Source organism: Ensifer sp. 4252, assembly GCF_050434565.1.
Lineage (GTDB): Bacteria > Pseudomonadota > Alphaproteobacteria > Rhizobiales > Rhizobiaceae > Ensifer.
On record NZ_JBNDIU010000027.1, the window covers coordinates 1 to 57,671 of the forward strand.

52 protein-coding genes and 6 pseudogenes (1 of these 58 running past the window's edge) are annotated in these 57,671 nt (G+C 60.1%); 44 read left to right on the top strand and 14 right to left on the bottom strand.

The window, feature by feature from the left end; translation table 11 throughout:
* The 6 genes and pseudogenes from ABIE33_RS30905 to ABIE33_RS30930 form a co-directional block, all read right to left on the bottom strand.
* A pseudogene (locus ABIE33_RS30905) lies at positions 1-983 on the bottom strand (hypothetical protein); the annotation flags it as partial.
* Between the two features lie 398 nt (positions 984-1,381).
* Entirely contained in the window at positions 1,382-2,548 is a 1,167-nt protein-coding gene (locus tag ABIE33_RS30910; RefSeq protein ID WP_429132167.1) for an ABC transporter ATP-binding protein, read from the bottom strand.
* Positions 2,549-2,610: 62 nt separating this feature from the next.
* Complete coding sequence (locus tag ABIE33_RS30915) at positions 2,611-3,669, bottom strand: ABC transporter substrate-binding protein (RefSeq protein WP_429132168.1); 1,059 nt, start codon at positions 3,667-3,669, stop codon at positions 2,611-2,613.
* Between the two features lie 34 nt (positions 3,670-3,703).
* Entirely contained in the window at positions 3,704-4,936 is a 1,233-nt protein-coding gene (locus ABIE33_RS30920; RefSeq protein ID WP_429132170.1) for an amidohydrolase family protein, read from the bottom strand.
* Positions 4,937-4,966: 30 nt separating this feature from the next.
* Positions 4,967-5,788 (bottom strand): ABC transporter permease, encoded by an 822-nt coding sequence (locus ABIE33_RS30925; RefSeq protein ID WP_429132172.1) that lies wholly within the window; start codon positions 5,786-5,788, stop codon positions 4,967-4,969.
* The gene (locus tag ABIE33_RS30930) at positions 5,785-7,062 is read right to left on the bottom strand and encodes an ABC transporter permease (protein WP_429132174.1); all 1,278 of its coding nucleotides are present in this window, start codon (positions 7,060-7,062) and stop codon (positions 5,785-5,787) included. The genes ABIE33_RS30925 and ABIE33_RS30930 overlap by 4 nt, the downstream gene beginning before the upstream one ends.
* A 125-nt stretch (positions 7,063-7,187) precedes the next feature.
* Between ABIE33_RS30930 and ABIE33_RS30935 the strand changes: the two genes are divergently transcribed.
* The 8 genes and pseudogenes from ABIE33_RS30935 to ABIE33_RS30970 all read left to right on the top strand — a co-directional run bounded on the left by ABIE33_RS30935 (position 7,188) and on the right by ABIE33_RS30970 (position 13,651).
* Positions 7,188-7,928, top strand: a complete 741-nt coding sequence (locus ABIE33_RS30935) for a TetR/AcrR family transcriptional regulator (protein WP_429132176.1) — start codon at positions 7,188-7,190, stop codon at positions 7,926-7,928.
* The gene (locus ABIE33_RS30940; protein WP_429132178.1) at positions 7,921-8,427 is read left to right on the top strand and encodes a GAF domain-containing protein; all 507 of its coding nucleotides are present in this window, start codon (positions 7,921-7,923) and stop codon (positions 8,425-8,427) included. Before ABIE33_RS30935 ends, ABIE33_RS30940 begins: the two co-directional genes overlap by 8 nt.
* 73 nt (positions 8,428-8,500) lie before the next feature.
* Positions 8,501-8,815 (top strand): quaternary ammonium compound efflux SMR transporter SugE, encoded by a 315-nt coding sequence (gene sugE, locus ABIE33_RS30945; RefSeq protein WP_429132179.1) that lies wholly within the window; start codon positions 8,501-8,503, stop codon positions 8,813-8,815.
* 97 nt (positions 8,816-8,912) lie between these two features.
* Complete coding sequence (proC, locus tag ABIE33_RS30950) at positions 8,913-9,716, top strand: pyrroline-5-carboxylate reductase (protein WP_429132181.1); 804 nt, start codon at positions 8,913-8,915, stop codon at positions 9,714-9,716.
* 268 nt (positions 9,717-9,984) lie between these two features.
* Positions 9,985-10,893, top strand: a complete 909-nt coding sequence (locus ABIE33_RS30955; protein WP_429132183.1) for a tyrosine-type recombinase/integrase — start codon at positions 9,985-9,987, stop codon at positions 10,891-10,893.
* A 3-nt stretch (positions 10,894-10,896) separates the two neighbouring features.
* Positions 10,897-11,424, top strand: a pseudogene (locus ABIE33_RS30960) (IS91 family transposase); the annotation flags it as partial.
* A 1-nt stretch (position 11,425) separates the two neighbouring features.
* Positions 11,426-11,755 (top strand): annotated as a pseudogene (locus ABIE33_RS30965) (aminotransferase class III-fold pyridoxal phosphate-dependent enzyme); the annotation flags it as partial.
* Between the two features lie 1,134 nt (positions 11,756-12,889).
* On the top strand, positions 12,890-13,651 hold the full coding sequence (locus ABIE33_RS30970; RefSeq protein WP_429132185.1) for a sulfite exporter TauE/SafE family protein: 762 nt from the start codon (positions 12,890-12,892) through the stop codon (positions 13,649-13,651).
* A 4-nt stretch (positions 13,652-13,655) separates the two neighbouring features.
* Here the strand turns inward: ABIE33_RS30970 and ABIE33_RS30975 are convergent, their stop codons facing one another.
* On the bottom strand, positions 13,656-14,525 hold the full coding sequence (locus ABIE33_RS30975) for a LysR family transcriptional regulator (protein WP_429132187.1): 870 nt from the start codon (positions 14,523-14,525) through the stop codon (positions 13,656-13,658).
* A 296-nt stretch (positions 14,526-14,821) separates the two neighbouring features.
* Between ABIE33_RS30975 and ABIE33_RS30980 the strand changes: the two genes are divergently transcribed.
* The 6 genes from ABIE33_RS30980 to ABIE33_RS31005 all read left to right on the top strand — a co-directional run bounded on the left by ABIE33_RS30980 (position 14,822) and on the right by ABIE33_RS31005 (position 21,600).
* Complete coding sequence (locus ABIE33_RS30980) at positions 14,822-16,369, top strand: ABC transporter substrate-binding protein (protein WP_429132189.1); 1,548 nt, start codon at positions 14,822-14,824, stop codon at positions 16,367-16,369.
* A gap of 5 nt (positions 16,370-16,374) precedes the next feature.
* Positions 16,375-17,361 carry an ABC transporter permease gene (locus tag ABIE33_RS30985; protein WP_429132191.1) on the top strand — a complete coding sequence of 329 codons (987 nt, stop codon included), beginning with the start codon at positions 16,375-16,377 and terminating at the stop codon, positions 17,359-17,361.
* Positions 17,358-18,197, top strand: a complete 840-nt coding sequence (locus ABIE33_RS30990; protein WP_429132193.1) for an ABC transporter permease — start codon at positions 17,358-17,360, stop codon at positions 18,195-18,197. The genes ABIE33_RS30985 and ABIE33_RS30990 overlap by 4 nt, the downstream gene beginning before the upstream one ends.
* Before the next feature lie 17 nt (positions 18,198-18,214).
* Complete coding sequence (locus tag ABIE33_RS30995; RefSeq protein ID WP_429132195.1) at positions 18,215-19,180, top strand: ABC transporter ATP-binding protein; 966 nt, start codon at positions 18,215-18,217, stop codon at positions 19,178-19,180.
* Complete coding sequence (locus ABIE33_RS31000) at positions 19,170-20,189, top strand: ABC transporter ATP-binding protein (RefSeq protein ID WP_429132197.1); 1,020 nt, start codon at positions 19,170-19,172, stop codon at positions 20,187-20,189. The genes ABIE33_RS30995 and ABIE33_RS31000 overlap by 11 nt, the downstream gene beginning before the upstream one ends.
* Before the next feature lie 172 nt (positions 20,190-20,361).
* Positions 20,362-21,600, top strand: a complete 1,239-nt coding sequence (locus ABIE33_RS31005; RefSeq protein ID WP_429132198.1) for a M24 family metallopeptidase — start codon at positions 20,362-20,364, stop codon at positions 21,598-21,600.
* Between the two features lie 340 nt (positions 21,601-21,940).
* On the opposite strand, the gene ABIE33_RS31010 is transcribed toward ABIE33_RS31005, so the two are convergent.
* Entirely contained in the window at positions 21,941-22,864 is a 924-nt protein-coding gene (locus ABIE33_RS31010; protein WP_429132200.1) for an SMP-30/gluconolactonase/LRE family protein, read from the bottom strand.
* A gap of 111 nt (positions 22,865-22,975) precedes the next feature.
* Between ABIE33_RS31010 and ABIE33_RS31015 the strand changes: the two genes are divergently transcribed.
* The 15 genes and pseudogenes from ABIE33_RS31015 (at position 22,976) to ABIE33_RS31085 (ending at position 37,419) form a co-directional block, all read left to right on the top strand.
* Entirely contained in the window at positions 22,976-23,698 is a 723-nt protein-coding gene (locus tag ABIE33_RS31015) for a FadR/GntR family transcriptional regulator (RefSeq protein WP_429132282.1), read from the top strand.
* Between the two features lie 11 nt (positions 23,699-23,709).
* On the top strand, positions 23,710-24,912 hold the full coding sequence (locus ABIE33_RS31020) for a mandelate racemase/muconate lactonizing enzyme family protein (RefSeq protein WP_429132202.1): 1,203 nt from the start codon (positions 23,710-23,712) through the stop codon (positions 24,910-24,912).
* Positions 24,913-24,952: 40 nt separating this feature from the next.
* Positions 24,953-25,933, top strand: coding sequence for a sugar ABC transporter substrate-binding protein (locus ABIE33_RS31025; protein WP_429132204.1), 981 nt, complete (start codon positions 24,953-24,955; stop codon positions 25,931-25,933).
* Positions 25,934-26,072: 139 nt separating this feature from the next.
* Positions 26,073-27,050, top strand: coding sequence for an ABC transporter permease (locus ABIE33_RS31030; RefSeq protein WP_429132206.1), 978 nt, complete (start codon positions 26,073-26,075; stop codon positions 27,048-27,050).
* A 3-nt stretch (positions 27,051-27,053) separates the two neighbouring features.
* On the top strand, positions 27,054-27,785 hold the full coding sequence (locus tag ABIE33_RS31035) for an ATP-binding cassette domain-containing protein (protein ID WP_429132208.1): 732 nt from the start codon (positions 27,054-27,056) through the stop codon (positions 27,783-27,785).
* A 12-nt stretch (positions 27,786-27,797) separates the two neighbouring features.
* Positions 27,798-28,538, top strand: coding sequence for an SDR family oxidoreductase (locus tag ABIE33_RS31040; protein ID WP_429132210.1), 741 nt, complete (start codon positions 27,798-27,800; stop codon positions 28,536-28,538).
* Positions 28,539-29,438 (top strand): aldose 1-epimerase, encoded by a 900-nt coding sequence (locus tag ABIE33_RS31045; RefSeq protein ID WP_429132211.1) that lies wholly within the window; start codon positions 28,539-28,541, stop codon positions 29,436-29,438.
* Complete coding sequence (locus ABIE33_RS31050) at positions 29,425-30,561, top strand: fumarylacetoacetate hydrolase family protein (protein WP_429132213.1); 1,137 nt, start codon at positions 29,425-29,427, stop codon at positions 30,559-30,561. Before ABIE33_RS31045 ends, ABIE33_RS31050 begins: the two co-directional genes overlap by 14 nt.
* Positions 30,562-30,711: 150 nt before the next feature.
* Positions 30,712-31,085 (top strand): annotated as a pseudogene (locus ABIE33_RS31055) (aldehyde dehydrogenase family protein); the annotation flags it as partial.
* Between the two features lie 18 nt (positions 31,086-31,103).
* Positions 31,104-31,734 (top strand): annotated as a pseudogene (locus tag ABIE33_RS31060) (transposase); the annotation flags it as partial.
* 572 nt (positions 31,735-32,306) lie between these two features.
* A complete protein-coding gene (locus ABIE33_RS31065; RefSeq protein ID WP_429132216.1) occupies positions 32,307-33,173 on the top strand; it encodes a helix-turn-helix transcriptional regulator in 867 nt (288 codons plus the stop codon).
* A gap of 210 nt (positions 33,174-33,383) precedes the next feature.
* Positions 33,384-34,469 (top strand): alpha/beta fold hydrolase, encoded by a 1,086-nt coding sequence (locus ABIE33_RS31070; protein WP_429132217.1) that lies wholly within the window; start codon positions 33,384-33,386, stop codon positions 34,467-34,469.
* A gap of 96 nt (positions 34,470-34,565) precedes the next feature.
* A complete protein-coding gene (locus ABIE33_RS31075) occupies positions 34,566-35,363 on the top strand; it encodes an ABC transporter ATP-binding protein (protein ID WP_429132219.1) in 798 nt (265 codons plus the stop codon).
* A complete protein-coding gene (locus ABIE33_RS31080) occupies positions 35,299-36,180 on the top strand; it encodes an ABC transporter permease (protein ID WP_429132221.1) in 882 nt (293 codons plus the stop codon). Before ABIE33_RS31075 ends, ABIE33_RS31080 begins: the two co-directional genes overlap by 65 nt.
* Before the next feature lie 75 nt (positions 36,181-36,255).
* Positions 36,256-37,419, top strand: coding sequence for an ABC transporter substrate-binding protein (locus ABIE33_RS31085; RefSeq protein WP_429132223.1), 1,164 nt, complete (start codon positions 36,256-36,258; stop codon positions 37,417-37,419).
* A gap of 117 nt (positions 37,420-37,536) precedes the next feature.
* Here ABIE33_RS31085 and ABIE33_RS31090 read toward each other — a convergent pair whose 3' ends face one another.
* From ABIE33_RS31090 to ABIE33_RS31100, 3 genes and pseudogenes are all read right to left on the bottom strand, one after another.
* The gene (locus ABIE33_RS31090) at positions 37,537-38,040 is read right to left on the bottom strand and encodes an oligopeptide/dipeptide ABC transporter ATP-binding protein (RefSeq protein ID WP_429132285.1); all 504 of its coding nucleotides are present in this window, start codon (positions 38,038-38,040) and stop codon (positions 37,537-37,539) included.
* Positions 38,038-39,570 (bottom strand): annotated as a pseudogene (locus ABIE33_RS31095) (oligopeptide/dipeptide ABC transporter ATP-binding protein); the annotation flags it as partial. The pseudogene ABIE33_RS31095 and the gene ABIE33_RS31090, both read right to left, overlap by 3 nt.
* 3 nt (positions 39,571-39,573) lie before the next feature.
* Positions 39,574-39,900 carry an ABC transporter permease subunit gene (locus tag ABIE33_RS31100; protein ID WP_429132225.1) on the bottom strand — a complete coding sequence of 109 codons (327 nt, stop codon included), beginning with the start codon at positions 39,898-39,900 and terminating at the stop codon, positions 39,574-39,576.
* A 16-nt stretch (positions 39,901-39,916) separates the two neighbouring features.
* On the opposite strand from ABIE33_RS31100, the gene ABIE33_RS31105 reads away from it, so the two are divergent.
* The 7 genes from ABIE33_RS31105 (at position 39,917) to cynR (ending at position 47,382) form a co-directional block, all read left to right on the top strand.
* Positions 39,917-40,537 carry an NAD(P)/FAD-dependent oxidoreductase gene (locus ABIE33_RS31105; protein WP_429132227.1) on the top strand — a complete coding sequence of 207 codons (621 nt, stop codon included), beginning with the start codon at positions 39,917-39,919 and terminating at the stop codon, positions 40,535-40,537.
* 260 nt (positions 40,538-40,797) lie between these two features.
* Positions 40,798-41,910, top strand: a complete 1,113-nt coding sequence (locus ABIE33_RS31110; RefSeq protein WP_429132228.1) for an S-(hydroxymethyl)glutathione dehydrogenase/class III alcohol dehydrogenase — start codon at positions 40,798-40,800, stop codon at positions 41,908-41,910.
* 207 nt (positions 41,911-42,117) lie between these two features.
* Positions 42,118-42,666, top strand: a complete 549-nt coding sequence (locus ABIE33_RS31115) for a carboxymuconolactone decarboxylase family protein (protein ID WP_429132230.1) — start codon at positions 42,118-42,120, stop codon at positions 42,664-42,666.
* A 34-nt stretch (positions 42,667-42,700) separates the two neighbouring features.
* The gene (locus tag ABIE33_RS31120; RefSeq protein WP_429132232.1) at positions 42,701-43,312 is read left to right on the top strand and encodes a glutathione S-transferase family protein; all 612 of its coding nucleotides are present in this window, start codon (positions 42,701-42,703) and stop codon (positions 43,310-43,312) included.
* Between the two features lie 60 nt (positions 43,313-43,372).
* Positions 43,373-45,424: a pyridoxamine 5'-phosphate oxidase family protein gene (locus ABIE33_RS31125; protein WP_429132234.1), complete on the top strand. Its 2,052-nt coding sequence runs from the start codon at positions 43,373-43,375 to the stop codon at positions 45,422-45,424.
* A 134-nt stretch (positions 45,425-45,558) separates the two neighbouring features.
* Entirely contained in the window at positions 45,559-46,467 is a 909-nt protein-coding gene (locus ABIE33_RS31130) for a LysR family transcriptional regulator (RefSeq protein WP_429132236.1), read from the top strand.
* 6 nt (positions 46,468-46,473) lie between these two features.
* A complete protein-coding gene (gene cynR / locus ABIE33_RS31135) occupies positions 46,474-47,382 on the top strand; it encodes a transcriptional regulator CynR (RefSeq protein ID WP_429132238.1) in 909 nt (302 codons plus the stop codon).
* 422 nt (positions 47,383-47,804) lie between these two features.
* On the opposite strand, the gene cynS is transcribed toward cynR, so the two are convergent.
* The 3 genes from cynS to ABIE33_RS31150 all read right to left on the bottom strand — a co-directional run bounded on the left by cynS (position 47,805) and on the right by ABIE33_RS31150 (position 49,656).
* Positions 47,805-48,275, bottom strand: coding sequence for a cyanase (cynS, locus tag ABIE33_RS31140; protein WP_429132239.1), 471 nt, complete (start codon positions 48,273-48,275; stop codon positions 47,805-47,807).
* Positions 48,276-48,294: 19 nt separating this feature from the next.
* Entirely contained in the window at positions 48,295-48,951 is a 657-nt protein-coding gene (locus ABIE33_RS31145; protein ID WP_429132241.1) for a carbonic anhydrase, read from the bottom strand.
* A gap of 366 nt (positions 48,952-49,317) precedes the next feature.
* The gene (locus ABIE33_RS31150) at positions 49,318-49,656 is read right to left on the bottom strand and encodes a carboxymuconolactone decarboxylase family protein (protein WP_429132288.1); all 339 of its coding nucleotides are present in this window, start codon (positions 49,654-49,656) and stop codon (positions 49,318-49,320) included.
* A gap of 255 nt (positions 49,657-49,911) precedes the next feature.
* Between ABIE33_RS31150 and ABIE33_RS31155 the strand changes: the two genes are divergently transcribed.
* From ABIE33_RS31155 to ABIE33_RS31190, 8 genes are all read left to right on the top strand, one after another.
* The gene (locus ABIE33_RS31155; RefSeq protein ID WP_429132243.1) at positions 49,912-50,970 is read left to right on the top strand and encodes a GlxA family transcriptional regulator; all 1,059 of its coding nucleotides are present in this window, start codon (positions 49,912-49,914) and stop codon (positions 50,968-50,970) included.
* A 102-nt stretch (positions 50,971-51,072) separates the two neighbouring features.
* The gene (gene hydA / locus ABIE33_RS31160) at positions 51,073-52,527 is read left to right on the top strand and encodes a dihydropyrimidinase (RefSeq protein WP_429132245.1); all 1,455 of its coding nucleotides are present in this window, start codon (positions 51,073-51,075) and stop codon (positions 52,525-52,527) included.
* Positions 52,509-53,888: a dihydroorotase gene (locus ABIE33_RS31165; protein ID WP_429132247.1), complete on the top strand. Its 1,380-nt coding sequence runs from the start codon at positions 52,509-52,511 to the stop codon at positions 53,886-53,888. Before hydA ends, ABIE33_RS31165 begins: the two co-directional genes overlap by 19 nt.
* Before the next feature lie 558 nt (positions 53,889-54,446).
* Positions 54,447-54,593, top strand: a complete 147-nt coding sequence (locus ABIE33_RS31170) for a hypothetical protein (protein WP_429132249.1) — start codon at positions 54,447-54,449, stop codon at positions 54,591-54,593.
* 100 nt (positions 54,594-54,693) lie between these two features.
* Positions 54,694-54,882 carry a hypothetical protein gene (locus ABIE33_RS31175; RefSeq protein ID WP_429132250.1) on the top strand — a complete coding sequence of 63 codons (189 nt, stop codon included), beginning with the start codon at positions 54,694-54,696 and terminating at the stop codon, positions 54,880-54,882.
* A 57-nt stretch (positions 54,883-54,939) separates the two neighbouring features.
* Positions 54,940-55,134 carry a hypothetical protein gene (locus ABIE33_RS31180; RefSeq protein ID WP_429132291.1) on the top strand — a complete coding sequence of 65 codons (195 nt, stop codon included), beginning with the start codon at positions 54,940-54,942 and terminating at the stop codon, positions 55,132-55,134.
* Positions 55,135-55,382: 248 nt separating this feature from the next.
* Positions 55,383-56,987, top strand: coding sequence for an ABC transporter substrate-binding protein (locus ABIE33_RS31185; RefSeq protein WP_429132252.1), 1,605 nt, complete (start codon positions 55,383-55,385; stop codon positions 56,985-56,987).
* Between the two features lie 66 nt (positions 56,988-57,053).
* Positions 57,054-57,671, top strand: the 5' portion of a protein-coding gene (locus tag ABIE33_RS31190; RefSeq protein WP_429132254.1) for an ABC transporter permease. Its footprint extends 321 nt past the window's final position; 618 of the gene's 939 nt are visible here — the first part of the coding sequence; the start codon lies at positions 57,054-57,056; the stop codon falls past the right edge of the window.

Genomic DNA, 57,671 nt, shown 5'->3' on the forward strand with positions numbered 1-57,671 from the left:
AACGCCTGGCGAAAGCTCGAAAACCAGCCCTGGCGCATCATGTCAATCGGACGAAGAGCCTGGGCAAATGGGTTCTGATCAGTGAGAGGCCGTATTACGGGGTTTGGGTTGCCCGGCAATCGGTCTGCGGCGTGTTCCGAGAAAAAAATTCTCGCCAAACAGCCGAGTTCGATATTGGAGTCTGTTACACTCCACTTGGTTCGACCCTTTCGGTGATTGAGATAGAGGCTACCCCCCGCCATTTCTGCACCCTTAAGCTCAAACAGAGGGTGTCTTTCCCGCCAAGGATGGGTTGAGAGCTCAACAATCCAGAACCCTTTGTTGGATTGAATGCGGCCAAATGAGATCTCGCAGTCAAGTAGCTTTGCCAGTGTCGCTGCATCGTTCAAACTTGGGACAAGCAGTTCGGTAAGTGTTTCTGCCTGCGGAAGTTGACCGCTGCGACCGCGGGCAAACAAAAAGTAATCCCCGAGAAGAATGAGCAAAGTGGGTGTTTTCGGCCGGACATAAATGGGTTCGCCAGTCGTCTCCATCAATTCCAGCGCGACACGCCGGTCGTTGGCGTGCGCTCGTCGTCGGTATGTTTCTCGATATCCCACCCCCAACACGCCTGATGGGTCGCCCTCCTCATACAGCATGTCGCCTTCAATCTTGACGATACCCGTGTCAGGGCGGCCATTCCCCGGCCTAAAGTCGATAGAGCGGTGCCAACTGAATCTGTTGCCTTCACTGACGGTGGTGCCCGCAAACCCTTTCTGTTCGCCAAGGGATGCGAGTTCGGCCACTGAAAGGCTCCCTAGATCCGCGTCAGCAACGTCTACTCGGTGCGCCGGAATGCGGATGTCGATATAGTGGCTGGCGGTTTGCGCCCAAAACACTCGTGTCGTTGTATCAATTGAACCATCGTCGAATCTGATGGATTCCCTCTGCCAAAGGCCGAATGCGGCTTCGGGCACCGGTAAGGATTGGTCACTCTTTGCCACTAAAGTCTCCTCCGCGACGGGTCGCTCCCGTCTGATTGTTTGACGTTCACCGAGTCGGACGATGGGGGCCTCGATTCAACGCCTGCTAACAGATCGTGATCACTCTTGAGGTCACCATTTTCTCCCACGACCAGAGCAAAGAACTCGATGCACGAAATCAGCGACGCCAACACGCCAAGCTCGGCTACGTCATCTCGCTCACATATCTTCGAGGCCGGCACGGATCGGTATTTGCAGCCGCGACAACCTCATCGCGGCTGGATCCTAAAATACTGGCGCAAGTCCCTGGAGAGTTGCGACAGACACCACATGCGTGGCAAAGTCGCTCATCCCTGTGAACGGGTGAACTGGCGACAAAATCTGGAACAGCTGGGAACAGCTGAGCCGCATTCGAAGGCCTAAGCCACAGCAGCCTCTGGGTAGTTTGCGGAAGGCTTTTGCGTCTTCTGTGCCTTCGGAGTTGTTGAAGGCATATCGTCGGGCAAGTGATCTAGAGCCAAACAATCTTCGACGCGCCACCCAATCCGGAGGGCACGGGTCGACTCGATTTGCTGAATGACAGACCGATCTGCGACCTTCACAATCCAATCTGTGCGATCTAGAATCTTGATCCTAAACCGGACATGGTCGCCGCAGTAAATGGTCTCTTCTATCGTTGCAGGGTAGTCGTTGCCGATAGAGCCGGCGGCGGCATCGAGCACGTGCAGTCTCTCGGGTCGGATCGACAATGTTGTGCGATCACCAACGTTGAGGGAGGACCTCGTCGCGATGACGGTTTGCCCTCCATCGATTGCTATTGCACAGGTATCTCGCCGCACCTCACGCACTGTCCCGTGGAGGCGATTGGTTTCGCCAACAAACCGCGCGACGAATGAGTTCTTAGGCTTTTCGTAAAGTTCGGTGGGCGTTGCGATTTGTTGGATCTGACCGCCGTTGAAAACAGCGATCCGATCCGACATCGTTAGGGCCTCGGTTTGGTCGTGCGTGACAGAAACCATCGTGTTTCCCAGTCGGGCATGAAGGTGCTTGATCTCCATTTGCATCTGAACACGCAATCTCGTGTCGAGAGCCCCCAGAGGTTCATCTAACAGGACCAGCGTTGGCTCGAATACTAAGGCACGAGCGAGCGCTGCTCTCTGCTGCTGCCCACCCGAAAGCTGAGCCGGTCGTCTGTTCGCGAAGCTGTGCAATTGCACGAGATCGAGTGCGCTTTCAGCCTGGGCGCGGGCATCGTTTTTGCCAATCCCTCGCACCGTCAAAGGGAACGCAACATTGTCTAGGATGCTCATGTGCGGAAACAGGGCATAGTTCTGAAACACCATCCCAAAATTCCGCTTGTTGGGTGGCGTTCTGGTTACCGGAACTCCATGGACGTAGATCTCTCCATTGGTCGGTTGCTCGAAGCCGGCGAGCATCATCAACGTCGTTGTCTTGCCCGATCCCGACGGCCCCAGGAAGGTGAGGAACTCACCTTCCTGGATTTCAAGATCCAAATGCCGAACGGCTTGGCTCTTTCCGTCATAAGTCTTTCCAACATTCTTAAAATTGACGAAACAGTTCGTCATGGTTCCGTTCCTCACAGTGAATCGAATTCAATCGGCGATGGCGTAGTGTTCAGGAGCAGCTGCTAGTGCTGCGCCATCCAGTTCTGAAATCGCGTTGTGAATTCGTTCTGATGTGACGCCCACCAGACCATGTCTGATCTTACGCCCTTTGAAATGTCGTGACTTGTGGGAAGGTCTGGCTTGATCTCCTGCGGCACGTAATCCATCGCTGAGTTCCGAGCAGGGGCATATGGCATGTGCTTGGTGAGTTCAGCCATAATCTTAGGCTGGGTCGCGAACTTGAGGAACTCAACGGCGAGCTCCTTGTTGCCACCCTTAGGCACAAACCAGACATCTGGGTACCAAACCTGTCCATCCCAGACTGGGACAAAGTGCTTCTTGTCGTTCTTGATCGCACTGTATACTCGGCCGTTGGCAATCTGGGTCATGACCACTTCGCCATCTGCGAGGAGTTGCATAGCTTGCGCACTACTGGAGTAAAAGACCACGTCGTTTTTGATAGTATCGAGTTTCGCAAAAACTCGGCGAATACCATCTTCGGTGGCAAGCACCTCGTAAACTTTGTCAGGCGCGACGCCGTCAGCCAGAAGGGCCTTCTCGATAACGCCGCTTATCACGCTTGACGAAAGCGCTCTCTTGCCAGGAAACTTTTTCGTATCGAACAGATCTGCGATCGATTGAGGCCGCGCTGAACCCCAATCAAGGGGGATTTTATCTTCGTTGTAGGCGTAAACAATCGAGATGACTTCCGTCGGAATACCACACTCCGACATCGTGCCAGGAAGGTAGTCTGCAGGGTCGCCAAAAAGCGCCGGCTCGAACGCTTCCAAAAATCCCTCATCACAGCCGGCGAGCGCGTGTGCCACATCGCCCATGATAACGTCTGCAGTCACATTGTTGGCCTCGACCATCGCCCTTATCTTGCCCAGTTCTCCGAACCATGAGGATTCTACGATCGAATTGCCTGTTGCTTCTTCAAAAGGTTTGAAGACCGTTTCCCGCTGGGCGTCCTGATAAGTGCCGCCAAAAGACATGATTCTGAGCGTCTCGGCGCTGCCAGGCAGCGCCGAAACCATCCAGATTGCGCAAGCACATGCGCTAAGATTGAATTTGATAAACATTTTTTAGTTCTCCTTTGTTCCCCGGTTTGGTTTTTTATGAAAGTCGGTTAATAATGAACTTGCCTCCTTTCATGATGACGTCCAAGTGCCGTCCCTGCTCTTGAAGTAGGGTGATGTCGCGCGTCGGATCGCCGTTCACCACGAGCAGATCCGCGAAAGCGCCAACTTTGATCTCACCGATTGAGCCGGACATATTGAACAGATCAGCGGCATTGGTCGTCGCGGACCTGATAATTTCAATTGGTGACTGGACTTCCGCTCGGAGGCTGAATTCGTAGCTCTGGTACGAGTGCATTGTGCCGAACAAGTCGGTCCCGTACGCCATGCGGACACCAGCCCGGTGCGCAATTTCAAAACCGCGCATTGCGGTGTCATGGACGGCTTGGACCTTCGAGTAGAATACTTCGGGCATCCCGGCTTCCTTGCCGTCTCTGAGCGATGCCCAATAAACGACGATTGTGGGAACCAGGAACGCGTTGCGGGATAGGATGTTCTTTGCGGTCGCCTCGTCCATCATGTTGCCATGCTCAATCGACCGGACGCCGCATTCGAGCGAGCGATTGATTGCCGTTGGCGAATATGCGTGCGCGACTACGTACTTCCCCTTTGCCTCGGCTTCTTCTACCGCGGCAGTGATTTCAGCCAGCGAGAATTGCGTCTCTTCCGTGTGGTCGAGCGGGGAGGTGACGCCGCCGCTTGCCATGATCTTGATCTGTGACGCACCTTTGCGCAGCTCGTCTCGAGCTGCACGCCGAACTTCGTCGACGCCGTCGCAGACGCGCCCCGACCGACCCATGCATTCCGGAGAAAAGTGCAGATAATTCTCGCCTCTTGTGCGCTGGTCTCCGTGCCCCCCGGTCTGGCTAAGAGCGTGCCCCGAGAATAGAATTCGCGGCCCGACGAACAGGCCATGTTCGACCGCATCTGCAATACCGTAGTCAGCCCCCCCACAGTCCCTAACTGTTGTGAAGCCGCGCAGGAGCATGTCGCGCATAACGACGCTCGCTTGGGCTGCAACATAGGACGGGGCCGCATCACGCAGAAATCTCGTGTCGGATGCAAGCTGCGCGACATGGACGTGGGCATCACACAGGCCGGGCATCACAGTTCGCCCGCGAACGTCCACCCGAGTAGCCTCACTAGAATTCAAACGGTGGCCTTCGATTTCCTGAATGACACCGTCTCTAATGAGAATGTGTCGATCGGGTACGATTGTGCCGGCGGCAACATCCAGAACCGAGCAATTCTCAAGTATTGTTATCGACATTTCGGTTTTCTCACCTTGGTTGGAGGGTTTCTATTTATCGAGGCCGCTCAGGTATCTGCCGTGTCGGCGGAGAGCTTCTACGCAGATCAGCATCAGGAATGAGACCAGGATGAAGAGTGTCGCTGCGGCAAAGATGGCCGGAGTGACATCGTCGTGGACGCCAGTCCACATTTGAAGCGGCAGCGTTCTCTGCTCAGGGCTCGCTAGGAAAAGCGTCACGATGAACTCGTCGAACGACGTAACGAATACGAACAACGCGCTCGATATGACTGCTGGGAGCATGATCGGCAGCAGGATTCGTCTGATGCAGGTCCATTGGGACGCACCCAGACTTTGCGCCGCACGCATTAGATTTGCGTTGAAGCCCATGAGAGCCGCCGTCATGGTTATCACCACAAACGGTATGCCCAAGAGTACATGTGCAAGAACAATTCCGAAGTAAGTCCCTGAGATGCCGGTGGGAGAAAAGGACAGATACAACGCAAGCGCCGTGACCACTCCCGGGATCATCATCGGCGAGATTAGCACTGCCGTCAGCGCTGCCTTGGATCTGCCTTTCAGTCTTTGCAGACCTAACGCGGCGACACCTCCGATCGCAACAGCAGCGACGGTCGTGCTTGCAGCCACTATCAAGCTATTCGCCAAGGCGTTTCGCCAGGCTTCAGAGGTTAACAATCCTGCATACCACCGCAATGAGACGCCAGGCATGGGGTAGCTGAAGAACCGCTCCTCATTGAATGAGAGTGGAATGACCACGATGATCGGAACCAGCAGGAAAATCAGCCCGAGCGTGCAGAAGGCACGTGTCCCGAAGCGGGTTACATGTTCAAAAGTTGACCTTACCTCGCTCATCGTCCTGCCTTTATGTTTGTGTCTGCTACGCGGCCGTAAAGGGCATAGAGTGAAAGCACCATTGCCAGCAGAAGGACGCTGAGAGCGGCAGCCAGGCCCCAGTTAACTGTTTGGTTCATGTTGAAGGCGATCGACTGCGCGATCATTTGATCTGTCCGTCCGCCGATGAGAGCTGGCGTCACGTATGAGCCGATGGCCAGGATGAAGACGAGCAACGAACCAGAGGCGACGCCCGCATATGTCTGCGGGAGGTAAACCATACGAAATGCCTGCCAGGCATTTGCCCCCAACGAACGGGCGGCTCGCGTATAGTGATGGTCAATACCCTTCATCACCGAATAGAGGGTCAGCACCATGTATGGAAGGAGGACATGCGTAAGCGCGAGGACAACGCCGAAGCGGTTGAATATTAGCTCGAGTGGGGCATCAATCGCGCCCATCCGCAGGAGAATCGAGTTCACCACTCCGTCGCGCTGCAGTAGTATGATCCAGGCCGCACTCCGGACAAGTATCGAAGTCCAAAACGGAAGCAGCACGAGAAGCAGAAGAAAATTTGCGATGCCGCTCGACGCGGAAGCGATCGTGAAGGCTATCGGGTAGGCAATGACTAAACACAGCGCGGTCACGGCAAGGCTGATCACGAGGGTGCGAACAATTATGTTCGCATAGAGCCGCTGCTCCTGGGGAACCGCCTGAACGCCATCTACCCCTCGCTTGAGGTCAACAGCCGTCAGAAAATAGAAGTCCGTGAAAGAGTGTGTGTTCTTCTTAATTGCGTTCCAATACTGAGGTTCTCCCCATCGCTGATCAATGGAAATCAACGCATCCTTCCAGCTTGTAGTCGACGTCGGTAACGTCTGGATCGTGCGCCCCGTTGCGAGCAAAAGGTCAAGAAAACCGCTGACTTCGAGGTTCAGTCTGCGTCCGGCAACACCCAAAGTTCGCTCTGCCTTGGCTCGCTTCAGGTCCTCGGCAAGAGCCGCGAAGGCCGGCTCTGCGGGTAGGGCACCTGATTCCCAACTCTGCAGTTCTGCAGATACGAGCGGGAACGTGTTCAAAACCTCGTCGTTTTCGATGCTGCGCATAAGCATGAGGAGCATGGGGACGATGAAGGCGAGTCCGACTAGGAGCAGACATGGTCCAACCAGCGACAGTGACCTTAGGTTCTGAATTCGCTCGACGACGCGCAGGCTCTTTCGAAGTGCGATCGACGTGTCGCCAGGTGGGCTTATGGCGCGCGGATTCGGCGCCGCTTGATGCGCTCTGAATTGCATTGTTCCTCCTCGGGTGGTCTTTCTGCAGGCGGGCAACTTTCCATCGTGCGCCACTTGCATGACTTTCTTTCAAGTGATAGAAAGTCTTATTCGAGCCGTTGTCAATGGGGTCGGAAAGGTTTTTTATGAGCGCTTCATCATCAAATGGTTCCGCACATAAGCAGGCCGTCATGGGTCGCCCGCGAGCGGTACCTCGCGAGTCAACTCAAGACGTCGCCGACGAAATTCTGGATGTTGCGGCGCGGCTGTTTATTCAGCAGGGATATGAAGGCACGAGTACGCGCCAGATCGCGGAGGAAGTCGGGCTCAAACAAGGCTCGCTATTTCACCACTTCGCACGCAAATCCGACATGCTGACTGAACTTCTGGATCGTACTCTGCAGCCGGCGATGGAACTGGTCGACGTGATGGGGGCTACGTCTGCTCCCTATGATGTCGGTTTGTTCATGCTTGTCTATGCCGACGTGAAGAACATCTGCGGCCAGCGTAGGAACCTCGCTTCCTTGATGTATCTCCCGGTTGTGAGATCGCCTGAGTTCGAATGGTTTTGGGAGAAGCGTTCGAGACTTCTGGCAAGCTATCATGATCTCATCCAACGCGGTTCGGCGGCGACCGTATTCATTGCCCGAGATGCCGAACTCTCCACCGCCCAGGTCTTCGGCCTGGTCGAAAGCACGATCCTTTGGTTTGACCGGGATGGCCGTTGGCCGTCCGATATGGTGGCTGACGAAATTGCCACTACAGCCCTTCGTATGATGCTCGTTGACACGAGCGAAATCGAGGACATCAAGACGCGTGCATTCGCATCGCTTCTTGCCCGACCCACTCCAACAACAACATTAAAACGAGGCGAACAGAATGACTAACGTAGACGCACTAGCTCAACGAATTCAGCTTGCTTGGGGTGCAGACTCTCAGCCCGCATCGCTGTTGCAGGCGGCTGATCAGGCATTTGCAGAGCTAGTTGGCCATACTCTCTTCACGGTCACCCGAGTTTTGCCAGGTCGGCGCGAAATTGAGCGTCTCTACAGCACTTGTCAGTCAGTTTATCCGGTAGGAGGGAGGAAGCCGATGGAGCATAACGCTTATGCGGATTCCGTTCACGCTGAAAAGCGTCCCTTCTTGGCGCGCACGCCGACCGAATTTCGTCACCTTTTTCCCGATCACGAGACCATGACCAGCTTGGGCATCGGCAGTGTTATCAACCTGCCGGTCGTCTACGACGGCGCGGTACTGGGCACGGTCAATCTCCATCACCTTGAATGGGTGTATGAAGACAAGGACCTTGAGCCGGCTATGATGTTGGCGAGGCAAATCACGCCCGCGATGCTCGATACCAGTCGTCCATCCATGACAGCCCTGTAAAACGCGATTCAGAACGCCAGGAAGGTCACTGGCCAACAACCGTGACCTTCCTGGATCACAACGAGGTGGTGGTATGGCCTGGATGCTCCTGTTAGTCGCAGGGCTCTTTGAAGTTGGTTGGGCAATTGGATTAAAATTCACCGAGGGTTTTAGCCGCGTCGGTCCCTCTTTGATAACCGTTGCGTGCATGGCCGTGAGCCTATCTCTGCTCGGACTTGCATTGAAAACGCTGCCCGTTGGGACCGCGTACGCGGTTTGGACCGGCGTGGGAACGATCGGAACAGCAATACTCGGCATTTACTTCTTTCAGGAGCCTGCAACCATTGCCCGATTTGCCTGCATAGGACTCATAATCTTCGGAATTTTGGGTTTGCGGGCAATTGCCTAAGAGGGCAACCCTTGGATCATGTAGTACCCGCTCATGAACAAGCGCGTCTCCTCCGAGACTGCGTTTTTGCACGCGGCTTACAACTGGAGTTAGAAATATGATCCTTCTTTTGGTCGGCTATGGCAATTTGGGGTCGGCGATGCTTTCAGCTTGGATCGACCGCGCTTTGTCGGAAGGGGACGAATTGATCGTCGTAGAGCCGAATGACGAACTGCGGGAAAAAGCAAGCCGTTGTGTCGCAACGGTCTACAAGAGCGTTCAAGAAATTCCTGAAGGCGTGTCGCCTGACCTGATCGTGTTCTCAGTCAAGCCAGAGATCGTCCGGAACCTTCTGCCGAGCTATCTTCGCTTTGTCCAAGGAGGACTTTTTCTAAGTTTGGCGGCAGGCATCTCAATCGAAACTTTCGAAGAGATTTTGGGTAAAGAAGCCGCAGTCGTAAGATGCATGGTAAACACCCCGGCCTCCATAGGCGAGGGCATGATGGTATTCTGCGCCAATGACAACGTCTCGGAGGAGGCGGAGCAGCTAGTCAGTCATCTCCTTGCTGCCAACGGCAAAGTCGCCCGGCTGGAAACTGAAGAACTAATGGACGCCGTGACCGCGGTTTCAGGATCTGGTCCTGCGTACGTTTTCCACTTTATCGAATGCCTAATAGCTGCTGGCGTGAAGGCAGGAATGTGCCATGAACTCTCGACGACGCTGGTGTTGCAAACCGTATACGGTGCTGCCTCGCTAGCTGCTGCGCGCCAGGTCGGACCTGAGGAGCTTAGGCAGCGTGTGACGAGTCCAGATGGTACCACCGCTGCGGCACTTGCTGTGTTAATGGCCGAGAGCGGGTTGCAGGAACTCGTCAGTGAAGCGGTGCTGGCCGCTAAGCAGCGTTCGATAGAGCTGGCATAACCCGACCCCAGGATGAGGGACTATGCGGCGCCCGCGATATACTATGTCCGCTCCCCGGTATGGTGATCACGCTCGACGCCATCCCTAAAACGCTTGGTCATTGGTTCAGAACCGTTCAAGGCGATGGATAGGGGCGAGCGTCTTAATTGGGGCCGCAGAACGAACCCGCTGCGCGGGAGGGCGTCTGGGGCTGAAGTAGAAGGCGCAGGCTGGAGTCGGTGCTTGGATTGAACGTCGCCCGGCAAGGGCAGAGCATGACGAGCTGATCATGCAGCACCCCGATCTCGACACACCAATCAGCCCGCTGCGCCAGCGGTTGATCGACGACATGAACATGCGGCGTTTCTCACGCGAAACGCAGCGCAACTATCTTCGCGATATTGGACGCCTGGCGACCTTCCTCGGGCGGTCACCAGACACGGCGACGATCGACGATCTGCGACGGTTCCAGATCGAACAGCAGAACGATGGCGTGCCCGTTCCGACAATGAACAGCATCGTGTCGGCGTTACGCTTCCTCTTCACCCAGACCCTCGACCGCCCGGACCTGGCGCGCAGGCTTGTCCGGCTGGCGCATCCTCGGAACCTGCCCGTGGTGCTGAGCCGCGACGAGGTTGCCCGGTTGCTCAATGCCACAACCTGCCTCAAACATCAGGCAGCATTGTCTGTCGCCTATGGCGCCGGCCTCCGTGTCGCTGAGGTTTCGATGCTGAAGGTCACCGACGTCGACAGTGAGCGGATGCTACTGCGGGTCGAGCGTGGCAAGGGCGGACGCTATCGCAATGCCATGCTCTCGGAGGGTCTGCTCACCTTGTTGCGCGAGTGGTGGAAGGTGGGGCGTCAGCAGGGTGTGATGCATCGCGACGGCTGGTTATTCCCAGGCCAACACGCGATGAAACCGATCAGCACGCGACAGCTCTATCGGATCGTCGTTGAGGCGGCCCAGGCCGCCGACATTGCCAAGCGGGTCGGGCCGCATACGCTGCGCCATAGCTTCGCCACTCACCTACTGGAAGACGGCACAGACATCAGGATCATCCAGGTCCTTCTCGGACACGCAAAACTCAACAACACCGCCCTCTACGCCAAGGTGGCGACCAAGACTGTCCGCACGGTTACGAGTCCGCTCGACAAGCTCGGCCTGTTCAAGCCGGAAGAAGCCTCCCCCGACGGTTGAGCCTTGCGTGCCTCGATCGAGGTCGCCGACATCTTCCGTGCTGCCGGGGCGGCGTACCGACGTGCGCATGCAGGACATCTGAATCTGCCGCAACTGAAAGTGATGTCGGCGGTCGAAAACTGCCGCACTGCTGCCCTTGGCGGTCACGTCGAGGCCTGCGAGGACTGCGGCAAATTGCGGATCTCCTACAACAACTCCTGCCGCAATCGGCACTGCCCAAAATGCCAGGGCGCAGCAGCACGGATGTGGCTTGCCGAACGCGAGGCCGATCTCCTGCCGGTCGGCTACTTCCACGTCGTGTTCACGCTGCCGACCGAGGTCGCCGATATAGCGTTCCAGAACAAAGTGCTCGTCTATGACCTGCTGTTCAAGGCGGCGTCGGAGACGATGCTGACCATCGCGGCCGATCGCAAACATCTCGGCGCGCGCATTGGCATCACCGCCGTGCTCCACACATGGGGATCGGCGATGACGCATCACCCGCATGTCCACATGATCGTTCCGGGCGGCGGGATCACGCCAGACGGAAGCGGACCATCTGCAAACGTCGCTTCAAGAGCGCTTTGCCAACCATCCTCATGTTGGCGATCTTCGAGGACGTGGACTTTTCCGTGGTGTGGAGCTTGTCCAGGATCGCGAGACAAGGGCTCCGTTCTTACCGGCGCTGAAACTTAACGCCCGCATCAAGAAGGAGGCGATGTCCAGGGGCCTGATGGTCTATCCGATGGGGGGGACGATCGACGGACAGAATGGTGATCACGTGTTGCTTGCGCCCCCATTCATCGTAAAGCCCAGCGAAGTCGAGATGATCGTGGAACGCCTGGGCGATGCGGTTGACGCGGCGATTGCTTCAGCGTTCTAAGCGCTCTCGCGTATTTGGATCCCGGTTCCGTTTGGGGCCGGGAACCAATGAGGTTGGTGAGGCTTTCCACCGGCGGTCGCAGTGGCGCAACTGGGGGTTTAGAGGCGCAAGAAGGCGGTGTATGCCCTGGTTCTTGTATGTTAATTGCCTTTTGAATTCCCGATCGGCGGATTAGCAGCGCGCGTCGACCTTTCAGCAGGATGGTGGGTAGCCTTCACCGGCAGCGCCACTGCAAGTCCATCGAGCAATCCGATGATGGACGGCAAGCGCGCCCGGTCCGCAAGCCAGCCGCCGATCAGATTTCCAAGGGTCGCGCCGACCCATAGACCAGAAGAAGGACTGGGACGGCCTCAACGGAACAACCAACTACGTCCACTAGGATCGCCGCGAGATACACGAACACCATCAGCACACCGGTCAGGCGAGCGCCAATTGCAATGACCTTTCTTGAGAACCCTCAAGTCGCCAACCGCGGAATCCGAGATGGTAATGCGAACAGGAACGAGACGCATCAAGAGTCCGAGCGCCATTGCGGAAAGCAGGGAAATAGCCAGAAATGTCGCCCGCCAGCCGAGATGCTGGGCGACATATGTACCGAGCGGTGCGCCAAGGACATTGCGAGATTAAACCCGAGAGCGACCTTGGCGAGGTGTCTTCCTTCCCGGGCCCGGCGAGCGACGCTGCCACCACCACCGCCATTGCGAAGAATGTCGCAACCACCCACCACTCAGAGCCCGCGCCGCCATAGGTGCGCCGTAGGCCCAATCGCGGCGGCTACGTTTCCTAAGACAAAGATTGCCAGTAGGCTAACCATCAGGGGCTTACGGGACATTCTGGCGGTCACCAGCGTGAGAACTGGCCCACCGATGATCATGCCGAACGCATAGGCGGTCAACAGATGGCCTACAGCAGCAAGGTGACGGAAAAATCGGTGGCGACTTCCGGCAAAATGCCCGTGAGCTCCTAGCAATAGCAAGCGCGCTCCGCGGGGTCGGCGCGAAGGACGCTGTGGGTGTGCGAGGAACTATGACAAACGACCATCCCACGCATGCCAATTTCGCATTTGAGTTGGTCGTCACCTGCGCTCTAGGGTCGCCGCCATGACGGCGTCGGCCGGGGCGAGGGGCTACCGAAATGACATTCGAACAGGGCGCGATCATATCACTGGTGATCGCGGCGCTCTTTCTCGGCGGGATATTCAAGGGCGTCTCGGGCATGGGGCTCCCTCTCATCGCGCTTCCAGTGATGGCAATCGCCATACCGATCCCGACCGCGGTGAGCATTCTTTCCGTGCCTGTGCTACTGAGCAACATCGTGCAGGTGCGCGAGGGAAGCGGCTTCCGCCGAGCGATCGCAAGGTTCTGGCCCTTGCTGTTGGGTCTCTGCGCGGGGATCATTGTGGGAGCCCCGATCCTTGTCTTGCTGAATCCGGCCGTAATCGAAATGACGCTCGGCGTCGTGCTGTTAGCGTTTCTTGGCACCGAAGTGTTGGCCTTCGCCCCAGTCGTTTCTCCGCGCTACGAACGGGTCGTGGGTCTGTGCGTCGGACTATTCGGAGGATTGATCGGCGGCCTGACCACGCTTTTCGGTCCGCCGCTTATCATGTTCCTGTCTTCCCTCCGGCTTTCGAAGGACGATTTCATTCCGGCGCTGGGGCTCTGCTATCTCACCGGCTGCTCCGCGCTCTATCTGATCCTTATCGGCAGTTCGGTGCTGGGCCTCCGGGAGGGCGCGCTGTCCCTCGGAGCGGTGCTTCCCGTACTCATCGGCATGCGGGTCGGACGCTGGCTGCGGGACAGACTAAACCAGAGAGTGTTCATGATCCTGGTCCGATTGTCACTCACTTGCATAGGCGCGAGCCTGGTTTTGAAGAACTTGCCGCCGCCACCGCTGTGAGATGTCAGGCGACGCCAGCCAGGTATGCGCTGGACCCAATCAGTCTGTCCGCCAGGGCTCGGGTTGGCGATCCAGCGGGAAGCTCCCCTGCGACCAGACAGGCATGCGAGATCGGGGCCGGCGGCAGACGGTCATCCTCCACTGGTACCCCGCACACCTGACAGACATCGGACGTCATGAGCGAGATCCCGGCGCCGCTTCGCACCGAACTCTCGAACGTGCCCCAGGAGTCGCATTCGACTGCTATCCGGTATGGCGTGCTGTTGGTCGCGAACATGTTGAGAGCATACTGGCGGTACACGCAGGGCGCGGGCATGAAGATCATCGGCAGAGCGCCATCGCCGTGCCGATAGGCTGGGCCGCCCGCCCAGAGAAGCTGCTCGGACCAGAGAACGTGCCCCGCCTTCGTTCCCGACGAGAGATCGCGGACGATCGCCAGCTCGACTTCGCCCTCGTTGACTTGCCGCGTCAGCTTTTCCGAAGAGCCCGTTCGGAAGTCGACGGTCACCTTCGGAAAGTCTCGATAGAATTCGGAAAGCGAGCTGATGATGAACGGCCGGAAACAGTCGTTCACGATTCCGATGGAGATACGTGTCCGGTTCTCCGGCGCTCGAAAGTAGCGATCGATCGAATCCATTGCATCGGTGATCGTCCTCGCCTGGGCGAGGAAAAAGTCCCCTGCCGCAGTGAGTTCCATCCGCCGCGGTTTCCGGTCGAACAGGGGACAGCCGAGTTCCGCTTCCAACTTTTGAAGCTGGTGGCTGAGGGTCGATTGCGTGCTGTGGAGGCGATTGGCCGCCTTGGTGACGCTCCCCTCCCTTACAATCTCCTGGAAGCTCCGGAACATGGCCGAAGAGATATGGAAACGGCGCATGGTGCCGACCTCCCTTTGTTCCCAGAATCCCATCTTTTGTGGGATTTCAGCGGAGAATACGTGATGCGGCGCCATTCGCAAGCATGGCGTTTTTTCATGCATGCCATGCGAACTTCAAATTTGCATTCCGTCAGTTTCTGCGTGAGCTTTCTCGAAAATAAGGGAACGAGGGGCGGCAAGGGCCGCACCTGAACTATCGACAACCACGAATGAATGAAACCGCGAGGCGGCCATCCAGTCCTGATGACTCGGGACCGGCAGGGCAGGTGCGTGCTTTATCCTGAGGGAGGGATGCAATGGCGATCGAAGTTACCCGTCGGCAGATGATGGCCGGCTCTGCCGCACTAGCAGGCGTGATGTTCGGGGGGCGGCTTGCCTCGGCGCAGGTCCCAAGGACGGAGCTGGCCGTACGGGTGCGACGTGACCTCGAGGTACTCGATCCGGCTTTCCGGTCAGGACTCGATGACGCGAACGTGTTGCGCGCCGTGTTCCAGAACCTTGTCACCTTCAAGCCCAACACCTCCGAGATGGTGATGGACGCCGCCGAATCCTTCGAGGCGATCAGCGACACCGAGTTCAGGTTCAAATTGAGACCGGGCCAGATGTTCTCCGACGGCTATGGCGAGATGACTGCCGAGGACGTCAAATTCTCGTTCGAGCGGTTCCAGGTCGCCGCACCGAAGGGCAAGGAAAGCCCCTATGCTGCCGACTGGGCGAGCTTGAAAGCCGTGGAGGTCGATGACAAGTACACGGGCCGCATCCTGCTCGACGCACCTCGCGCCTCGCTGATGGTGATCGCCATCGCTGATGCCTCCGGCTGTATCGTCTGCAAGCGGGCCGTCGAGGAACGCGGCGTTGAGCACAACATCAGACCGGTCGGATCGAACGCCCTTATGGTGACCGGCTTCGAGAAGCAAAGACAGGTTACGCTGCAGCGCAACCCCGACTACGCCTCCGACGCGTCGGGCTTCGAGAAGGTCGCCGTGCGTTTTGTGCAGGATCCGAAGACCGTGGAGCTCGCGCTGCGCTCGGGAGAGCTGGACTTCTCCGAGATCGATCCCACGCTCGCCGATAGCGTGTCGCAAGCGGCAGGGCTGAAAGTGGACAAGCTTCCGGGAGTGGCGAATGTCTGGCTGGGCCTGAACACGCAGAAGCCGCCATTCGACAACGTCAAGGTTCGCGAGGCACTGAGGGCGGCGCTCGATGTCGACCAGATGCTCACGGCAGGCTATGACGGCAAGGTGGAGCGCGCCAACGCCCTGATCATGCCGCGTGTCCTTGGCCATTGGGCCGACGCGCCCGTGCACGCCCGTGATGTCGACAAGGCGAAGGCGCTCCTTGCCGAGGCAGGGCACCCGAATGGTTTTGCCGCGCGCATTACGGTGCTGAACCAGCCATCCTATACGAACATGGCCCTGGTGGCGCAGGCGCAACTTGCCGAGGTAGGCATCAACCTCGAAATCGATGCGCGCGACGGCGGGACGTTCTGGTCCGCCGGAAAGGGCGCCGACGGTGAGAAGCTGGACATGTTCATCGTCCGCTTCAACGGGAAGCTCGACCCCAACTTCCTGGCGCAATGGTTCAGGTCAGAGCAGGTGGGCATTTGGAACTGGCAGCGCTGGGCGTCGAAGGAATTCGATGAGATCCTCGACGCGGCGGCCCGTGAAATGGACGCCGACAAGCGGACCGCCATGATCGTGGAAGCGCAGAAACTGATGGAGGCGTCTGCTGCCTTCGTCTGGCTCACCTACGATGTCAACTTCGTCGCGAGGCGCGACTGGCTGAAACCGGCGCTAATGCCGAGCGGCATTGACTGGCAGCTTCACCGCTTCCAGCCGGAGTGACCCGAATGCCTGTCTTCCGCACCGCGGCGGCTCGCTATCTCGCGAGCCGGTTCGTCACAACCGTCTTCATCATACTGGGCGCGATGCTTTTGCTCTTTGCTCTTGGCGCGCTCGTGCCGGGCGACCCTGCGACCACCTTGCTCGGTCCTCAAGCAACGCCTGAATATGCAGCCCGGTTCATCGAGAAGATGGGCCTGGATCGTCCGCTCTACGAAAGATTCCTGATCTTCTTCGGTAACGTGCTTACGGGCGATCTCGGCGAAGACGTCATCACGGGACGGCAGGTGTCTGGTCTCGTGCTCGCGGTTCTGCCGTATACGCTGGTCCTGACACTGTCCTCCATCGGCTTCGCGGTCGCAGTCGGCATTCCGCTGGGGGTCTATTCCGCGCGGTATCCTGGAACGAAGATCGACGCGGTCGTGGCCTTCTCGTCCGTGGCGTTCATCGCGATCCCGGCCTTTGTGATCGCCGTGCTGCTCCTGGTCGCTTTCGCCGTCTGGCTGCCCTGGTTCCCGGTGCTGGGTGCAGGCGACACGTCAAACTTGATCGACCAGGCGCGTCGGCTCATCCTGCCTTCGGTCGCGCTCGGGATCGGCTGGGTCGGCATGATTGCGCGCCTGATCCGGTCCTCGCTGCTTGAGGTGCTCGGCTCGGACTACATTCGCACCGCCCGTGCGTACGGCCTGTCCGAAACCAGGATCGTCTACAAGTACGCATTGAAGAACGCCAGCATCCCCACCGTTGCGGTGTTGGGTCTCGGCATCGGGCGGCTTCTTGGCGGTGCGGTACTGGTCGAGATCATCTTCGCACGCCCCGGTCTCGGGCGGTTGGTGTTCGATGCGATCGCCACGCGCAACTTCCCCGTACTTCAGGGATCGGTCCTAGTCGTCGTGGTTCTGTTCACGCTCACGAACCTCCTCGTTGATCTGTCGTACTCGGCGCTCGACCCCCGAATTCGGCATGGCATGAAAGCCGCAGGTGCAGCAGCATGACAATCGAAGTCTTCCGCAAGATCACGAACCGCCCGTCAGGCGTCTACTCGCTCATCGTCGTCTGCGCGATATGCGGCGCCGCGTTGTTCGCGCCTCTCATCGAAACCCATCCGCCCAACCAGATCGACGTCCTTCACAGGTTCGGCGCGCCATCGCTGGACCATTGGCTGGGAACAGACCATCTCGGGCGGGACGTGTTCAGTCGTCTCGTGAACGGAGCGACGATCGCCATGTCGGTCGCGCTCACGTCGATTGCCATTGCTCTCACCGCAGGCACTGCGCTCGGAATCCTCGCCGTTGAGGCCCGAGCGACGTGGGAACGCCCGATCCTGGTGGTCTTCGACGTGATCTCGTCGTTTCCGAGCCTCGTCCTGGCGCTGGCGGTCATCGCCGTACTGGGGCCTGGTCTCTTCAATGTCGCCATGATCGTTGCCGTGACGCTCACGCCCCATTTCGGGCGGGTGGCCCGCGCCCAGGTGCTCGCAGTGCGAGAGCAATCGTACATCGAGGCCGAGCGAATCCTTGGCGCATCCCGCCTGCGCATCGCCGTCGTGCATATCCTGCCGAACATCATGGGACCGCTCGTGATCCTCGCGAGCATGGACATCCCTGTCGTGATCGGCATCGAAGCGGGTCTTTCCTTCATTGGCCTGGGCGTGCGGCCGCCGCTCGCGAGCTGGGGCACGCTCATCTACGACGGCTTCTCCTACATCAGCCAGTCCGCGATGCCCGTGACCGTCTCCAGTCTCGCGCTTGGCTTTGCGACACTCGGCTTCACGCTGTTCGGGGAAGCTCTGAGAGACGCAATTGATCCCAAGATGAGGTCGGTGGCATGAAGGCTCCAGCTACTCCGATGCTGACCATTCGCGACCTGCGGGTACGTGCCACCAGCTCGAAAGGGGCGGTGCACATGCTTCGAGGCGTCGATCTCGACATCGCGCGCGGCAGGATCGTGGGCGTGGTCGGTGAATCCGGATCCGGAAAGTCGACACTTGCCTCCGCAATAATCGGGCTGCTGCCGAGCAATGCGAGGCGGACTCAGGGCGAGATCCTCTTTGCGGGGCGAGATCTCATGTCGTTAGACGAGCGGGAGATGCGGGATCTGCGCGGGGATCGCATCGCGATGATCTTCCAGGATCCGATGACCGTGCTGAATCCGGTGTTCACCGTCGGGACCCAGCTCGTCGACGTGATCCGCCGCAAGTCGCCGGCAACACGCGGCGACGCGGCCCGCGCCGAAGCCGAGGCACTGCTGACGCGCGTCGGCATCCCGGATCCCGCAGGACGGCTCGATTGCTATCCTCACCAGCTTTCGGGCGGCATGCGCCAGCGCGTGATGATCGCGATGGCACTTGCGACCAACGCCGAGTTCATCCTGGCAGATGAGCCGACAACCGCGCTCGACGCGACGGTCGAGGTTCAGATCGTCACTCTGATCAGGGAGCTGCAGCGCGAGCTATCCGGCTCGGTGCTCTTCATTTCGCATCACTTGGGATTGCTCGCCGAGTTCTGCGACGACGTGGTTGTCATGTACGGAGGTATGGTCATGGAAACCGGACCCATGGACGAAGTGATTAGCGAACCGAGTCATCCTTACACCAAGGCGCTGCTTGCCTGCGAAATCGATGATGCGCCCCATGGCAAACCGCTACCAACGATCCCCGGCGCGCTGCCCAGCCCCCGGGAGGAACCCGAAGGCTGCCTCTTTGCGTCGCGTTGTCCTCGAGCGACCGAAGCCTGCTTCAGGATCAAGCCTGAAATGGCGGAAGCACGCCCGGGCGTGTCCGCCTGCTGCCTGAGGATTGGCGATGAGGAGTGAAGGGCGCAAGCAAGTTTCGGATGATGCGGACGCCGGCTTCGTCAGCCTTGAGAGCGTATCGGTCACCTTCGGCAATCTGGTTCGCGCCCTCGACGACGTGACCCTCAGAATTCGGCGCGGGTCGATCACAGGACTCGTGGGGGAATCCGGTTCCGGAAAGTCGACCCTATGCAGGGTACTGATCGGCCTGCAGCGTCCGACACGCGGAACCGCGCGTTTGTCGGGAGAAGACATCTCCGAGCTTCTGGCCAAGGCTCCGCTTGGCTACCGCCGTCGTGTGCAGATGTTGCTCCAGGACGCGGCCGCTTCCTTGTCTCCGCGGATGAAGGTGGCCAACCTTCTGGCAGAACCGTATCGAATCCATGGCCTGGGGATCAAGGAGAGCTGGCCGCGCATGTTGACGTTGTTACGGCGGCTTGGATTGAGCGAAGACCATCTGGAGAAGTACCCGCACCAGCTTTCAGGCGGCCAGGCGAGACGCGTGGCGATCGCTCGCGCCCTGATGCTGAAGCCGGACCTGATTATTGCAGACGAACCAACGGCGGGCCTGGACCTGTCGGTCCGCGGGGAACTCCTGAATCTGATGCTGGAACTGCGCGACGAGTTGGGACTCACCTACCTCATGGTCAGCCACGACCTGAACGTCATACGGAGCGTGACCGATCGTGTCGCTGTTCTGTATCTGGGTCAGATCATCGAAGAGGCTTCGACCGCCGACATTTTCGCGCGTCCACGCCACCCCTACACGATGGCGCTGTTATCGGCGACGCCGGTCATCGATCCTGCGCGGCGCAGGCAGCGCGTTGTTCTGTCGGGGGATATTCCAAGCCCGATAAATCCGCCGTCGGGTTGCAGGTTCCACACCCGCTGCCCGTTCGTGCAGCCACTCTGCCGCTCCGAGATGCCGCTTTTGCAGTCCGATGCGAGGGGAAGCTACAGGTGTCACTTTCCACTTTCGGGAAGTGCACCCAGTGCGGTCGAGGTCGCGAATGCCGCGCCTGTCGTCTGAGTTTCCGAGCGGCGCGATCTGCGGCCATGGCTGCGGCAGCGGCCACGCCCGGACCGTGCACGGTCATCGCACTGCTTTCGGATAGAGTGCCTGCCAGCGCATCAGCCGCACTGATCCAATCATCCCGGAGCGTTTCCGGCACCTTCCACCCCCGTTGCCGGGATGCTGAGGCATGCCCACGACAACCAAGAGGTTCATCATGGACGATCCTGAACGATCACGTTTTCCAGGAACGAAGGTCGATGCCCATAGAATGCATTTGGCGCGCCTGGAGAGGCTGCGCGCTGAATTGCGAAAGCTCGGATGTGCGGGCGGCCTCTTCTATGACCCGATCAACATCCGCTATGCGACCGGCACCTCGAACATGCAGGTCTATTCGCTTCACAATCCCTGCCGGTATGTTTTCGTCGCGACTGACGGACCCGTCGTGCTATTCGATTTCAAGGGCTGCGCGCATCTTTCTCGCGACTATCCCGCGGTGGACGAGGCACGGACGGCGATCCCTTGGTATCACTTTGTCACCGGGACGCGCGTCGATGAAAAAGTGCGGTTATGGGCAAGCGAGATCGCGGATCTCGTCCGCCTCCACGGACGGGGAGATCTCAGGCTTGCCGTCGACAGGCTCGATCCCCCGGGCCTGCGAGCCCTGGAGGAACTGGGCGTGCGCGTAGTCGACGGCCAGGCGCCAGCGAACTATGCGAAGGTAATCAAGACGGAGGACGAGATCGTCGCGATCAGGGAAGCAATCCATGTGTGTGAGGAAGGCATGCGCCGCATGGACATGGCCCGTGAACCCGGCATCACCGAAATGGCGCTTTGGGCGCATCTGCATGAAGCGAACATCGAACTGGGTGGAGAATGGATCGAAACCCGCCTTCTGAATTCTGGTCCACGGACGAATCCCTGGTACCAGGAGGCAAGCGCCCGTGTCATCCAGAACGGGGACATGATTGCCTTCGACTCCGATCTCATCGGCCCCCACGGGTATTCGGCAGACATCTCGCGTAGCTGGATCGCAGGCGATAGAAGACCGTCGGATGACCAGCGTCGCCTTTACGAGGCGGCGTATCGCCAGGTGCACGCGAACATCGAACTCTTTCGGCCCGGCATGACCTATCGCGAGATCGCGGAATATGCAGGCGTGCTGCCATCACGATACTTTGAGCGGCAGAACGCCTGCGTTGCCCACGGAATCGGCCTTTGCAACGAGTATCCGCTCGTCATGCACAAGCGAACTTTCGAGGGCGGCGGTCATGACGGTGTCGTCGAGGAGAACATGGTCTTCTGCGTCGAGAGCTTCGTGGGCGATCCCTATGGAGGAGAAGGCGTGAAGCTCGAAGAGCAGATCCTGGTCACGGCGCACGGACCCGTAAAACTTTCGAGCTATAAATACGAAGAGCAACTGCTCTAGTTTCCTGTGGCTTTGCGCCCTGCATTCGTTCCGCAGTAGGGCGTAATTTGTAGTCTCGGAAGCCGACCGGTATTTCGGGAGCGCTGATAGGCAAGCGCCGCCGAGGCGCGAGATCCGTCTGCGCCGTTGGAAATCTCGCCCGGCTGATCGGACGGTCAGCTCGCTGGACATCGCCCACCGCACGCCCCAGGGTCGCACACCACTTCTGGCCGCGTGCCCCAGCTCCGCAGGAGGAAAGCAGGCACTTGCTGATCCGATGTTCCCAATCGGTCTTACTGCCAATGTCGACACCCTCTGGACGCGTTGTGAACCTGATTTGCTTGCGGCGCCGATGCCGCTTTCAGCAATCCTGTGTGTGCTTGGCCATTGAATCGACAAAGCGGTTGGCAGGCAGCCCGGAAACGCCCGGCTCAACTGCGAAGACAGCGCCCTCATTTGGGTTGGCCGCCAGATGTTCAACGCTCATCGTGAAGCGTGCCGATGTGACAAAGAGGGTTTCAAACCCACTGCCGCCGAATGTGCAACTTGTCGGCCAGGAACAGGGCAGCTCGACGACGCGATCGATCCTGCCATCCGGAGCAAATCGAACGACGCAACCGCCACCCGCAACGCGACAATTCCAGATGAAACCTTCGGCGTCCACGCAGGATCCATCTGGCCGGCCTCTTTCAAACCCCGACAGAATGGTTTGCCGATTGCCTAGCCACCCGTGCCCCCTATCGAGCGTGTAGCTGTAGATAGCGTTTTCTTCCGTGTCCGCGGTGATGAGGCGGCCGTCGCCGGTCCAAATGAGCGTGTTTGTGATGCCAAAGCGGTCATCACATACGGGACGCAATTCTCCGTCCGCATATCGATAGAGCCTTCCTGTTTTGGCCGACATCGCCAGCGGGGTGCCGTCGGCGGTGATGTTGTCTTGCATCGTGCCTACCCAGAAGCTCCCGTCAGGCGCGAGGACGCCCTCATTCAGCCGGTTGCCCGGCAGTTCCGGCTCGACCTCTGCCGCCAACCGAAGTGGTCCGCCAAAGTCCCATAGCGCGATCGACTTTTTCGACCCGACGACCGCGCCGCCGTCGGCTCGAAGTCCAATCGACGTGATCAGATCGGGGAAGTGCCATGTTTCATGCTTGTTAGACGCCGGGCAGAGCCGATGGATCGCTTTCCCCACGATGTCGACCCAACACAGCTTGTGATGTCGATCATCCCATACTGCACTCTCGCCGACGATGTTTTCTGCCGCGAGAACCACGTCAAAGTCGATGTTCATGCGCCCTCCTTGTTGTCTCTAAATTGGTTCTTGACACATAGCTTACCTATAAATTATGACTCAGTTCAATTCAACCTGTCGGACAGGTTTTATAAAACCGGGAGACGAAAAATGATAGTGGCGCCTCTCGACGAAGAGCAACTTGCAGCCGGAAACCTCGTCGGCACAGCCATCGGCGCCATCACCCAGCACATCCGGACAAACGAGCTTGGCCCCGGCGATCGGCTTCCGAGCGAGGCCACGCTGTCGAAGGAACTGAGCGTCTCACGATCGGTAGTTCGTGAAGCTTTCCGATCACTCGCCACCATGCGGCTGATTGATCTGAATGTCGGAAAGCGGGCGACCGTGGCTCAACTCGATCATGGCGCGATGTCCCTGATGATCGAGCACGGCGTGCACACGGCACAGATCAACATCAGTCAGGTTTATGACGTTCGCCGGACGATCGAAATGCGAACGGCGACGCTGGCGGCGCTGAGGCGAACAGATGCGGAAGCGCGCATCATTCTCGACCACGCGCAGGCGATGGAGAAGAATTTTGCCGATGCGGACAAGGTCATGGAAAGCGACCTTGCCTTTCACCTGGAGATTGCACGCGCCTCCAAGAACCCGATCTTCTCCATCATTGTTGGCGCCTTCCAAGGTGTCTCGCGGCAGACCTGGCCGATCGGGTGGCGCAGCCGCGCTTCAGACGCGGATAGGCACGCCATGAATCGCATCCATATTGAGTTAGCCGAGGCGATCCGTGCCGGCGATCCGCACACCGCCAGCCAGCTTATGGCTCGCCATTTTGATGAGAGCGTAAGAGCCCTGATCGCAGCCGGGATTGCTTGAAGGATAGCCCGATGAAAATAACGAAACTTGAAACGCTCCGCGTCGCGGAGCGACCGAACCTGCTTTGGCTGCTCGTACACACGGACGAGGGACTGACCGGACTCGGAGAAACGTTCTTCGGCGCCGAGACGGTCGAGGCCTACATCCACGAGTATGTCGCGCCGCGCGTTATCGGCCGAAACCCGCTCCAGATCGATCTTCTTGCGACTGACCTGGTGGGTTACCTCGGGTTTCGCTCGTCCGGTGCGGAGGTACGCGGCAATTCGGCCTTTGACATTGCACTCTGGGATATATTCGGAAAGGCGACGGGCCAGCCGATCGCGCAACTGCTCGGGGGCTTCAGCCGTAATGAAATCCGGACCTACAATACCTGCGCTGGGACGGAATACATCAAGAAGGCGACCGGCCAGACAACGGCGAACTACGACCTATCCTCTGCGTCCAGCCGCAACTACGACGACCTGAACGGTTTCCTCCATCGCGCCGACGAACTTGCCTTATCTCTCCTGGAGGAGGGCATTACGGCGATGAAGATTTGGCCGTTCGACGTCGCGGCGGAGAAGACGCGCGGCCAATATATTTCGGTTCCTGATCTTAAATCGGCGTTGGTACCGTTTGAGAAGATCCGCTCCGCGGTCGGCGATCGAATGGACATAATGGTCGAGTTCCATTCGATGTGGCAGCTTCTGCCAGCAATGCAGATCGCCCGGGCGCTCGAGCCGTACCAGACATTCTGGCACGAAGATCCCATCAAGATGGACAGCCTCTCGAGCCTCAAGCGTTATGCGGCGGTCTCGCCTGCGCCGATTTCAGCGTCGGAAACTTTGGGTTCGAGATGGGCCTTCCGTGACCTCTTGGAGACTGACGCTGCAGGCGTGGTCATGCTGGACATAAGCTGGTGTGGCGGACTGTCGGAGGCGCGGAAGATCGCCGCGATGGCGGAGGCATGGCATCTCCCGGTTGCGCCGCACGATTGCACTGGTCCGGTTGTACTTTGCGCTTCGACGCACCTGTCACTCAACGCCCCCAATGCGTTGGTTCAGGAGAGCGTTCGAGCCTTCTACAAAACCTGGTACCGCGACCTGGTGACGGCGCTTCCAGAAGTTCGAAACGGAATGATCACGGTCCCACCCGGTGCAGGTCTCGGGATGGAACTCAACCCAGACCTCGAAAAGGCATTCACGGTGTCACGCCGCGTCTCAAGCGCGGACTGAAGAATTTCGATAACAATCTGCAGCTTAAGGAGGAGTAAGCATGCGAACGGTTTTGATTGGAAGTGCATTAGGGTTGGCGCTTCTCGGCTCGAGCGCGCTTGGCGCATCGGCCGAGCCGTTGAAGATCGTCTTTACACATCACTCGTCGGCTTCGAATACGTTCTGGCAAGCGGTGAAGAAGGGGTTCGACGACGCCTGTGAGAAGATCGCGGCAAGCTGCCAGATGGTGTTTACACAGACTGAAGGGTCTGTGGAACAACAGCTCTCCAACATGGAAGCTGCGTTGGCGAGCAAGCCCGACGCAGTTCTGACCTCCATCGTAGATGACAAGGCGTTTGACGACGTCATCGCGCGGGCCACCAAGAATGGCGTGGAGGTTATTGGCGTCAACGTCGATGACAGCGAGGGAGCGAAAGGAAACGCGCGCGCCGCTTTCGTCGGACAGGGCTTCCGAAAAGCCGGGTACTCGCTCGGGAAGGCGATGTCAGAGAATTTTCCACAAGAAGGACCGATCAAGGTACTCGTCGGGATCTCGGCGCCGGGGCAGAATTGGTCTGAAGCACGCGGGCAGGGCGTGATGGACTTCCTCGAGGAGTTTAAAGCTGCAAATCCTGGCCGTGACATCTCTTGGGAACGGATCGACAGTGGAACCGACCTTGCCGTCACGTCAGATCGTGTTGGCGCCTATCTCAACGCGCATCCCGACACGACAGCTTACTTTGACACCGGCTTCTGGCATGCTGCCGTAGCGCGCGTGCTCAAGGACCGAGGGATCGCACCAGGCAAGGTGCTCCTGGGTGGTTTCGATCTTGTGCCCGAGGTCGTCCAGCAAATGCAGACTGGCTATGTACAGGTGCAGGTTGATCAGCAGCCGTACATGCAGGGCTTCATGCCTGTGATGCAGGTGTATCTCGCCCGCAATTTTGGCCTCGCGCCCGCTGACGTCGATACGGGACAGGGCATCGTTCGCCCCGCCGATGCTGACGGCATCATGGACCTGTCAGCAAAGGGCTTGAGGTAGGCCTCTCTGCAACGCTCCAGCGATTCGAGAGTGACCAATTGATCAAGCATGGGCCTTGCGCGGCAGAAGTGGCGCGTAAGGCCACGACTTTGGCTGGAGGCCGGCGAACGCGCAGCCCCGCCGCACGGGAGTGCATGCAATGAAAAGAATGCTGAAAATTTATATGGAGAAGCCGGAACTGGCGGCGCTTCTCCTCCTCTTTCTCCTGATCGGTCTCTTTCAGATAAGGTCGGGAGGCGTCTTCTTGAGCTTTGATAATCTGCGAGGCTTCTTTGGGATCCTGCCGGAAATGGCGCTGGTAGCGATCGGCGTTACTGTTTTGATGATTTGTGGAGAATTCGATCTTTCGGTGGGAGCGGTGTTCGCCCTGATGCCGATGACGATGGCAGTCCTGATGACCATGGAGATCGCGTTCCCGCTGGCCTTTATTGCGGGCCTGTTCGTTTGCGTCGCAATAGGATTCCTGAACGGCTTTCTGACGATCCGGTTCGCCATTCCGAGTTTCATCACTACGCTCGGCATGATGTTTGTGGCGAGGTCCCTCACCGTGGTGATCTCCGGCGGCTTTCCGCCACTGCTGCCGGCTGATCTTCCCACATGGCTCTTCACCAGTTTCGTGGGGTCAGGGCAACTTCTTCGCATGTCGTTCATCTGGTTCGTCGTCATTGCTGTCCTTGTGTCGCTGCTTTTGAACCGGACGAACTTGGGAAACTGGATACGAGCAACTGGCGGGTTCCTGCCGGCCGCAGATGCGCTCGGGATCCCGACGGCGCGCGTAAAGATTGCCTGCTTCATTTTGTGTTCGGTGCTTAGCGGTTTTGCCGGGCTTATTCAGGTGCTGCGCCTTGGCTCGCCGCTGCCTTCGATTGGCGAGGGCATGGAGCTCCAGGCCGTCGCCGCAGCCGTCATTGGCGGAACCGCCTTGAACGGCGGAGTGGGAGCAGTACTCGGGGGCATCATCGGCGTTGTGCTCATCCGTGTCATCGACAACGGTTTGATCCTCAGCCAAGTCGACGCCAACTGGTTCAAGTTCGCGATCGGATCACTGACTATCTTTGCGGTCGTCGCCAATTCATGGCTGCGCAAGCGGGCTAAAGCGATCAAGGTGGAGATCTGAGCAATGCAAGGTCCAATTGTTTCCGTCAAGAACTTGCATAAATGGTACTCCGGCGTTCATGCCCTGCGGGGTGTTTCCGTCGATTTCGCACGCAATGAAGCGGTCGGTCTGATCGGCGACAACGGTGCGGGCAAGTCCACGCTGATCAACATCCTCTCCGGTGTGCAGAAGCAGGACGAGGGCCGCATCTTCGTCGAGGGCAAGGAGGCGGTGATATCAAGCCCACGTGACTCGATGCGCCTCGGTATCGAGACGATCTACCAGTACAACTCCATGGTGCCGACCATGTCCATCGCTCGCAATCTCTTCATAGGCCGCGAGCCGATCAAGTACTCCCTCTTCGGCATTGGCGTGCTCGACATGCGCAAGATGCGCAAGGAGAGCGTACAGGCCATCGCGGATGTCGATCTGCACCTGCGCTCGCCCGACGCTTTGGTGGGCGAACTCTCGGGCGGCCAACGACAGGGCGTCGCTATCGCGCGAGCCATGCACTTCAAGTCGAAAGTCATGATCCTCGACGAGCCGACAAATCACCTGTCGGTGAAGGAAACCAATAAGGTCATAGGCTTCGTTCGCTCATTGAAGGAGCAGAACGTCACCGGCATCTTCATCAGCCACAATATGCACCACGTTTTCGAGTCCTGCGACCGGGTCGTCGCTATGGCGCGTGGGCAGATCGTGCTCGACAAACGGGTCAGCGAAACGTCGATCGACGAAGTTCAATCCGTACTCTGAGGAGGAATGCAGGTGAAATCACTTGAGGGAAGGGTGGCGCTGGTCACAGGCGGTCTCGGCACGCTCGGTCGCGCGCAGACCAGTAAACTCAGCGCCGAGGGCGCGACCGTCATCGTGCTCGATCGTCCCGGGCACGAGGCTGAGGCGACAACGCAAGGCCTTGGCGAGAATGCGCGCTTTCTCGGTTGTGATCTCAACGACCTGGCGCGGTCAGAGCAACTCATTCGGCAGGAGGCCGAGGCGTCAGGTGGCATCGACATCCTGATCAACAACGCTGCGCTCATCATCAACAAGCCGTTCCAGGACTTCAGCCTCGAGGAGTACGAGGATCAAATCCGCGTCAATTCCTCGGCTGCTTTTGCAGCGGTGCGAGCCTGTGCCGAATGGATGAAACAAAAACGAAGCGGAAAGATCCTGAACTTTGCTTCTCTGACACTCAACGGACAGTGGGATGGTTACGTGCCCTATGTCGCTTCGAAGGGGGCGATGATCGGCCTGACGAAGTCGCTGGCGCGGGAACTCGGCCCCTATGGCATCAACGTCAATGCCATCTCCCCCGGCGCCGTCATCTCCGAGGCCGAAAACCGTGTCTTTGCAGACCGACTTCAGGAGTACAACGATTGGGTTCTGGACCGGCAATGCATCAAGGCACGTCTCAAGCCCGAGGACGTGGCGGAGCTTGTCTATTTCCTCGTTTCCCCGGCCTCAGACATGATCACGGGTCAGAACTTCGCCATTGACGGCGGTTGGTAGATGGTTGTCGAACGGGTCACCGTCGAGAACGGCAGCGCGCATCTGCAGCTCGTTCCGGCGCTTGGCGGTGGGATCGCGCAGCTTGATGTGCGAACTGCGAGCGGAGACTGGCTTCCTGTATTGAGGCCCTGGCATGGCCGATTTGAGGATGGTCCCTTCGAACTGGGATGTAACGTCCTCGTTCCGTTTTCGAACCGCATTTCCGGGGGCGGTTTCGAGCATGATGGCGCGTTTTACACCGTGCCTGCCAACTTTGCAGACGAGCCCCTCCCCATTCACGGCGACGGCTTCCAGCGGCACTGGCACTTGCTTGCTCACAATGATGAGACAGTGGAACTCGGATGCGATGGGGAGATCGGCCCATTTCGCTATCGGGCTTGGCAGCTCTTTACCCTGCGGGACGACAGGCTGGTGGTGGAGCTGCGCGTTCAAAACCTCTCGCAGCAAGCGTTACCCTTCGGCATTGGGTTCCATCCGTGGTTTCCGCGAAATGAGGGCACTCGGCTGAAATTTCAGGCCACGGAGTTTTGGCTCGAAGACGGCAATCATCTTCCCGCTGGTCGGCGGAACATTTGCGAGGTTCCGGACCGGAACTTTGGCGACGGCCGGGTATTGCCCGAGCATTGGATTAACAACGCCTTCGGTGGGTGGGCGCGAGAAGCGATCATTTCCCAGGAAGGGGGGGCGTCTTCCGTCAAGATCACGGTTTCCGATACTCTTGGATATGCGCTGGTCTATTCGCCAGGATCGAAGGCGGACTTCTTTTGTTTCGAGCCGGTTTCCCACCCGGTAGACGCACATAATCTCGTTGGCCGTCCGGGTTTAAGGGTACTCGAACGTCACGAAAAACTGACGGCTTCAATGACGCTGAATTGGGATGAACGATATGGAACTCGATAAGTCTGGCACCTTCGTTGGTCGTGTGTGGTCATCTGAGGAACAGGGACCGGTCTTGGTGACTGTCAGGGCAGGCGTAGTTTTCGACATCACGTCGAGAGAGGCGCCAACGATGCGGGATCTCGCGGAGATGGATGATCCTGTTCGATACGTCAGGGCGCAACGGGGGAGGGCGATCTGCGATCTGGTGGAGCTCCTCTCGGCAACTCCTGCGCAATCCGAAATGCTACGGATCCTCGCGCCATGTGACCTCCAGGCGATCAAAGCCTGCGGCGTCACCTTCGCCCGATCGATGCTCGAAAGAGTCATCGAAGAGCGCGCTGCCGGTAATCCAGAACGTGCCACCGAAATCCGCGAGCGGGTGACAATGCTCGTCGGCGATAGCTTAAGCAACCTCAAGGCTGGCTCACCTGCGGCGGCAAAGATCAAGCAGGCGCTGATCGAAGAAGGCGTATGGTCCCAATATCTCGAAGTCGGGATTGGTCCCGACGCCGAAGTCTTCACCAAGGGCCAGGTCATGTCGGCCGTCGGCTACGGGGATGAAGTGGGTCTGCACCCGATTTCGAGATGGAATAACCCCGAGCCAGAGGTCGTACTGGTGGTCAACAGTAGGGGCACAGTCAAGGGAGCCACGCTCGGCAATGACGTGAACTTGCGTGATGTTGAAGGGCGGTCAGCACTCTTGCTCGGCAAGGCCAAGGACAACAATGCGTCCTGCGCGCTTGGGCCGTTCATTCGGCTGTTCGACGAGAGCTATTCGATCGACGACGTGCGCAATGCCGACCTCGACCTCAGGATAGAAGGCGAGGATGGCTATGTGCTGAAGGGCAGGAGTTCGATGAAGGAGATCAGTCGTGATCCACTCGATCTGGTATCACAAACCATCGGCTCCCATCACCAGTATCCCGATGGCTTCATGTTGTTCATGGGCACTCTGTTTGCGCCCGTCGAAGATCGCGACGTCCCGAGTCAGGGATTCACCCATAAGCTCGGCGATGTCGTGACGATATCAAACGCCCAGCTGGGGTCGCTGGTCAACACGGTGCGATTGTCAACCGCGTGCAGTCCGTGGACTTTTGGCGCATCGCACCTGATGCGCAATCTTGCGGCACGTCAATTGAATTGAATGGAAGCGACCATGACTTTGCGCCAGAACCTGATTGCCGGCGAATGGGTCGGCGGTGACGGCGGTTGCCAACATTAACCCGTCCAAACCAACGACGTGATCGGCGATTACGCCCGCGCGTCTGCTGCCCGTGGAGGGCGCGAAGCTCGCATTGGCGGCGAGCTCCTGAAGCGACACGCCCGCCTTCTATCTGCAGCCGGCGCTGTTCAACGAGGCGACGAACGCGATGCGCATCTCTCGCGAAGAGATCTTCGGGCCGGTCGCGTCCGTCATCCGCGTCCGAGATCACGACGAGGCGCTCACTGTGGCCAACGACACCCACTTCGGCCTGTCGTTCGGCATCGCCACCACCAGCCTCAATTATGCGACCCATTTCAAGCGCATGGCCGGCATGGTCATGGTCGACCTGTCGACGGCCGGCGACGATTTCCACGTGCCCTTCGGCGACCGCAAGGGACCGTCCTACGGCTCGCGCGAGCAGGGCCGCTACTGACTCCGAGTTCCACACTACAGTCAAGACGGCCTTACTTCCAATGCACCTCAGAAATCGGGCGGCATTGAATCCGACATCGCCACTGTATTCTAAAGCTTTCCTGGCTGGAGTGCTGGGAAAAGGAAACCGCGTTGGGCGCCATCTATTTTACGATATCAAGAACCACGGCTATCACGGGCAGCCGTTCCAATCTAGGAAGCCTGTTGCAGGTGTGGCGTGAAGACGAAAACATTCGACCCGACGAGTCGCCTCCGGATATGGATGTTTCAGAACCCGTCCGCGATCCTGACACCGGCCATATGATCTCGTCTGTGGTTGTCGCAGCTGTGTGCATAAAACCGCGCGGCCTGCTGACAGATCGTCAGGCCAGAAAGGTCAATGCTTTGAAGCATGGCTCGGCAGTGTTCGCCACAATGCGTGGCATGGCCATTCGCTTCAACGGCACCTTGCGCAGCAGGAGCGCGCACGCACTGGATGAATGGATCGACGATGCCATCGACACCTTGCTCACGGCAACCATGCGTTTCGCTAGCGTTTTGCGCCGGCATAATGCCGTAAAAAATGCAATCGAACTCCCTTGGAGTAACGGTCAAGCCGAAGGGCAGATCAATCGCCTCAAGATGCTGAAGAGTTCAATGTACGGTCGCGTCGGCCCAGAACTGATGCGGGCGAGCAGCCTCTTCGCCTTTCGCGTCGTTGGTCTGAGTGACGTATTGGCGAGCTTCTCGTCGAAAGCGACTGACTTCTTCAACAGCCTGCTAGAGGTTCCCGCGCCGCTCGTGTAGAGCACTAGAGCGGCCGTTCTAGCGCGGGCGGCCCAATACCTCCCCGCGCGAAATCCGCCCGCGCCGATTCTGCTGCCATGGAGCGTGGCGCCTCCAGGTCGTTTGAGCGGATGGCTCAGGTAGCGCGGCGGCTCGCTCCACTAACTCCGGCCATCAGGGTAATACCGAACTTTTGAGATGCGCCCCTCCGATCTTCCTCGTCGGGATTGCGACCGTTGTCTGCTTGGCCGGCTTAGCGGACAAATGCCTGCCGGACCTCTCACCGCCGGATTTGTATTTGACACCGCCGGCGCGCGTATTAGCGTTGCTGTTACGGTTTAGCTGTTTGCCCGACGCTCTGTCTGAGAGGCCGCCGGAACTGGGAGAAAAAGGGGGGCGAGTTGACGGATACAAGAAGTCCCGAACCGTGGGGCACCCTGATCATATCGGACGGCTTTTGCGGGGACATTTTTGCTGCGCAGCGACGAATGCGGACCCAACTGCTCGACCGCCCCTTCATCCGATACGGGCCGGCGCGCGACCTGGCCGCCCACATGCTCCTTCGTCTCGATGATCTTGAGGCTTGCTGGTCGCTTGCGACCAACTGGCTGCGCAAGGAGCTTGAATGCCACCGGGTCGATGCGGGATTTGGCGCTCCCCATGCACGGACATATCTCCCGAGCCTGGCCGAAGCGAAGGACGCCAATTATGATGTTCCGACGCTTGGCGGATCGGCGGTCGACAATCATGATCCGATCATGCAGGCGATGTGGCTTTCGCCATGCCCGGTGGTCTTTGCCGACATCAAGCAGGACCGCCGTTTGCAGATGCGCTTGCGGCAAAGGCTTTCGAAGGCTCGGACAAAAACGAAGATCGGGGGCGCTCTCCGCGCCGGCAACGGCAGCTACGGTCTGATCTGCGCCGACTGGACGGAGCATTTTGCGCCCAGCGACTCGAATATCTACGATCGCTTCGAGCAGACGGTGGCCGACGTGCTCGGCCCCATCATTGCCGTTGCCAGGGCAATCGACGACCAGGAGCGCCCCAGCCGGGACGGGCGCACGCAGAGCATACCCGCTGGCATGGCAGACGGTCAGCGCAACGTATCGGCTGTGACGTTGACGAGCTCGGAGGCCGAGGTCGCCAGTCTGGTCGCGAAGGGCCTGAGCTACAAGGAAATTGCCATCATTCGCGGCCGGTCCTTTTCGACTATCGATCACCAGCTCAGGAGCATCAGGAAGAAAACGGGTGTCTCGAGCACATCCGCGCTGATCAGCCTGCTCGCCAGGATGGATTTCCCGTTGGTGGCGTGTCGCGATGGCGACGAGGCGTCGCGTTCGCGATCCGACTATTAATCCTCCAAGCAATTATCAAGTAATCCTCCAAGCAATTATCAAGAATATCAAGGGGTAAGTGGCTCCTTTTGCGCCTTGGCGCTCGGCGCGCGTTCGGCATCGCGAATCTTCGCAATGTACGGTCTGGAGCGGTAGCCACTATCAATTGAGGTGCGCACCTCAGTGGCACCAACGTCCACTGACGGCGATGCATCGGACCGGGAGGGGAAAATGAACAAAAGATATTTCACGGAATGGAGCGCGGTGATGATCGAGAACCTCTACTACGCCCCGGCAACGCAGGGCGAATTCCAGATCTACGATCTCGGCGACATCATGCTTGAATGCGGCGAAACGCTGCGCGGGGCCAAGCTTGCCTATCGAACTTTCGGAACGCTGAACGCTCAAAAATCCAATGCCATTCTGGTGACAACGTGGTTTTCAGGCACCGGAAAGGTGATGGAGGACGTCTATGTCGGCGCGGGCCACGCCCTTGACCCCGAGCGCTACTTCATCGTCATCGTGGATCAGCTCGGCGGCGGTGTGTCGTCGTCGCCGCAAAACACGGCCGGGCCGCAGGCCATGGCGAAATTTCCCGGACTCAGCATCGGCGACGATGTTGGCGCGCAGCAGCGGTTGGTGACGGACCTGTTCGGGATCGAGCGGCTCGCCCTTGTCGTTGGCGGGTCGATGGGCGGCCAGCAGGTCTACGAATGGGCGGTAAGGTATCCCGAGATGGTCGAGCGGGCGGCGCCGATCGCGGCGACGGCGCGCATCTCTCTTCATCAACGGGTCTTCGTCGAGACGCTTAAGGAGGCAATCACCTCTGATCCCCGCTGGAATTGCGGCTGGTACGCCTGTGGCCTCGACGTTCGCGGCGGCATGGATCGAATGGCGCGGATCGTGGCGGTGCTTGGCTGGTCCGCGCAGTTCTACCAGGAGGAGCGTTGGCGCAGCGTCATCGGCATGTCGTCGCTCGACGATTTCATCAACGGCGTCATGAAGGCCTACTTCGAGCCGATGGACCCCAATGTCCTGCTGGCACAAATGCACAAATGGCAGCGGGCCGATGTATCGCGGCACACAGGCGGCGATCTGGCCAAGGCGCTCACCCGCATTTCGGCGCGAATGATGATCATGCCGATCAGCCATGATCAGTTCTTCCCGCCGCACGAATGCGAGGACGACTGCGCGCTCGTGCCTGGAGCCCTTTATCGGGTGATCCAGTCGCCAGAGGGCCATATGGGCCTCAACGGCTTCGAGCCGGGCTACATGAAGCAGGTTGACCGCTACCTGAGCGAATTGCTCGCGGCCTGAACGATATCTCGATCCAGATGTACCGGTTCCCGAGCGCCCGCGCGCGGGCGCTCGGCGAAGGCATGCCCAAGGACCGCGCCGGAGGACGCGATACAGATGAAAAAGAACACGGAGAGGGCGCTGAACGTCAGGGGCGCCACCAAGACATACCGCACGCATTCGGGCGAAGTTCACGCCCTGCAAAACGTCGACCTGACCGTTCGGCAAGGCGAGTTCCTCGCGATCGTCGGGCCGTCCGGCTGCGGCAAGACCACGCTTTTATGGTCGATTGCGGGCCTGCATAGGCTCACATCCGGGGCCATCGCTCTCGGCGAGGAATGGATCACACGCCCGCATCCAAGCATCGGAATGATGTTTCAGGAGGCAAACCTTCTGCCGTGGCGCACCATCCGCCAGAACATCGAACTGCCTTTTGAAATCCGCAGGAAGCGCCCAGATGCCGGTCGCATCGACCGGCTGTTGCAACGGGTCGGCCTTGACGGGTTCGGCGGGAAGATGCCGCGCGAACTGTCCGGCGGCATGCAGCAGCGGGCGTCCATCGTGCGGGCACTTGCCAGCGACCCAACGGTTCTGCTGATGGACGAGCCCTTCGGCGCGCTGGACGCGTTTACCCGCGACGAGATGAACAAGCTGGTCGAGGAGATCTGGCTCGAATCCCGTAAGACGGTGATCCTGATCACCCACTCGATCGCCGAAGCCGTCTTCCTAGCGGACAAGGTCTACATCATGAGTGCCCGACCGGGGCGGATCGCGCGGGTCGTTGACGTGCCATTTCCGCGGCCAAGGTCACTGGACCTGATGGAGAGCCGCGCGTTCTTCGATTTGGTGAATGCAATCAAGCACGAAATCCACCACCAGCCGTCGGTCCAATCGGCGGTTGCCAAAGCGGTATGAGGGACGACATGAGAGTCAAAACAGTGCCGGGATTGCAGCTCCTACCGGGCTGGCAAACGGTGTCGGCGGGCAAGGCGCGCGCGAGGTCGGGGCGATCATTGCCATAGCGATCCTCGTCATTGGCGGCGGGGAGCTTCTGCTGCGGCTGATGGCGGTGCCGCAGTTCATTCTGCCGACGCCCTCGGCCATCGCCGTCGTCTTCCCCTCGCCGGAAATGGCGACGATCGCCGAGCACTATGCCTACACACTGATCGAGCTTGTTGCCGGCTATGCCGTCGGGGCGTCGATGGGGTTGATCCTAGCGGGGGTCATCACCCAGTTTCCCTTCGTAGAGAAGGTGATCACGCCCTATGTCCTGCTTCTGGTCACGACACCGATGCTGGCGCTGGTGCCACTTCTGATCCTCAATTTCGGCTTCGGTTTCACGCCAAGGATCATCGCGGTCGCGCTGGCATCGGGTCCAATGGTGATGATCAACGCGGCCACCGGGTTCCGCCGGGTCGATACGATGAAGGTCGCGCTGGCGCGGTCCTGCGGTGCGTCGACCCTGCAGATTTTCACCAAGATCCGCATTCCGATGGCGATGCCGATGGTAATCGTCGGCCTGATGATCGGAGCGATCTTCGGCATGATTACCGCCGTCGGCGCCGAGATGTCGGGCGGCGGTTTCGGCCTTGGCAGCCGCCTCACCACCTATTCCTCAACGCTCCGGGTGCCCGAGTTCTTCGCCTGCATCCTCATCCTCGCCGTCACCGGGATTACGATCTACGCCTTTTTCTTCTGGCTCGGAAAGAAGCTGGCCAGCTGGGAAAGCTGACACCTCACGGGCGAGACGCCGCTTCTCGTCCGTGAACAGCAAACATTGCGGTCCAATCACAGAGGAGGAAACCTGATGAATCATCACTCGATGACACGCCGGCGGCTGCTTCAAGTCAGCGCCAGCGGCCTTGTGACAACAGCCGTTATGGGCGGCGGCCTGCCGTCGCTCGCCAAGGCGCAAGCCAAGCCATACAATTCGCCTTTTACCTGGATTTCGCCCCGCGGCACCATCGAGGTGATGGATGATTATCCCTATTGGGTCGCCAGGGACCGGGGCTATTTCGGCGATCTCGGTATCGAGACGGCCATGGAACCGGGGCCTGCGGACGGAACTGCCGTGGTGAAGTTCCTTGCCGTCGAACAGGCCGACATCGGCTTTCCCTCGCCCGGCGTCCTGTCCTTCGCGGTAAATATGGGGATGGATCTCGTCTCGGTTTTCGGGAGCGGCTTCCTCGATCTTTTCAACGTCGCTTTCCGCAAGGGGGAAGGGGTGAAGGACCTGAAGCAACTGGAGGGCAAGACCGTACTGCTCGGCTCGGCGGCCTGGCAGTCGATCTGCGATCCGATGTTTGCGGCGGTGGGCGTCGATCCCAAGAAGATCGCCTATGTCGAAGCCGGCTGGCCGACATGGACGACGGCGCTGGCCAGCGGTCAGGGCGACGCTTGCCTCGCTTGGGAAGGCTTGCGTGCGGATCTGGGCGCGAAAGGTCTGGACTTCGATTACTGGCTGGGAATGCGCGGTTCGCCCTTGCCTTCCAACTCTCTGGTTGTGCGCCGCACCGATCTGGAAGATGCCGAGCGCCGGGTGTTTCTGAAAAAGTATCTCAGAGGCTGGGTCATGGGCAGCGAGTTCGCCGATCGCAATCCCCGCGCTGCTACTGATATCGTCTTCAAGGCTCTGCCAACCACCAGGGCCAACTATGGTCCGCGTGCAGGCACTGAAAGCCTGATGCAGATCCATCGCACTTTCAAGGGTGACATGGCAGCGCGCTCGGGCTGGGGAGAGCACAACATTCCGGCCTGGGACAACTTCTTCAAGCTTCTCAAGAGTATTGGCCAGTCGAGCATCGACATCGATACCGCTCGCTATGTCACCAACGATTTCATCACCGAGGCGAATGACTTCGACAAGGCGAAGGTCCACGCCGATGCTGACAGCTACGGACTGCCGGAAGATCTGGCGGCGATCGACATGGCGGAGGTAGAGGCAAGTTTCTACAGGAATGCGATCAACTGACGGATGCGTTTGCCGCAAGAAGGATGCAGCCTGACTGCGCCACGAAGGCAGACGAGGACGACATCACCGGCATTGCCAGGCCGCTGGCGCGGCCGGGCAATGGGGGAGTCACGGAAGTCAAAGGCTCTGGAGGCGCATGTCATCTACGGTGGGTGATCGCATATGTTCCGGCGAGCGGGCCTGCCTGCTAAGCCCGTTAATCGGCAAGTGGCAGCGCACAAAGCCGCTTCCGGTTTCCTGAACGGGTGGCCGCTTGTCCGCGCAGAGGCTGCCGGGACAACGCCCGGCAAAAGGACAGCCGATCCCCGGAGTTGCCTTTAACGTGGGCGTAGCCGGCGGCCGGGAGACGTGCCCATCCTTGCGAAGGCTTGGTGCGGCTTCCAGCAGCATTTCGGTATAAGGATGCAGCGGCGCGGTGAGCAGCGAGGCCGTTTCGCTCATCTGCATGAGTTCGCCGTGATAAAGCACGGCAACCCGATCTGCGAGTTGCTGAACGACCGCCAGATCATGCGAAATGAAGAGCATGGCGACGTCGTGCTTCTCCTTCAGTGAGCGCAAAAGTTCGACAATTCGAGCCTGGACGGACACATCGAGTGCCGACGGGATTTCGTCGCAGATCATCAGCTTCGGGTTGACGAGCAGCGCACGGGCAATCGCGATGCGCTGGCGCTCACCGCCCGAAAGCTGTTCGGGAATGCGATCGAGATAGCCGGCGTGAAGGCCGACGCTCTCCAGCATCGTTTCTAGCGCCGTCGCGTCAGCCGGGATGCCAAAATGCTTCAAGGGGCGCTCGAGGATCGATCGGATGCTGGATCGGGGATTGAGCGAGGCGTCGGGGTTTTGGAAGATCTACTGGATCTGTCGCAACTGCTGAGCCGAACGACCATTCAGCGCCGGAGCGAGAGGGCCGTCTTCAAGTGTGATCGCTCCTGAGCGCGGCGGCAGCCGTCCGCTGATCGCCCGGGCGATCGTCGATTTGCCACTGCCGGATTCGCCCACAAGAGCCACCACTTCGCCGAACCGAAGTTGCAGGTTTATGTCGCGCACCACCGGCAGGCTCATACGGCCGAGAAGTTTGTCAACAATGCCTGGTTTCCGATAAAGCTGGAGATCGACGACCGAGAGGAGCCGTTCCGAATGCGCGATTGTCTCGATGTTCGGCCTGGGCGAGACGCCTAACTGTTGTTGAACGGCTGCGTCACGCCAGCGCATGCAGGCAACGGATCGCCCATCGGCGACCGACTCGAGAAGCTGCGCTGTCGTGCGGCAAGCGGGCATAGCGAAATCGCAGCGGGGCGCAAACTTGCAGCCGGTCGACATCTGATCGCGCCGGAGTACGCCGCGCAGTCCGCGCGTCTGGCGATCAGTGCCGTCCATCGTGGGGATTGATGCGATCAGCCCGCGCGAATAGGGATGGGCGGGCGCTGATAGAAGCTTTTCGCTGGTGGCGGCTTCGACGAGTTGCCCGGCGTACATGACGCCAACGCGGTCGGCGATCTGGGCGAGCAGTGCGAGGTCATGGGTGACGTAGAGCATCGCCATGCCTATGCGGGCTCTGAGATCGGAAAGAAGCTGGATGATCTGGCGCTGGGTGGTGACATCAAGGCCGGTGGTCGGCTCGTCGAGAACCAGAAGGTCGGGATTGCACGCGACCGCCATGGCAATCGTCACCCGTTGCTGCTGGCCGCCGGAGAGTTCATGCGGGTAACGGTGACCGACATCCGGCAGCCCGACCAGCGCAAAGAGCTCGACGATGCGCCGCTCCATCGTCGTGTCTTCCGGCAGGGCATCGTGCGTGGCGATCATTTCGCGGATCTGCGCGCCGACCCGCATGCCGGGGCTGAGCGATATCGTCGGGTTCTGCGGGACCAGCGCAATGCGGTTGCCGCGCAGGCGCGTCAGCGCTGAGGGGGCGAGCTTCAGGAGGTCGACACCGTCAAAGAGCACCTCGCCGGTCTGAACGAAGCTGTTGATCGTGCCGTAGCCGAGCAGACGGTAGGCAACCGTCGATTTGCCACAGCCGGATTCTCCGACCAGCCCGAAGGCTTCGCCCCGGGCGATTTCGAAGGAGACGTTCTGTACCACGTTGGTCAGGCCGGACGCTCCGCCATAGGCGATGTTGAGATTGCGAACTTCGATGAGCTTTTTCATGTTTCACGCTCCCGCGACGGGCCGCTGGCCGAGCATGCGCGACAGGCCGTCGGTAAAGAGGTTGAAGCCGATGACGAGCGACGCGAGGCCGAGACCGGCCCCGAACACCGTCACCGGGGAAACGATCAGGAGGTTGCGGTTTTCACTGATCATCAGGCCCCATTCGGGCGTCGGCGGTCGAATGCCGAAGCCAAGAAAGCCGAGCGCCCCGATGAGGATCGGCGCATAGCTGAGGCGAAGCGAGAACTCGACGAGCAGCACGTTCGCGGCATTGGGAAGGATTTCACGGAAGACGATCGACCAGGTGCCTTCACCGCGCAGCTCCGCCACGGCGACATATTCGCGCGTGGCGGCCCAGGCGATCTTTGCCCGCGGCGGACACTTCGTGAAGGGCGAGGCGAAGGACTTAAATGTCGGCGAGCGCAGTGTCACCGTCCGCGTCGGGGAGAAGACACATGCGGCCGATCGCATGGTAATCGCCGCCGGAGCCTGGTCGCGGACGTTGGCGAAGCAGGCAGGAGACAGGGTCCGGCTCGATACCGAGCGCGGCTATCACGTCTTGTTTCCGCAAGGGCACGGCCTCCTGACTCGTCCGGTCTGCTACACCGAGTACGGTTTCTACATGACACCGATGGCCGACGGCCTGCGCGCAGCCGGGACCGTTGAGCTCGGTGGATTAAAGGCGCCGCTTAATAAAAAGCGGACCGAGATGATCCGCAACGCGGTACGAACGCTGATGCCGGCCGCCGGGGAAGGCACCTCGGAATGGATGGGATTTCGGCCGTCGATGCCTGACTCCCTGCCGGTGATCGGGCGTTCGCCGCGCTCGGACCGGGTGATACATGCATTCGGCCACGGACATCTCGGTCTGACAATGGCTGGGATCACGGGACAGTTGGTCTCTGATTTGATCGCGTACCGCACTCCAGGCCTCGATCTTCTGCCATTCCGTTCGGACCGCTTTTGAGCGCGAGGCCGCTACCGAGCAACTCCGGATGGCAGGTCTTCCTGCGAGCCACCGATCAACCCGTTTGCCGTGCTCTTTTGTTTGCCGATGGCCACGCCCCGTCGGCAATCGCTGCCGGAGTGCCACTGGTCTGGGCGTTTCGGCTGGTTCCGTGCGAGTTGGAAAGATTTGCAGCGACTGGGGTGAAACAACTCGAAACTGCTCCCTTGGGCGGCGGCGGAGCGTCTACGACATCAAGCCGCGCGAGGGGAGTGCTGTCGATGCAATCACGTGCCGCGGTCGCCTGGGCCGCAAATCAACCTCTGACGATCGAAACAATCGAGGTGAGGAAGCCACGGCCCGGGGAAGTTCTCGTCGAAATCATGGCAACAGGCGTCTGCCACACAGACGCTTACACGCTTTCGGGCCTCGATTCCGAGGGTAAGTTCCCCGCCATTCTTGGCCATGAAGGCGCGGGAGTCGTGAGAGAGCTCGGAGAAGGCGTCACAGGCCTTCGGGTGGGCGACCACGTCATTCCACTCTACACACCGGAGTGCAGGGTTTGCAAAACCTGCCTCTCGCGGCGCTCAAACCTTTGCACGTCGATCAGAGCGACCCAGGGGCAGGGCCTCATGCCGGACGGGACCAGTCGGTTCAGTTGCAGTGGGGGCGATCTCTTCCACTACATGGGATGCTCGACCTTCTCCAACTTCACTGTTCTCCCCGAGATCGCCCTGGCCAAGGTCCGGGAAGACGCTCCGTTCGACAATATCTGCTACATCGGCTGCGGGGTTACGACGGGAATAGGCGCCGTAGTCTACACGGCCAAGGTTTGGCCTGGTGCCAACGTCGCCGTCTTCGGTCTCGGAGGCATCGGCCTGAACGTCATTCAGGCGGCGAGGATGGTCGGCGCCGACAAGATCATCGGGATCGATCTCAATCCCGAGAAGGTGGAGATGGCGCGCAGGTTCGGCATGACCAATTACGTCAATCCCTTGGAGATCGGGAGCGAGCGTGTCGTCCAGGCGATCCAGGACCTGACCGACGGCGGGGTCGATTTCTCGTTCGACGCCACCGGGAACACGACTGTCATGCGGCAGGCTCTCGAGTGCTGCCATCGGGGGTGGGGTGAATCCATCGTCATCGGCGTTGCGGAGGCAGGCAAGGAAATCTCGACGAGGCCGTTCCAACTGGTCACGGGGCGTGTCTGGCGCGGAACCGCGTTCGGCGGTGCACGCGGACGCACCGACGTGCCGAAGATCGTCGACTGGTACATGGACGGCAAGATCGAGATCGATCCTCTAATCACCCATCACATGCCCTTGGAAGAGATCAATACTGCTTTCGATCTCATGCACGAGGGAAAGTCGATCAGATCCGTGATCGTCTTCTGATGGAGGGATTCGAACCTTCTGCAAGGCGGGCGTGGCAGACGTAGTCGGACTCCTTCCGGAACCTTTGCCGCGAGACCCGTAACAGAGGATGGCGACGAAGCTACCGATTTTCGGCAGGAAGCCTGCCGAATCCATCGTCTACAGCAGGAATCCGGTGGGAGCTATAACTCCGCTCAGACGTAAATCACTCGGAGCAAGGAGACCTAAGTGTCAAGAATCCCGACACCCGCTTCCATCGACGACGCCCCAGCCGCATCTCAGCCCATGCTCAAATCCGTGATGGGCCGGATGGGCAGGGTGCCGAACATCTACAGGATCGCCGCCAACAGCCCCATTGCGTTGAAGGGTCTTCTCGATCTCTCGCAGACTCTCTCCGAGGGAGAGCTACCCGCGGCGGATCGCGAGCGGATCGCCATTGCGGTCGCGGAGACCAATGGCTGCGACTACTGCCTGTCCGCGCACACCTATCTGGCCAAGCATGTCGCGAAGCTTTCGGATCTCGAGATCAGCGCCAACCGGAATGGGAGGTCGATCGACCTTGGGGCGGATGCGGTTGTCCATCTCGCGACCGAATTGGTGAGGACCCGTGGGCACGTGCGCGACACGGACGTGGCTGCGGTCAAGGAGGCTGGCTACAGCGACGCCGAGCTTCTCGAGATCGTGCTCCACGCCGCTCTCAACACATTCACCAACTACCTCAACGAAGCATTTGAAACGGAAATCGATTTTCCGAGCATCAGCACCCGCGCGGCCTAGCCGTTCAGGTGGATAAAACGAGAGGAAAGAGATCATGAAGCTCTACTACCATCCGCTTTCCGGCCACGCGCATCGAGCCCAGTTGTTCTTGTCGCTGCTCGGCGTGCCCCACGAACTCGTCGAACTGGACCTGGCGAACGGCGCGCACAAGACCCCCGAATTCCTGAAGCTCAATCCATTGGGGCAAGTACCGGTCCTGGAGGACGGCGATCTCGTCGTAACGGACTCGACAGCGATCCTCGTCTACCTGGCTCGGAAATACGATCGGTCCGACTGGCTGCCGCAGGACACGGTTTCGGCCGCGCGCATTCAGAGATGGCTGGCGGTTGCGGCGGGGGAGATTGCGTACGGTCCGTGCGCCGCCCGTCTTATCACAGTGTTCGGCGTCGATTTCCGGCCCGACGAGGTAATAGCACGCGCGCACCGAATCCTTCGGGTGATCGATGCCGAACTCTCGGACCGCGATTTTCTGTTGGGAACCGGGCCCACAATCGCGGACGTGGCGCTCTACAGCTACATCGCCAATGCTCCGGAAGGGAACGTGGATCTTGCGGCATACGGTAACGTGCGCCGCTGGCTCGCTTCGATGGAGCAGCTTCCAGGATTCGTGGCCTTCCCGAAAACGCCGATTGGGCTTGCCGCATGACATCGATGCCGCGGCGCGCTTGCGGCGTGGCATCCACTCCATTGACGAAGGTTCGCACCGATGCTGGACAAGTCGAAGCAGATTGCCAACTCCCCGTGGCACCAGGGGGAGCTCGTGATACAGGAACGCGCAGGCGTCGTCGAACGCATGGACGGGCCCGGGCGCACGTTCGTCCGCCGCTACATGCCGGACCAGCATCGCGAATTCTTCTCCGCGCTGCCTCTCGCGGTGTTCGGCGCCGTTGACCCGAACGGAAATGCCTGGGCGACGATACGCTCGGGAGGCCCCGGATTCCTGCACTCGCCGAACCCCACTTCTCTCGAGGTCGATCTTCCCAGGGATCCCGATGATCCTGCGGACGCGGGCTTCGAAGACGGGGACGCGATCGGGATGCTCGGGATTCAGTTGGAGACCCGCAGACGAAACCGTCTCAATGGCACCGTTCATAGGGGCGTGGGGGACGTCTTCACCGTCCGTGTGGGCCAAAGCTTCGGCAACTGTCCCCAGTACATCCAGACGCGGACGCATTCCTTTGCGCGCGATCCACGCACACCTTCGACAGTTCGGCCGACAGCGAGCGCATCTCTGAGCGAACGCGCCGCGGAGATCATTCGAAACGCCGACACGTTCTTCGTGGCCTCGTATGTCGATCTGGAGAACGAAGGGCGGCAGGTGGACGTCTCGCATCGCGGAGGCAAGACGGGATTCGTCCGCATCGCCGACGACGGCGTGCTAACGATTCCGGATTTCGCCGGGAACCTCTTCTTCAACACGCTCGGCAATTTCCTCCTGAATCCGCGCGCAGGCCTCGTCTTCATCGACTTCGCCACCGGTGACCTGCTTCAGCTCACCGGGCGCGCGGAGGTAGTGTTGGACTCTCCCGAAATCACCGCCTTCCAGGGGGCGGAACGTCTTTGGAAGTTCAAGCTCGACCGGGAGATCTATCGCCCGGCGGGCCTGCCGATCAGATGGGCTTTCGACGATGGTCGTTGGTCGCCGAACACGCTGCTGACAGGAGACTGGAAGGAGGCGGAACAGCGGATGCAGGCCACGGCTCTTGCCACGGCATGGAGACCGTTCCGCGTTGCGCAGGCGAGCAGGGAGAGCGATATGATCAAATCTCTCTATCTCGAACCCGCCGATGGCAACGGTTTCGCGACATTCTCCTCAGGCCAGCACTTGCCGATCCGCGTCGAGATCGACGGGGTTTCGCACATCCGGCGGTACACTATCTCGGCAGCGCCTTCGGACGGAGTCTACAGGATCAGCGTCAAGAAGGCGGGGCTGGTCTCCTCCTATCTCCATGGCCTCGAGATCGGAGCGCCGTTCGAGGCCCGCGCGCCAGCGGGCGCATTCACTTTGGATGCATCGAGCGAGCGCCCGGCTGTCCTGCTCGCCGCCGGGGTGGGCATCACGCCGATGATCTCTATGCTCCGCCATCTGATCTACGAGGCCCGCCGCACGGGACGCATGCGTCAGGTGTGGCTCTTTCAAGGCGCGCGCACTTCAGGCGAAAGGCCGTTTGCTGCGGAACTGGCGTCCCTCGCGGCCGCCTCGCAGGGTGCCTTGCGCGTCACCCGGGCGTTGAGTTCCACGGCTGGCGCCGCTGTGGGACGCGACTACGACGTCGGGGGCCGCATCGACATGGACTTGATCCGGGAATCCTTGCCGTTTGGAAGCTACGACTTCTACCTGTGTGGCCCAGGTGGATTCATGCAGTCGATGTACGACGGTCTTCGCTCCCTCGACGTACCTGACGACCGCATACATTCGGAGGCGTTCGGTCCATCGGGGCTGCAAAGACAGCGCGCCCCCGAAGCGATCTCTGCACCTGCTGCGGGTTCCGCGGTGGAGGTCGAGTTCCAGCGATCGTCGTCCACAGCCACATGGACGCCGGAGAGCGGCACGTTGCTGGAGTTTGCGGAGGCGCAGGGGTTGTCTCCCGAATTCGGCTGTCGCAGCGGGAGTTGCGGAGCATGCAGCACACAGGTGGTCCGCGGCGAAGTGACCTACGTCGGCGCTCCGACCTTCCCCGTGGCCGCGGGCCAGGCGCTGCTTTGCTGTGCCGTTCCAGCGAGCGGAACGGGAACTAATCTCAGTCTGGCGTTGTAGAAGCGCGGAAGAGAGGGGTGCACGGGATGCCAACGGATCCCGAGTCCCCGTCTTAACACTGGAGCAGGCAATAAGGGGCTGAGTCACCGCCTCTCAGAGGACCGTGCATGCGCGCGGACAAAGGGTGATTGAACTTGGATCGTTTCGAAGCCATGAGCGTACTTCTCGCGGTGGCCGACCACGGCAGTCTGTCAGCGGCCGCGCGGCGCCTGAAAAGCCCGCTGACCACGGTGAGCAGAAAAATCGCGGAGCTGGAGCGGCACATCGACGCGCAGTTGGTCAATCGCTCCAGCCGCAAAGCCTGTTTGACGGACGCAGGCCGTGCCTATGTCGAGGCTGCGAGGGACATACTCATCCGGGTCGAGGAGGCGGAAAAGGCCGCCGCCGGCGAGTATCAGGTGCCCAAGGGAGACCTGGTTGTGACGGCGCCGATAGTGTTCGGCAGACGTCACGTCCTTCCGGTCGTTGCGCAGTTCCTGCAGGCCTACCCGGAAATCGATCTCAGGCTGACGCTTGGGGACCAGCTAGCAAACATTCTCGACGAGCGCATTGATATCGCGCTTCGGATTGGCAACCTTCCCGATAGCAACCTTGTCGCCACCAGGCTGGGACAGATCCGTCGGGTCGTTTACGGCAGCCCCGGATATCTCGAGCGCCGCCAGAGGCCGCAGCACCCGCTCGATCTGATCCAGCACGACTGCGTCACTTTCGAGGGGCTGGCATCCTCCCACGCATGGCCGTTCGTGGAGGGAAAGAGGGAGTTCACCGCTCCGGTGCGGTCACGTCTCGTCGTCAACACAGCCGAGTCTGCGATCGATGCGGCAATCGCAGGAGTGGGACTTACGCGCGTGTTGTCCTACCAGGCCGCGCCAGCGGTCGCCCGAGGCGATCTCCTTCCCTTGCTGGAACAGTACGAGCAGCCGCCTTGGCCAGTGCAACTCGTCTTCGGACCCAATGGGCAACTTCCTCTGAAAGTCAGAGCGTTTCTCGATTTCGCAACGCCTCGGCTGAGGGCTAGGCTTGCGCAAACCGCAAACCAGTGAGGCCATATGCTGCTGCGCCACATCCGCTACTTGATCGCCGTCGCCGACCACCAGAACTTCACACGCGCGGCGGAGGCGCTCCACGTATCGCAGCCGACCCTTTCACATCAGATCAGGCAACTGGAAGATCGGCTTGGAACGCCACTGCTCGACAGGACGGGCCGAGCCGTCCGCCTGACCGATGCGGGCGTGGCCTATGTCGAGTACGCGCGCCGGGCCCTCATCGATCTCGACGCGGGAAAGCGGGCGATCCATGACGTTCAGGACCTGTGCCGAGGTTCGTTGCGCCTTGCGGCGACGCCGACCTTCATCGTCTACCTGATCGCTCCCCTGGTGGAGCGGTTCTATTCGAAGCATCCGGGGATCACGCTGACGGTGGAGGAGATGACGCAGGACAAGATCGAAGCGAACCTGGGCGGCGACCTGCTGGACCTCGGCATCGCGTTCGATGATATCCGTTCGCCAGAGATCGAAGGCATGACCTTGTTTTCCGAGCAACTGAGCGTCGTTGTCGGTGCGGACCATCCTTGGGCCGTGTGCGGTCAGCCCTTGCCTGCGCGGGCGCTTGCGTTGGAGCCGCTCGTGCTTCTCAGCGGTGACTTCGCCACTCGAAAATTCATCGACGCGTACTGCAGGCGCCATTCCATCCTCCCCCGCGTTGCAATCGAGGCGAACTCGATTAGCGCCATCGTCGAGATCGTGCGCCGGAGCCATCTCGCCACGATTCTCCCCCAGGCAATTGCGCTGCAGCAGCAAGGCCTTATGGCGATCAACCTTTCACCGCCAGTGGAGCCGAGGATAGCTTCGCTTCTCACACGCCGTGAAGCCTATCAGAGCGCGGCAAGTCGTGCATTCAGGGACGTGGCGCGCGAATTCGGGCAGCCAAAAATCGAAGACGGCATCGGCAGGCGGTAGCACCGGGCAGCAAGCGGCTTCCTGCAGCCCAATCGGCAGGTGCGCCGCATAGGACCTTCGTCCAAGCCGTCTGCGCAAAGGTCTTATCCTCATTGTCCGAATCCGCATCGTGCTGGCATTGCTCTCTCAGCACCAACGGTATCGGAGACCCCCGCTGTTGGCGCACCCCCAGTCCCAGAGCGCGCCCCAGCCCCAAGCGAACAGCGCTCTGGGACCCCGTCACACGCTCGACAGAGCCGACGGCGATCTACTTGAGATCACTCACTGTGGCGATGTGCTCGGACGCAAAAAAAGCCCCTGCCAATACAGACAGGGGCTTGAAGGGCGAAGCCTGCAGATCTCCTTGGTCCCCGGACTGGAGGGGTGCATCGGGGTCGCGAGATCAGGGGGCTCGCGGCAGATTTGCAACGAGCCTGGCTTCCTCAGAACGGCTTGTGGGGCAGGAACTTGCCGTCGAGGGTGATGACGGCGCGGGAGCCGCCTTCCGGGTCTTCGACCTTCTTGATGTCCATCTTGAAGTTGATGGCGCTGATGATGCCGTCGCCGAACTCTTCGTGGACCAGAGCCTTGAGCGCGGTTCCGTAGACCTGCACCATTTCATAGAAGCGGTAGATCGTCGGGTCTGTGGGCACGCCGCCGGGGATGCTGCCGCGCACGGGGATGATCTGCAGCGCCGCGATGCTTTCGGCGCTGAGCCCCAAGCGCTCGCCGACGACTGCGGCTGCTTTCTGAGACAGGGGATGCTGTCCGAGGAGCGCGGCCGTCACATAGACGACGCTGAGGCCGGTGCCCTCGGCGACTTGCTGCCAGGAGAGGTCTCTCTGGGCCTTGCTGGCGAGGATTTCGCGCGTCAGAGCGACGCTGCGATCCTGGTATGCGTGTGACTGGGTCATTTGAAGTCTCCTTGATGTGTTAGGCCGTGGCGATTTGATTCTGGACTGCTCGGCCGAGGGAAAAGCTGGTCAGCGGTCGAAACTGGTTGGTGGCTGGGTCGAAGGATTCGACCGCCCCGGTTTCGATGTCGAACACCCAGCCGTGCAGATGCAGATGGCCCTGCTGAAGAGCCAGCCTGACGCTTGGGTGGGTGCTGATGTTTGCAATTTGGGCGACGACGTTTTCACGGACCATCGCACTTAGGCGGGCTGCACTGGAGGCGTGCTCGCGCGCCTCGTTGACGACTTTGGCGCTGTCGGCGTAGCGCAGCCAGTTGGCCACCGCGGGCAGATGGTCCAGGCACTTGCATTCGGAGATGGCCGTCATGGCGCCGCAGTCGGAGTGCCCGCAGATCACGACGTCGGTCACCCCGAGCACCGCGACGGCGTACTCGACCGTCGCCGATACGCCACCCGGCTCGGGGCCGTAGGATGGCACGATGTTTCCCGCGTTCCGGATGACGAACAGCTCGCCGGGCTCCGCCTGGGTCAGCAGCTCAGGAACGACCCGGCTGTCCGAGCAGGCTATGAACAATGTGGTGGGATGCTGTTCGGTCGCGAGTTGCTTGAACAGATCCGAGCGTTGCGGAAAGGCTTCGCGCTGGAATTTTTCTAGACCTTCGATCAGGTTCTGCATGGCTAATCACCTTGTCGGTTTGAACGGGTTGAGAATTATCGCCGATGCTGCATAGGGTCTAAGACTATGTTTCTATGAGGGTTATAGGCATTGCCTATAGTTCGTGACGGGTCGGATCGCCGTCGTGGTTGCTCGGAGTTTTCGTGCACTTAGGCAAGATTTCGCAGCACCAGACGCTATGGTGGCGCTGTCAGGAGCGGAGTTTCCGCCGTTCGGTCCCCTCGAAGCCTCCAGCGAGCCGTCTCCTGCCGGGTCCGCCGCGCCGCCGCGGCGGACCCCTTTCTTTCTGCGTTCCGGGACCACGACTTGCGGTTCGATGTCCCAAGACGAGGGTGCCGGGCTGGTCTCGCCGGAGCGTCCCGGAAGCTACTCGGAGATCGCGGTGGAAGCGTCGATCACCCGGGCGGAATAGACGAGGGCCGCTCCGGCGTTCACGGACACCGCGACTCCCAGCGCCTCCGCAATTTCCTCCTCCGTAGTGCCGTGCTTCAGCGCTTCCGTCGTGTGCATCACGATGCAGCCATCGCATCGGACCGTGACGGCGACCGCGAGCGAGATGAGTTCACGTTGTTTGGGGGTAAGATGGTTCGTCTTCTGTCCCGCCGTCAGCAGCGCCTGGTACCCCTTGATCGTATCGGGAGCGAGTTTTGCGATTTGTCCGACCCGGCCCATGAGCTCGGTGCGGTATTCCTTCCAGTTCAACATCATTGGTTCTTCCTCCTTGAAAGGCCGCGCACCGGCGACAGCAGCCGGACCGGGACGCGCTGACGTGAAGGAGGATGGACGGAGTTGCCGCGTCAGTTCTTCCGCAAGATACGCGGCTGCGCAAAATCGCACGGTGCAATCCCTCGAAAGTTGCCGGGACCATTAAAGGACCCGGGGTGCCGAGCGCATGTCGCGCAATCGCCGGCGGATGTCGTAACGACTTCTAGGAAATGTCGGCGGATCGGCCTTAATTTCATGAACGGCCATGTTGGCCGGGCAGAGGATCGGACGACGGTGGGAGCAACCGGGACCATTGGGGCGAAGCCGCCAGAATCCCCGCGGGAGTGCGTGCGGATCGGCTTCTACCTGACGCCCGACTTTCCGCTGCTGGCGTTCTCGGCTGCCTTGGACCCTCTCCGGCAGGCCAACCGGCTCAACGAGAATCCGCTTTATGAATGGGTGCTGATCTCGCTTGACGGTTCACCCGTCGAAAACAGCGCCGGATTTGCCGTTCCAATTGACTCCGGCGTCGACAAAGCTCCGCGTTGCGATGTGGTCATCGTGTGTTCGGGAGTCGATCCCGGCCATCACTTTCATAGCCGGGCATTGACGTGGCTGCGGCGCCTGAACCGTCAGGGTGTTCTTTTGGGAGGCATTAGCACTGGAGCATACCTGCTGGCGCGCGCCGGACTGCTGGACGGACGGCGGTGCACCGTCCATTGGGAGAACTACGCCGACTTCCAAGAGACGTTTCCGAACGTGCTGGCGACGAACGACATCTTCACGGCCGATGGACAGTTCATCACTTCTTCGGGCGGAACGGTCACCCTGGACATGATGCTCAGCATCATCGAATCCTTTCACGGGCGGACGCTCGCAGTGGCCATCTCCGATCAGTTCAACCATCCGCAGATCAGGGGGAAGGGCGAGGCCCAGCGGATGACCCCCGAGGCCCGCTTTGGGATCACCCACGACAGGCTTTCGAACATAGTTCGTCTGATGCAGAATAGCGTTCAGGCTCCCGTCGGGCTTGAAGTTCTGGCGCAGCGGGCGGGCCTGTCGTCGCGCCAGATGGAACGGTTGTTCATTACTCACCTTGGCCGGACTCCTGTCGCATTCTACGCGGAGCTGAGAATGGAGAGGGCGCATGAGCTCGTCTGTCGTACGAGCCTTCCCATCGACGTGATCGCCCAGCATTGTGGGTATTCGTCCGCCACACACTTCGCACGTCGGTACCGTGCCCACTTCGGCATCACTCCGTCGGCCGAGAGGACCGCCAAGACGGCGAGGACCAAGGATCCGAACCCCGCGTAGTCGCGTCGAAAAAGCTGCCGATCATGTCGGATCCCCGCATTGTGCCAACGCCCGTGGGGAATACCCTGCCGCTGGGACGTGGCGCGCTTGGAAGGATGGCGGATGTCTATTCGAAATGAATTCGATCTCATTGTGCGGGGCGGAACCGTGGTGCTGCCTGCCGGCCCGCAGCGGCTCGATATCGGCATAAAGGACGGCCGCATCGCAGCCCTGGGCGAGAGCCTGGGAAACAGCCGTGATTCTTACGATGCGGCAGGTCGGATCGTGCTGCCGGGCGGCGTGGACAGCCACTGCCATATGGACCAGCAGCCCTGGGAAGGACGGACCACGACCGACGACTTCCAAAGCGGCACCCTGTCGGCGATGTGCGGCGGCAACACCACGGTGATTCCCTTCGCGATGCAGGTCAAAGGCAATTCGATCCGGGAGATTGTCGACGACTACCATAGGCGCGCGAGGCCGAAGGCCCATATCGACTACGCTTTTCACATGATCGTCGGCGACGCCTCCGAAGCGACACTGGACGAGGTACGAACTCTCATCGACGAGGGCTGCACGTCGATCAAGATCTTCCTGACCTACGACGGCCTGAAGCTCGACGACTACGAGGCGTTGAAGATCTTCGAACTGGCCCGGCGCGAGGGCGCCATGGTCATGGTTCACGCCGAAAACGACGGCTGCATCCGCTGGCTCACCGAACATCTGCTGCGAGAGCGGAAGACCCAGCTTCGATATTTCGAGGTCGCGAGGTCTACAATTTCCGACCGCGAGGCGACCCATCGGGCGATCAGCCTTGCGGAGCTTGTCGAAACTCCCATTCTCATCGCTCATGTGGCTTCTGCCGCCGCAGTGGAGGAAATCCGCCGGGCCCGGGCGAGGGGCCTGCCGGTGTTCGCCGAGACCTGTCCGCAGTATCTTTTCCTCTCTTCCGCCGACCTGGACACCAAGGACTTGTCGGGGGCCAAATGCATCTGCACGCCTCCCCCTCGCCATCGGTCGAACCAGAAGGAGATCTGGCGCGGCATACTCGACGGGACCCTGGGGGTATTTTCATCCGACCATTCGCCGCTTCACTACGTGGAGAAGATCGCTGCCGGGCCGGACGCCCCTTTCAACCGCGTTCCGGGCGGCGTCCCGGGACTGGAAACGCGACTGCCGCTGCTTTTCTCGGGCGGCGTGAACACTGGGCGCATGACGCTTGAGAAGTTCGCCGAGGTGACAGCCACGGAGCCCGCGCGAATCTACGGGCTGTATCCACGCAAGGGCGTCATCGCGGTCGGCTCGGACGCGGATCTTGCGATCTGGGACGCGGACCGGGAGGTGACGATAAGGAACGAGAACCTTCACCACGCGACAGATCACACCCCCTACGAGGGCATGCGAGTCCGCGGCTGGCCTGTCGTCACGATTTCCCGCGGCGAGGTGGTCTGGGAGGACGGAGTTGTCAAGTCACAGCCCGGACGAGGTCAGTTTCTCCCTTGCGACCGCCCCTTTGTCGGGCTGCCGCTTCCCTCGTTCGAGCCCCTGAGCGACTTCCAATGCTCGGCGGCGGAATGAGCATGAGTTCGTATTCGGACCAGATGTTCGATATTCTCCTCCGTGACGCGGCAGTCGTCAGCGATACCGACGTGCTTCAGAAAGACGTGGCGATCAAGGACGGCAAGATCGCCGCCGTTGTCCCGCCGGGAGCAATCGGTTCCGCGCGCGAAGTCTTGCATCTGCCGGGGAGACTGCTGCTGCCGGGTCTCGTCGATGCGCACGTGCATCTCCGTGAGCCCGGCCTGACGCAGAAGGAGGACTTTCTCACGGGAACGAGGGCCGCCGCGGCTGGTGGAGTCACCACCGTCCTCGTCATGCCCACTGACGATCCCTGGACGACAGACCCCCGGCACCTCGAGGACAAGCGGCGGCTGGCAGCGGATCGCCTTCACGTAGACGCCGCGTTTCAAGTTGCGGTCCGGCCGAAAAGCACGGACATGGAGGCGCTGCTTTCTCTGGGAGCGATCTCGTTCGAAGTGTTCACATCCGACGTGCCGCCCGCCTTCCAGCACAGGACATTGCAGGACCTGCGAGCCACCCTGGCGGAGGCAGCACGCTTGGGATGCCTCGTTGGCATTTCTCCGGGGGACCAGTCTGTGCTGGAGCAGTTCTCGGGGCCATGGGCCGGGAGCGTCGAGGCGTTCACCGAGAGCAGACCCCCTGTCGCGGAGGCGGCGTCGATCGCACTGGCGGTGGTTGCCGCCGCAGACACTGGCGCCCGGGTACATTTCCGCCAGACGAACTCGCACATGGGGGTCGACGCCTTTCGCCGGATGCGGAGCATGGCGGACGTAACGGTGGAAACCACGCCCCAGTGCCTGCTGTTCACGAAGGAAAATTACAAATCCCTTGGCCCCTTGCTGAAGGCGTCGCCGCCGCTGAGAGAGGACCGCGATGTCGCGACGCTGCGGGCATCGCTACGAGACGGCACGATCGACATGGTCGTGTCCGATCACGCGCCGCATTCCCCCGGCGAGAAGATGGCTCCGGTAGGCCGCTTTTCCGACATCCCCGGCGGATTTCCAGGAGTCCAGACCCTGCTGCTGACGATGCTTCATCTCGTCGACCTTGGCGAGCTCCGACTGCCGGACGTAGTGCGGCTCTGCTGCTCGGCTCCAGCACGGCGCTTTGGGCTCAAGGATCGCAAGGGAGGACTCGCAGCAGGACTCGACGCAGACCTGGTGGTGCTGGATCCAGGGCGATCCACCGTAGTCCGTCATGGCGATCAGTTGTCGAAGGCGAGGTTGACCCCCTTCGACGGGCTGTCGGTTCCCTATCGGATCGAGCAGGTGTTCCTGAAGGGACGGGAAATCGGCCAGGCCGCGCCTTCGGAAATCTGCTCTGGGCAAGTGATCCTTCCGCTGCCGCCAAAACTGTGAGTCGCGGAGGAGGGGTCTCGCTTTCGGGCATTCGATTTTTCGAACGCTTGGTTCGAGATTTCGAACGGGACTTTCGACTGTCTCCGAAGCTGCATGGATATCGGAGCGCAACGTGCGATCGAAAGATTAGCCTCTTCCTGGGTTTCACGACCGGTTTCACTTTTCGACCGTTCGGAACAATTCCGGCGATAATTCGGGAGCGATGAACAATCGCACTCACCTGAAGACCGGAATTCCCTATGCCGAGACGCTACTTCACTAACGGACATCACTAAAGGCTAGGGCACTTCATTAGTGAAATAGCGTGAATTGGGTGTGAAGTAGCGTGCGCTAAAACAGTATTGCGCGAGATTTAGGGGAGTTTGTGCGGATTCTTAGGGGATTAAAAAAGTCGCGACCGAATTCTACCAATACCTTCAATGGCTTACGAGGCGTTCGAAATTCCCGAATATATAGAATCTTTGGAGGCAGTCTGCCGAGAGGCCGTCGAACTCATTGAAGCTCTGGATATCAGGCCGAATCCTTCACTTTCGCCCGGGGCGCAAGAGGCCCCAGCTATTGGACGAAGACTGGAAATTCAAAGATCCGCCTAATTTACCATCCGGCAACGCGCGTCCTTTGCGCGTTAATGAGGCGCGCAAGTTCGGGCATGCTTTCATGATCATCGATGGTGAAGCGGTGGTTCTCGATGACCATGGCAGGTAAGATTTCGGTCTTCTGCAGCGCGCATCTGTAAGAAACCAAGCCTCCACGATGCCGGCCGATCATCTTCTATGGTGCCGAGTTCTTCCGCGTCGCGTGCGAGATGGGCCTTGAAGGAATCGTCGCCAAGCGGCGGGCCAAGCCCTATCGATCCGGGCGGAAGCCAGAGTGGTTGAAGATCCAGAGCGTGCGGCGCGACGGTATTGCGACCGTCGGCTATGAGCTGTTGACGGCGCGGGCAAGGATCACTCGGTTCCTGCTCGCCACGAGGAAGGGCAACAGCCCGGTCTAAGTCGGCGGTTGGGGTACGGGATCGAGCAGCAAGGAATCGGGCATCCTTCGAAAGCTCATCAACGCGATCCCCGCCGGCCGGCCGGTCGTGGCGCTGAAACGCAAAGGAGCTGAATTCGCGCGACCGCTGCTGGTCGCGGACTTCGAGTATCGCGCATGGACGCAAGAGGGGAAGCTGCGCCACCCCTCACTCAAGGGCGTCAGCGAGATGAATGCGAAGTCCGATGTCATCCAAGCCGACTCGGAGACGTGACCGTGCAGATGCGACATCTGTGGCCGCAGGTTGCGGGCACGGTGACCGCGCCGCCCCGTCGATGTTGGCGGGAAACCCGGCCCGTCAATTTGCGCGGGTGCGGTGTTCCATTTGATGCAACTTGGATCCAAGAATTCTGACGGATGTCGGAAAACCTATGCCAGATGGCGGGAACGCGGTTTGAATTGGGTACTTTCCTCCTCGATACTCCCCGTAATGGATACATAAGTCCGAAAAGGGGAACTGAAATGGACGATGTCTGCACGCATGTTTCTCAACTTACCCGTCGAAACCTCCTGAAGAGCGGCACCGTCATAGCCGCCTCCATTCTGGCGCTCCAATGCGGGTTCGCACGGGCCGGAACGGCCGGAGCGACCGAGGGACAGCCGCGCCGCGGCGGCACCCTGAAGTACGCCAACACAGACACCCTAAAGCCGTTCCGCGATCCGGCGGCGGTGGATTCGCTCGGCGCATCGGATGCCGTGAGAGGCGTCGCCGAATTCCTCACACGGGTCGACGAGAACAACGTTCCGCATCCGCACCTTCTCGAGTCCCTGGAAGCCTCCGCGGACCTGAAGACCTGGACGCTCGTGGTCCGCCGCGGACCAATGTTCAACTTGCCGACTCCGCGCGAGATCGACGCCGAGGATGTCATCTTCAACCTGAAGCGCTGGCTGGACCCAGCCACGGGGTCTTCGATGACCGGGCTGCTCCAGCCCTATCTCAAGCCGGACGGCATCGAGAAGGTGGACGAACGGACCGTCAAGCTCCATCTTTCCAATCCTACGAACTCGCTCGCCTATGACTTCTTCCACTATGCGGGCGCGATCATGCCACGCGAGTTCAAGGGCGACTTCATAGCCGAGCCATGGGGCACAGGTCCCTTCGAGCTCGTCGAGTATGTGCCGAACCAGTCCTTCACGCTTCGGGCACGCAAGAACTACTGGCGTCAGGGCGCGGACGAGCAGCCGCTTCCCTATCTCGACGAAGTTGTCTCGGTCGACATCAAGTCGCAGGCCCCGGCCCAGATTGCCGGGCTCGTCAGCGGCGAGTTCGATCTGGCACTCGGGCTCGACGTGTCTTCCTACAAGGCGCTGTCGGAGCAGCCCGACATCGTGGTTTCGAAGACCAAGAGCGCCGGAACCCTCCTTTTCCGCATGCGTGTCGATGTGAAACCCTTTGATGATCCGCGGGTCCGCATGGCGCTCAAGCTCTGCCAGAACCGCGAACAGATCATCTCCCTGGCGCTCGGCGACACCGCGTTCGAAGGTACTGACGACATGGTGGCGCCTGGTGTCGACCCCGCTTGGGCGTCCATGGACGCTCCCAAGCAGGACCTCGAACGAGCAAAGGCGTTGCTTGCCGAAGCCGGATATCCGGACGGATTCGAGACGGAGATGAGATACCCCGCCGCGCCCGAGTTCATTGGCGCGTCGTCCCAGGTCTTCGCGCAGAATGCTTCGCAGATCGGGGTCAAGATCAACCTTGTTCCGATGCCCGCCGAGGCCTACTGGGCGAAATGGCTCGAATGGGGCTTTGGCGCATCCTACTGGAGCCACCGTCCGCTTGCGACGATGCTCCTCGGCCTTTCGCTCCGCTCGGGCGCTCCCTGGAACGAAACGCATTTCAGCGATCCCACGTTTGAGAAGCTGCTCGACGAAGCGTCGGCCACGGTAAGCGTCGACGACCGCCGCAAGGCCTATGCGCGGCTTCAGCCGTACCTGCGTGAGAACGGTCCCTTTGCGGAGCCGCTGTTCATCTACGCACTCGCGGCGCACACCAAGCGCGTGAAGAACTTCAAGGCAACCGCGTTCCGGTTCGGGATCTTCGACGAGACCTGGATCGAGACGTGAAATCGCCTGGGCCACCAGTCCAGAGAATTTGCGATTTCAGAGCGAGTACATCAAATGCACACTATCTTGGCAAAGAAGCTGGCCCTGCTCAGCTTCACCCTCTTTGTCAGTTCGGTGCTCATCTTTGTGGCAGCGGAGGGGCTGCCCGTTGACGTCGGTCGCGACATGCTGGGGCGGTTTGCGCCCCAGGAGGCCGTCGATGCACTGAACGAGAAGTTGGGAATGAACAAGCCCCTGTTGGAGCGGTACGGCCACTGGGTCGGTGGCGCCGTGACTGGCGACCTCGGCTTTTCCACCTCTCAGCAGCAGCCCGTGGGTCCACTGATCCTTCGCCATGCGGCCAACTCGGCCATCCTGGCGGCGGTGGCGCTCGCGGTCATCACCCCGATGGCGTTCCTTCTGGGAATGTTTGCTGGGCTCTACCCCGGAAGCAGATTGGACAGGCTGATCTCCACCGGCAGCCTCGCGACCAACTCGACTCCTGAATTCGTGGTCGGCGTGCTCGTCCTCCTCCTGTTCGCGGTCCACCTGCGGGTTCTTCCGGGGTCGAGCGCAATGACCGGTGGCGCTACGCCGCTGTCCGATCCTTCCCGGCTCGTTCTACCGGTGATGACACTGGCGATCGTGGACGTCGGCTACCTGGCCAGAATGATGCGGGTCAGCATGATCGAGGTGATGGGGTCG

Coding starts and splice junctions, on each gene's coding strand:
- ABIE33_RS30915 (WP_429132168.1), bottom strand. CDS start 3,669: ATGTTTATCAAATTCAATCTTAGCGCATGTGCTTGCGCAATCTGGATG.
- ABIE33_RS31155 (WP_429132243.1), top strand. CDS start 49,912: ATGAACGGCCATGTTGGCCGGGCAGAGGATCGGACGACGGTGGGAGCA.
- ABIE33_RS30980 (WP_429132189.1), top strand. CDS start 14,822: ATGGCGATCGAAGTTACCCGTCGGCAGATGATGGCCGGCTCTGCCGCA.
- ABIE33_RS31015 (WP_429132282.1), top strand. CDS start 22,976: ATGATAGTGGCGCCTCTCGACGAAGAGCAACTTGCAGCCGGAAACCTC.
- cynR (WP_429132238.1), top strand. CDS start 46,474: ATGCTGCTGCGCCACATCCGCTACTTGATCGCCGTCGCCGACCACCAG.
- ABIE33_RS30910 (WP_429132167.1), bottom strand. CDS start 2,548: ATGACGAACTGTTTCGTCAATTTTAAGAATGTTGGAAAGACTTATGAC.
- ABIE33_RS31085 (WP_429132223.1), top strand. CDS start 36,256: ATGAATCATCACTCGATGACACGCCGGCGGCTGCTTCAAGTCAGCGCC.
- hydA (WP_429132245.1), top strand. CDS start 51,073: ATGTCTATTCGAAATGAATTCGATCTCATTGTGCGGGGCGGAACCGTG.
- ABIE33_RS31020 (WP_429132202.1), top strand. CDS start 23,710: ATGAAAATAACGAAACTTGAAACGCTCCGCGTCGCGGAGCGACCGAAC.
- ABIE33_RS31000 (WP_429132197.1), top strand. CDS start 19,170: ATGAGGAGTGAAGGGCGCAAGCAAGTTTCGGATGATGCGGACGCCGGC.
- ABIE33_RS30935 (WP_429132176.1), top strand. CDS start 7,188: ATGAGCGCTTCATCATCAAATGGTTCCGCACATAAGCAGGCCGTCATG.
- ABIE33_RS31010 (WP_429132200.1), bottom strand. CDS start 22,864: ATGAACATCGACTTTGACGTGGTTCTCGCGGCAGAAAACATCGTCGGC.
- ABIE33_RS31165 (WP_429132247.1), top strand. CDS start 52,509: ATGCTCGGCGGCGGAATGAGCATGAGTTCGTATTCGGACCAGATGTTC.
- ABIE33_RS30940 (WP_429132178.1), top strand. CDS start 7,921: ATGACTAACGTAGACGCACTAGCTCAACGAATTCAGCTTGCTTGGGGT.
- ABIE33_RS31110 (WP_429132228.1), top strand. CDS start 40,798: ATGCAATCACGTGCCGCGGTCGCCTGGGCCGCAAATCAACCTCTGACG.
- ABIE33_RS31075 (WP_429132219.1), top strand. CDS start 34,566: ATGAAAAAGAACACGGAGAGGGCGCTGAACGTCAGGGGCGCCACCAAG.
- ABIE33_RS31030 (WP_429132206.1), top strand. CDS start 26,073: ATGAAAAGAATGCTGAAAATTTATATGGAGAAGCCGGAACTGGCGGCG.
- proC (WP_429132181.1), top strand. CDS start 8,913: ATGATCCTTCTTTTGGTCGGCTATGGCAATTTGGGGTCGGCGATGCTT.
- ABIE33_RS31050 (WP_429132213.1), top strand. CDS start 29,425: ATGGAACTCGATAAGTCTGGCACCTTCGTTGGTCGTGTGTGGTCATCT.
- ABIE33_RS31025 (WP_429132204.1), top strand. CDS start 24,953: ATGCGAACGGTTTTGATTGGAAGTGCATTAGGGTTGGCGCTTCTCGGC.
- ABIE33_RS31045 (WP_429132211.1), top strand. CDS start 28,539: ATGGTTGTCGAACGGGTCACCGTCGAGAACGGCAGCGCGCATCTGCAG.
- ABIE33_RS31035 (WP_429132208.1), top strand. CDS start 27,054: ATGCAAGGTCCAATTGTTTCCGTCAAGAACTTGCATAAATGGTACTCC.
- cynS (WP_429132239.1), bottom strand. CDS start 48,275: ATGACCCAGTCACACGCATACCAGGATCGCAGCGTCGCTCTGACGCGC.
- ABIE33_RS30975 (WP_429132187.1), bottom strand. CDS start 14,525: ATGCGCCGTTTCCATATCTCTTCGGCCATGTTCCGGAGCTTCCAGGAG.
- ABIE33_RS30985 (WP_429132191.1), top strand. CDS start 16,375: ATGCCTGTCTTCCGCACCGCGGCGGCTCGCTATCTCGCGAGCCGGTTC.
- ABIE33_RS31090 (WP_429132285.1), bottom strand. CDS start 38,040: ATGATCTGCGACGAAATCCCGTCGGCACTCGATGTGTCCGTCCAGGCT.
- ABIE33_RS31005 (WP_429132198.1), top strand. CDS start 20,362: ATGCCCACGACAACCAAGAGGTTCATCATGGACGATCCTGAACGATCA.
- ABIE33_RS31120 (WP_429132232.1), top strand. CDS start 42,701: ATGAAGCTCTACTACCATCCGCTTTCCGGCCACGCGCATCGAGCCCAG.
- ABIE33_RS31175 (WP_429132250.1), top strand. CDS start 54,694: ATGGGCCTTGAAGGAATCGTCGCCAAGCGGCGGGCCAAGCCCTATCGA.
- ABIE33_RS31145 (WP_429132241.1), bottom strand. CDS start 48,951: ATGCAGAACCTGATCGAAGGTCTAGAAAAATTCCAGCGCGAAGCCTTT.
- ABIE33_RS31080 (WP_429132221.1), top strand. CDS start 35,299: ATGCAATCAAGCACGAAATCCACCACCAGCCGTCGGTCCAATCGGCGG.
- sugE (WP_429132179.1), top strand. CDS start 8,501: ATGGCCTGGATGCTCCTGTTAGTCGCAGGGCTCTTTGAAGTTGGTTGG.
- ABIE33_RS31125 (WP_429132234.1), top strand. CDS start 43,373: ATGCTGGACAAGTCGAAGCAGATTGCCAACTCCCCGTGGCACCAGGGG.
- ABIE33_RS31185 (WP_429132252.1), top strand. CDS start 55,383: ATGGACGATGTCTGCACGCATGTTTCTCAACTTACCCGTCGAAACCTC.
- ABIE33_RS31150 (WP_429132288.1), bottom strand. CDS start 49,656: ATGTTGAACTGGAAGGAATACCGCACCGAGCTCATGGGCCGGGTCGGA.
- ABIE33_RS30920 (WP_429132170.1), bottom strand. CDS start 4,936: ATGTCGATAACAATACTTGAGAATTGCTCGGTTCTGGATGTTGCCGCC.
- ABIE33_RS31065 (WP_429132216.1), top strand. CDS start 32,307: ATGCGGACCCAACTGCTCGACCGCCCCTTCATCCGATACGGGCCGGCG.
- ABIE33_RS30955 (WP_429132183.1), top strand. CDS start 9,985: ATGCAGCACCCCGATCTCGACACACCAATCAGCCCGCTGCGCCAGCGG.
- ABIE33_RS30995 (WP_429132195.1), top strand. CDS start 18,215: ATGCTGACCATTCGCGACCTGCGGGTACGTGCCACCAGCTCGAAAGGG.
- ABIE33_RS30930 (WP_429132174.1), bottom strand. CDS start 7,062: ATGCAATTCAGAGCGCATCAAGCGGCGCCGAATCCGCGCGCCATAAGC.
- ABIE33_RS30970 (WP_429132185.1), top strand. CDS start 12,890: ATGACATTCGAACAGGGCGCGATCATATCACTGGTGATCGCGGCGCTC.
- ABIE33_RS31070 (WP_429132217.1), top strand. CDS start 33,384: ATGAACAAAAGATATTTCACGGAATGGAGCGCGGTGATGATCGAGAAC.
- ABIE33_RS30990 (WP_429132193.1), top strand. CDS start 17,358: ATGACAATCGAAGTCTTCCGCAAGATCACGAACCGCCCGTCAGGCGTC.
- ABIE33_RS30925 (WP_429132172.1), bottom strand. CDS start 5,788: ATGAGCGAGGTAAGGTCAACTTTTGAACATGTAACCCGCTTCGGGACA.